The following is a 57,671-nucleotide window of genomic DNA, read 5'->3' on the forward strand; positions in this document are numbered from 1 at the left end:
ATGGGATAGCATTAAAATAAACACAAACAAATAAAACAAATAAAAGAAATATGGAATTATTAGACAAGTTAAACTGGAGATACGCAACCAAAGCGATGAACGGAGAAAGCGTAGCTGAGGAAAAAGTAGCTAAAATTATAGAAGCCGCAAGATTGGCTCCAACCTCTAGTGGGTTACAGCCTTTTGAAATTATTGTGGTTAAAAATAAAGAGTTAAAAGAAAAGATTAAAGCGGTAGGATGGAATCAATCTGTAATTACAGACTGCTCTCACCTATTAGTTTTTGCTGCTTGGGATACTTATACAGAGGATAGAATTAATTATATGTTTGATTTGACCAATGAAATTCGTGGATTTAAAAACGAAGGATGGGAAAATTACAGACAAATGTTATTAGGAGCTTATCCTCAAAAAGATGCTGAAGAAAACTTTAACCACGCTGCAAGACAAGCATATATTGCTTTTGGAATGGCTATTGCTGCTGCTGCTTTTGAAGGGGTAGATGCAACTCCTATAGAAGGTTTTGATCCTGCTTCTGTTGATGAAATTTTAGATTTAAAATCCAAAGGATTAAGAAGTGCCATTTTATTACCTCTTGGATATAGAAATGCAGAAAATGATTGGTTAGAACCTTTAGTAAAAGTTAGAAAAAGTACAGAAGACCTTGTAACTGTTATGGAGTAAGTTTTACAAGCCCTATAGATAGCATTACAAATTTCTAAATTAGAAGAACATGAACAATTTTGAATACCAAAATCCAACCAAAATATTGTTTGGAAAAAATCAAATAGAAAACTTATCCAAAGAAATCCCAAGTAACACTAAAGTTTTAATGTTATATGGAGGTGGAAGTATTAAAAAGAATGGAATTTACGAGCAGGTTTTAAATGCATTAGAAGGTTTTGAGGTTGTTGAGTTTGGTGGGATTCCTGCCAATCCAGAATATGCTGTTTTAATGGAGGCCTTAGAGCTTATTAAAAAAGAAAATATTGGTTTCTTATTAGCTGTAGGTGGTGGTTCTGTTATTGATGGAACTAAGTTTTTAGCTTCTGCTGCGTTGTTTAAAGGAGAAACCCCTTGGGATATTTTAACTCAAAACATTAGAACTACCAAAGGAATGCCTTTTGGAACGGTATTAACCTTGCCTGCTACGGGATCTGAAATGAATTCTGGAGCTGTAATTACAAGACAAGAAACCAAGGAAAAACTAGCCATGGGTGGACCTGGTTTGTTTCCACAATTTTCTGTTTTAGACCCTACAGTTATTCAGTCTATTCCTGAAAGACAATTGGCCAATGGTATTACCGATGCTTTTACCCATGTTTTAGAACAATACATGACCTACCCTATTGATGCTTTGTTGCAAGATAGAATTTCAGAAAGTATTTTACAGACCTTAATTGAAATTGCTCCAAAAATTATAAAAGATCCTAGCAACTATAAGGCTGCTTCCGATTTTATGTGGAGTTGTACCATGGCTCTAAACGGATTGATTCAAAAAGGAGTTCCTACCGATTGGCTTGTACATGCTATTGGTCATGAATTAACAGCTTTGTATGGTATTGATCATGCAAGAACTTTAGCGGTGATTGCTCCAAGTCATTACAAATATAATTTTGAAGCTAAAAAAGAAAAATTAGCGCAATATGCAGCACGTGTTTGGAACATAACCGAAGGTTCTGTAGAAGAAAAAGCTCAAGAAGCCATTGTTAAAACTGAATTGTTTTTTAACAGTTTAGGTATTAATACTAAATTGTCTGATTACACAAAAGACTATCAAGGTACAGCAGAAGAAATTGCTAAAAGATTTACTGCTAGAGGCTGGAATGGTTTGGGTGAGCATAAAAACTTAACTCCTACCGATGTTGAAAAAATAGTAAAGATGTCTTACTAGTTATAAAAATATTAGAATAAAAAATCCAGTAATTTAGTTTACTGGATTTTTTTATTTGTATTTAATTTTAAGAAGGTTCTTAATCTTAATACAAAATCTTTTTAGTCTCCTTAAACACTGTGCTTCAAGACTTCGCTCGAAGACCGTATAGTAAGATATTCAAACAGCAATAAGGGCGTTCGAGTAGCCTGTGCTGAGTTACACCGAAGTAGAGTCGAGAACAAAAATATTTCTTGTTATAGTAACCTTTAATTGTACCTAAACACTGTGCTTCTCGACTTCGCTCGAAGACCGTATGTTAATAGCAAATCATTCGAAGCGTGTTCGAGCAAAGGCATCCTCAGAGGGTGTTCGAGCTCATTCGAGAACTGGAAGATCTCTTGTTTTAGAAACCTTTAATTATACCTAAACATTATGCTTCTCGACTTCGCTCGAAGACCGTATATATTACACTACAAAGCCACAAAGGGTGTTCGAGTAGCTTGTACTGAGTTACACCGAAGTATAGTCGAGAACTGGAATATTTCTTAATTATAGTAACCTTTAATTGTACATAAACATTCTACTTCTCGACTTCGCTCGAAGACCGTATGTTAATAGCAAATCATTCGAAGCGTGTTCGAGCAAAGGCATCCCTAAAGGGTGTTCGAGCGCAGTCGAGAACTGAAATATCTCTTGTTATAAGAAACCTTTAATCACACCTAAACATTATGCTTCTCGACTTCGCTCCTTTAGATTAGTAAAGTGTATTTTTTTTAAATTTAGAAAAGAGAAAAAGAAGTTTAAGTAAACTATGACATCCGCTCTGAGACTCCAATCTCGTGTCTTGATTTAGACTTAAACTTCTTATTCATCAAAAACTCAAATAGAAATTCGGGAGGTAGAGCCCATTATTAAGGAGTTAAGTAATTGATGATTTTTCTCATTTCACTTCACTTAAACGCTAATTTATGCAAAACATCATTATCGGTATTGATATCAGTAGTAAAACTTTAGATATCTGTTTAAAACAAGAAAAGCTAATTGAATATTACAAAATAGAAAATACTCAAAAGAGCATTAGAAAATTCTTCAAGTCTTATCAAGAAGAGAAGTTAATTGTTGCTATGGAGAATACAGGGAGATATAATTGGGAATTATATGATGTATTACCAGAGTTTAATTTTACTGTTTTTGTTATTAATCCACTACATCTGTCTAAAAGTCAAGGTTTAGTTAGAGGTAAAAATGACAAAGAAGATTCTTATCGAATTACGCTATTTACAGAAAAGAATAAAGAGGATCTATCTCCTTGGATGCCTAGCTCACTAGCTATTAGAAAAATTAAAGTTTTAATGACCGAACGAAATGCTAGGATTAAAACTAAAAGAAGATTAATCAAACAAAAAAATGATTATAAGAAAATGAGGACTTTAGGATTGACACAAAGCCTTACTAATTGGAATTTACAGCAAATACATCAGTTAGATAAACAAATTAAAAAAATAGAAGAGTTGATTCAACAGACAATTGACTTAGAACCTGAGCTTAAAAAACAACAAAAACTAATGCTTAGTGTACCGGGTGTAGGAAAAGTTGTGAGCTGGACTATGATTGCCAAAACAGAAGGTTTTAAAAAAATTACAAACCCAAGGAAAATGGCTTGTTATTCTGGTGTAGTGCCTTTTGAATATCAATCAGGAACTTCAGTTTATAGGAAGCCTAGAGTCTCTATGTTTGCAGACAAACAAATGAAATCTATATTACATCTTGCTGCAATGAGTGCGATTCGTTTGGAAAACGACTTACAAGTGTATTATCGCAGAAAAGTAAAACAAGGCAAAAATAAGATGGCTGTTTTGAATGCTGTCAGAAACAAAATTATACACCTCATTTTTGCTATTATAAAATCTGAAAATTTATATCAAAATCGTTTGGTAACGTCATAGAAATCGATGACCGTATGTTAATAGCAAATCATTCGAAGCGTGTTCGAGCAAAGGCATCCCCAGAGGGTGTTCGAGCGCAGTCGAGAACTGAAATATCTTTTGTTATAGCAACTTTTAATCACACTTAAACACTGTGCTTCTCGACTGCGCTCGAAGACCGTAGGGTAACACCACACCCCTAAAGGGTGTTCGAGCGGAGTCGAGAACTGGGATGTTTTTTGTTATAAACAAACCTATCACTCAAAGGGTGTTCGAGTAGCTTGTACTAAGCGGAGACGAAGTAGAGTCGAGAATACATTATAAAAGCATCCCTAAAGGGTGTTCGAGTAGCTTGTACTGAGTTACACCGAAGTAGAGCCAACAATATATTATCATACATCCCTAAAGGGTGTTCGAGCGCAGTCGAGAACAAAAATATTTCTTGTTATAGTAACCTTTAATTGTACCTAAACACTCTACTTCTCGACTTCGCTCGAAGACCAAATAGTAAGATATTCAAACAGAACTAAGTACTCCCCTAGTGTGCTCCCTATTTGTTCCCAAAAAAATGAATTTTTAAAAAATACAGCCTAAGCTCACCCGAAGGATTCCCGAACAAGACCCGAACAAAACCCCCTAAAAATCCAGTTTTTGGGTCTCTGTAAATCACAGTAGGTCTTTAGAGGTCTCAAAAGGTCTCAACATCTTATTCAAGATCAAGACTGTTCAATAAGTATTACTTTAGGTTGCTACGTTTCAGTAGGTGTCAGTTTGTGTCAAACAATTGTTTAGTAGTGTTTTAGCTTTTATGTTTGTAGTCTATTAACCAATAAAAAATAAAATTATGGCTACATTTGAAAAAGGTATTCTTGGTGGATTTTCTGGTAAAGTTGGTAACGTAGTAGGTAGCAGATGGCGTGGTAAAAACGTAATGCGTAGTTTGCCACAACGTGGTACCTATACTCCTACAGAAAAACAAGAAGAACAACGCGAAAAATTTAAAATTGTGATTGCTTTTTTAAGTCCCATTATGGAACTTTTAAATATGTATTTTGGAAGTCCACAAGGCGATCGATCTCGTTCTAATTTGGCTACTTCTTATCATCTTAAAAATGCAGTCATCAGCAGTCCCACAGGTATGGTGATGGATTATGCCAAAGTACTTATTAGTAAAGGCGATTTAAGAGGTTTAGACTCTGGAACTTTAGCAGCAGGGGCTACACAAACACTTGTTTTTGGCTGGCAAGACAATAGCGGACAAGGAAAAGCTGCTGCTACTGATGCTTTAATGGTGGTGGTTTATGCTCCCGATTTAAATTTGTTTTACAGCAATGTATCGGTTGCTACTCGTGATGCTACCACAGCCACAGTTACACTACCCGAATATATGGCTGGTTTTGAGGTACAAGTTTGGGCTTCTTTTAGCAAACCCAACACTAACTATGCAGCTATCAGTACCTACATGGGTGCTATTACAGTACTGTAAAAACAAAGCTGTGTAAAACATTAAATACATAGATCCTTTAAAATGTGTTAGTTTGTAACCTAAAGAGTGTTATAGGCTAACACTTTTTTTTAAGTATATAGGGAAGGTATTTATTTAAAAAGCAATTTCTTATGGAGTACTGCCTGCCTCCTATTGAATATTGCTAAGGGATTTTTGTAAAAACAACTTATTTAATAAGTGTTTGGGATACATGGGAATACGACCTAATTTAAAACTAGGAATCTGATGGTGTTTTCGCAATCGGTAAATGGTACTACGACTCACTTTTAAATAGTCCATAGCACCTTCGGTGGTTAACCATACCTCATTTTCAAATAAACGGGCATCAAATTCTAAATGCTTGTGTTTTAACAAGGCAGGCTTGTTGTTTTTTTTTTTTCCATAAAGCTTCTTTTTTAATTTTAGATATATCTATGAATTAGAGCTGTTTAGCATAATAAATATACTTATTTTCTAAAAAAAACAAAACACCTATTGGTTTAAGTGTTGTAAATAAGAGTTTTACAACAAAAACCACTCCGTTGTAAGCAAGGAATTGTTAAACATTGTTTGATTAAAAACTATTTTTTGTGAATATTTTTAATACTAACAAAAGTTAATTATTTAAAATATGTAAATTAGATCTTTCAACAAAAAAACACCTTTGTTATTGTTATTAGGTGTTAGCCCACATTAAAACCAACAATGAAAAATAGTACACCAATTCAAACCGATTCACAAAATCTAGGAGATATTGGAGAAACTACAGTTCAGTTGATATTAAAGAAATTTAAGTGGACTGCTGACATTATAAAAAGTGATTTTGGAGAAGATATAGATTCTAATATTTTTATTGACAACTCTAGAACAAATTATCATTTGAGATGCCAAGTAAAATCAACTACAAAGGATAGCGAATATGTCAAACTATTAAAAAATGGAAATTATAGCGTTTCAATCGCCTCTAGTACACTTAAAGCTTGGTTAACATCATATTTCCCAGTATTCTTAATAATTTACGAAGAACAATCAGATTTATGCTATTGGTGTAATCCAATAGAACAGATACTTAAAAATCCTTCAAAACTTGAAAAGGAAAAACCCTCAATACAAGTACCAAAAAAGAATATTTTTAATTTATCGTCAAAAGAAATAATTCTTGAAGAGGTAAAAAGTTTTTACCGAAAAATTCAACGCTTAGATGAATCTATAATTGAATGTAAAATAGTCCCTATTCTAATGCCAAATTATCGCATTATTCCATTTCATCACTATTCAAGTTTCATTTTTGAAAGCAATGAACTATCACCAGAAATATCAGGAGATTATATTGAACTTTTACCAAGTTGGATGTCAGTTTTAAAAAGAATAGACCCAACTAGTATTTTAACGTCAATAAAGTTGAAATCCAATAATACAGAAATAGACGTTTTTTTAACAAATCTCAAAAAGAAAATAAACTCATTTGAATACAGCTTAAAAGATAATGAGTGGATTTCTTTTATAGTTAGTCCAATAACAATAGAATCAAACAAATCATCTTGGTCAAATGAAATAACATTTTGGAATTCTTATTCAAAATTAAAAAACACTCTAATAGATGATTACGATTATTGTTTTGAAATACCAAATAACTTTTTAAGACAAGTTAGTAGACGTGCGAGAAGTTGGGAATATTTGCATCACGTTAATCCGACAAAAGATGTTGCAATCCAACTATTTGGCTCTTTTGAAATTACACCAACAATAAAAAAAATAGACCAAATTCACGACAATAACATTAAAGGTCAATTAGTTTTATGGAGCTGTAAAACAGAAGAAATAGAACAGCTACAAGAAATACTTTCTAAAAATGAATTAACAATAAGAATAATTGAAAACAATAAAGCAAAACAATTATTGGCTATAACAACGCCAATGTTTGACCCTTTTATTGGATTATATAGTGTTCCAATGGATTGGGATAGTTTTGAAAAAGGAAATGTCAGAAATAAATTAATTCAAAATAAACTATTTGACTTAATTCCTGGAAAAGAATATAAAGGCAAAGTACCTGAATTTTTGTCCGAGGTTTTAAATAAGTACTCTGATAAAGATTATAAAAGTGTAACAATAACCGAATCTGAATATATCGCTGGATTTCCATTAAAGTTAGAAGAGAGAGAAATTTTTGTTTCAAGATTTCAAATGATACCAAATGAAAGTGTTCAAGAAATCAAGGAGAAATTAAATAAATCTCAACCGTTAAACTTAAAAAATTATCATATAGAGTTTGGGCTAAAAGACGATTCTATGTGGGAAACCCCTATTTATGAATTGTTAATATCTTGGACACCAGAAATAATTAAATCATCTAAAGAGTCATATATAGATAATGAAAGTAAAATTCTAGAAATATTCAATAATTTAATGCCTACTAAAGAAATAGATTCCTTACGATTAAAAAACACATATGAAATTCTTCGTTTCGCAGGAGAAATAGGATTTGAAAAATAACGTGGGCTAACAACGTGTATAAAACATAGCTATTATAGGCTTTCCGAGAGGTTTTTGTATATTTACAAAGTACACCAAATTTTTTATTTGGTTATATTTAGAAAAGAAAATTAAACATAAAAATAAAAAATTCGGCTCGTGCTAAATCCGAAAAGTTAGCGTTTATTTATACGCTACGTTTCATATACAAGACCGTTAGTAGTAGTTGACTGTAACGTAAAAGGACATTCTAGAAAATAAAGAAAATGACTCAATCTGAACTTATAATTTTAAATTTTACTGAAATAAGGAGAAGAAGTATAAAACTTTGGAATGGGCTTCCTAAAAAATATTATAATTGGAAACCAGACGAAAAAGCAATGACAGCCATAGAAATGGTAAGACACGTTTTAGAAGCCGATTATGGATGGAACATTATAATAAACAAAGGAAGTATAACAAATTATAAAACTCCATGGGAAAATAGACCCTTTATTAGTATAACTGACGAACTTGAATTTGCGGAACCCTATAGAAAAAAATTTATAGAAAGTGTTAGACAATTTTCAGATATAGAATTAAAAAATAATGAAATTATTCATCCTGGAAATGGAGATAAGAAAAACCTTGGAGAGTATTTATTACGAATTGGATATCACGAATCTGTTCACGCTGGACAATTCCTTTCATATTTAAGAGCCATAAAAATTAATAGACCTGATATATGGGATTAAAAAAACACTACAGTCAATACCCGCTAAACTTTATGTAGGTTTTGTGCCAACTTAAAGCTTTGTGTATTTTTACTAAGTTGCCAAATCTTGTTGTCCCGATGCTTGGGGATAGCTTAGTTAAAACCAAAAAGAATAAAACTAAAAAAAAAGCCTAGCCAAAACCTTTACATACCATTATAAAAATGAAAAACTTAACAATATTTTCGATACTATTTATATTACTCTTATCAGGATGTAAGTGTTCTAAAAAATTGAATTATTCTGAATTATCTCAACAACAATTGATAAATGAAAAAAACAATTTAAAATTATCTCTAAATTATATAATAGTAAATTCAGTAATAAGCGATATAGAAAATGGAAAGAACCATATGCCTTTAACAAAAATTGACAATGTAATTTCTAACAAGTATTTAAAAATTGATTCTAGGCTAAAAGAAACTGTAAATAATTGGAAATTTCACTCTTCAAAAGTTGGTGAATTTGAAAAAGAACATAAACCTCAATTACAGGAATTAGGTACGCTTTTAAGAAAAAAGGAAATATCTAGAGATATCTATTTTGAAAAAAACAGACAATTCAGAAGCGAATTAAGAAATGAGTTTCCTAAAGAATACCCAAGACTATCACTTAATCACATAAATAGTCTAAAAATAATGTGGAGAAAAGCGGGTCGATTAATGATTGAAGATTATAAGAAAGAAAATAAAGAATTTCCTACAAATTGGATTCCTAAAGAGGATATAGCTAAAGCTAAATCCTTAAAAGAATACAAATGTATTGAAAATACTATTAAAAAGATTGAGAAAAAAACCGATAGGTAACAATAGCTATAAGTAATTGCTGGTGCTTGCCTACTTCTAAAAATTCTTGAAAATTTATGGTTGTTTTTAAGCACTGTGCTTCTCGACTACGCTCGAAGACCGTATGTTGATAGCAAATCACTTAAAATCTTATCATAACAACTTTTAATTGTATATAAACACTGTACTTCTCGACTGCGCTCGAAGACCGTAATATTTATACCATATCATTCTAAGCGTATTCTAGCAAAGGCATCCCTAAAGGGTGTTCGAGCGCAGTCGAGAACTGGAATATTTTTTGTTATAAGTAACCTTTAATTGTACATAAACACTCTACTTCTCGACTGCGCTTAAAAAAACATCATATAAAGTATGTTAAAACAATCTAAAACTTAACGTCTTTCCTTATTCTTAAAATGCGTATCATTTTTACATTCAGAAAGTATAGGTAACAGTTTCCAGTTGTTTTCAATCAATGCCTTTTTTTTAGCGTGCGACCATTTCTGAATTTTCTTTTCGTAATGGAAAGCATCAGCTATATTTAAAAAGAATTGTTGAAAAACCAATCTTACTGGTAATCTAGTCTTGGTATAATTAGCTCCCTTTTTAGATTGATGTTCTGCTAATCTTCTTTCTAAATTTCTTGTACTTCCTGTGTAATAGGTTCCATCGGAACATTCTAATATATATAAGTATCCAGCCATTTTTCACCCTAAGATAAGGATAATTGTTAAATATTTAATTTTGAGTAGAATCAAAAATACATCATTACATATCTCACAAAAGGTGTTCGCGTAGAGTCAACAATACATCACTAGGCATTCCACAAAGGGTGTTCGAGTAGCTTGTACTGAGTTACACCGAAGTACAGTCGAGAACAAAAATATTTCTTGTTATAGTAACCTTTAATCATACTTAAACACTCTACTTCTCGACTGCGCTCGAAGACCGTATATTTATATCATATCACTCAAAATCTTATTATAACAACCTTTAAGCAAACCTAAATATTGTGCTTCTCGACTTCGCTCGAAGACCGTATATATTAACACCACACAACCACAAAGGGTGTTCGAGCGGAGTCGAGAACTGGAATTCTTCTTATTATAGAAACCTTTAATTATACTTAAACACTCTACTTCTCGACCGCGCTCGAAGACCGTAATATTTATACCATATCACTCAAAATCTTATTATAGCAACTTTTAAATATACATAAACACTGTGTTTCTCGACCGCGCTCGAAGACCGTAATATTTATACCATATCACTCAAAATCTTATTATAGCAACTTTTAATTATACTTAAACACTGTGCTTCTCGACCGCGCTCGAAGACCGTAATATTTATATAATATCACTCAAAACCTTATTATAGAAACTTTTAATTATACTTAAACACTCTACTTCTCGACTGCGCTCGAAGACCGTGGAGCATAGGGTTATAAAACTGTTTTCTTTACATACCTAGCTAGGTTTTTTAATTACTATACTCTTTATTTTAAAGGGATTATCCCCTACTCAATTCCTTTATATAAGCTATACTAACTGCTAGTACACAGTTAATTAAAGCCTTATTTTTCTACAGTTAAGCCTTAACAAATGTTACTAAATAAAAAAAAAAGAAACTTTCAAGTTCCTTAGGTTCGGTTTTTTCCGAACTTAGAGTATATTTGCAAACACAAGAACTTAAAAAATAAGATATGATAGAAGATAAAAAGCTATGTCAACTTATAGAAAAGCTAGGAGTCCATTTTGAACAAAAAGAAAAAATAGCTCCTGTAGCTGCAAGAATAAAGAGTTATATCATCTTAAATGGTAAAAAAGGAACCACGTTTGAGGAGTTGGTAGAAAAATTATGTGCTAGTAAAAGTACTATTTCTACACACTTAACTCATTTACAAGGATCTAATAAAATAACGTATTTCACTAAAATAGGAGATCGTAAAAAATATTTTATTCTAAATCCAGACAGTATCATTCAGAACATAGATGAAATGGTTTCTACATGGACACATCAAAGAGATTTACACTCAGAAGTAAAAGAATTTAAAGAAGAAATGAATCATGACTTAGAAAAAATAGAAAAATTTGATTTGGACTTTCATAATGACTACGTAGAATTTTTAAATCAAACAATAACATCAGTTTTAGAGTTAAGAAAAAAATTAATAAACAAAAATAATTAAAAAATGAATACAGTTTATAAAGCAGCAGCGCTACTACTAGTCTCTGCAACCTTGTTTAGTTGTGGAAATGGCAAAGAAGCACAAACAGCTCCAGTAGCTCCTCCTCCAGCTATACCTGTAACCACTATTCAGCAACAAACCGTAACGGGTTATACAGAATATCCTACTACAATAGAAGGAATTATTAATAGTGATGTAAGAGCAAAAACCTCAGGATATATAGAAACAGTATTGGTAGATGAAGGACAAAAAGTACGTAAAGGACAGGTTTTGTTTGAATTAGAAACACAATCTTTAAGTCAAGATGCTAGTGCAGCCAAAGCTAGAATTAACCTAGCACAAGTAGAGGTAAATAAATTAATTCCTTTGGTAGAAAAAAAGATTATTAGTCCTGTACAATTAGAAACTGCCAAAGCTAATTTGGAGCAAGCCAAAGCTAATTACAGTAGTGTTTCTGCAAACATTAGTTATGCGACTATTAAAAGTCCTATTGATGGATATGTAGGTTCTATTAATTTTAGAGAAGGATCTTTGGTAAGTCCAAGTGATGCTACTCCATTAACCAAAGTAAGTGAAATTAGCCAAGTATATGCTTTCTTTAGTTTTAACGAAGCTCAATACATAGACCATTTACAACGTTACGAAGGAAAAACAAAAGCAGAACGTATTCAGAATTCTCCTGACTTAAGCCTGATTTTAGCCAATGGTAAAGTGTACTCTGAAAAAGGACGTATTCAAACTAGTAGCGGTCAAATTAACCAAAGTACAGGTACCATACAAATTAGAGCAGCTTTTAACAATCCAAACGAATTGTTAACCAATGGGAATAGTGGAAAAATTAGATTCCCAATCACCTATAAAGATGCTATTGTAGTACCTCAATCTGCTACTTTTGAGCAACAAAAAGACATTATTATTTATACATTAGATAAAGACAATAAAATAAAAGCTACTTTAATTAAAGTAGAAGGAACTGTAAATAACTTATATGTTGTGAAGTCTGGTCTTAAGGTAGGAGATAAAATTGTGATCACAGGAATTAATAAATTAAGAAATGGTGCTACTATTTCTCCACAAGACACTCCTTTTGAAAAAGCCATAGCACCTATTGACCCATTATTTAAAAATTAATATCACTTAGAAATTTTATCATTATGTTAAAAACATTTATTGAAAGACCCGTTCTTTCAACAGTGATCTCTATTATCATAGTTTTGCTAGGAGTTATTAGCATTACTAGCTTACCCATAGAAGAATACCCAGATATTGCACCGCCTACTATTAAGGTAACTGCAAATTATACAGGTGCCAATGCGGAAACTGTATTAGAAAGCGTTATTATTCCTATTGAGGAACAAATTAACGGTGTAGAAGGAATGACGTATATTACTTCTACAGCATCCAATACAGGAACTGCAGAAATTACCGTTTATTTTGATCAAGAAATGGATGCAGATATTGCAGCCGTAAACGTACAAAACCGTGTAGCAAGAGCTACTCCTTTGTTACCACAAGAAGTAACACAAACAGGGGTAATTACACAAAAGCAAGAAACAAGTGCTTTGATGTTTATTTCTATGTATTCTGAAAGCGAAGATTACGATGCTACTTTTATTCAGAATTACTTAAAAATTAACGTAATTCCTGCTATGCAACGTATTAGTGGTGTGGGAGATGTAAGTGTATTCTCTCAACAAGATTATGCGATGCGTATTTGGTTAAAACCAGAAAAATTAGCTGCTTATAACTTAATCCCTTCGGATGTTACTGCTGCCTTAAAAGAGCAAAATTTAGAAGCTGCTGCTGGATCTTTAGGTCAAAACAGTGGAGAAGCTTTTTCTTACACCTTAACTTATAGCGGACGTTTTAAAAAAGAAAGTCAATACAGTGATATTGTTATTAAGGCTTTAGGTAACGGACAGTTTTTACGCTTAAAAGATGTAGCTACTATTGAGCTAGATGCACAATCTTATGCTTCTAATGCCATGAGTAAAGGGCATCCTGCCGTATTTATGGGGATTTTTCAAACCAAAGGATCTAATGCTCAGGAAATTATTGAAAACATTAAAGAAACTTTAGGAACTATAGAAAATGAACTTCCTGATGGATTGGATATTTTTATTCCTTATGATACCAGTTTGTTTTTAAATGCCTCTATAGAAAAAGTAGTTCATACTTTATTAGAAGCCTTTTTATTAGTATTCTTAGTAGTTTTTATCTTTTTACAAGATTTAAGATCTACTTTAATTCCAGCTATTGCTGTACCGGTATCTATTATTGGTACGTTCTTTTTCTTAAATGTTTTTGGATATTCTATTAACCTATTAACACTTTTTGCCTTGGTATTGGCCATTGGTATTGTGGTAGATGATGCCATTGTAGTTGTAGAAGCAGTGCATGCTAAAATGGACGAGGGTGAAAAGAATCCTAAAAAAGCAACATTGGTTGCGATGAATGAAATTTCTGGAGCTATTATTTCTATTACCTTAGTAATGGCAGCTGTATTTATTCCTGTTACCTTTATTACAGGACCTACAGGAGTGTTTTACGAACAATTTGGAGTTACCTTGATTATTGCTATTTTAATTTCAGCAGTAAATGCATTGACTTTAAGTCCTGCCTTATGTGCTTTGTTATTAAAAACACATCACGAAGACGAAGAGTTAAAAAGCAAAGGACCTTTACAACGTTTTTACACCTTATTCAATCGTGGGTTTAATGCAACCATTCATAAATACGGACAATCACTTCAGTTTTTATATAAGAAAAAATTCATTTCTGTAATTCTTTTACTGATTGCAGGAGTTGGAATTTATTGGGCATCTACCACTACTCCAACAGGTTTTGTACCGAATGAAGATAGAGGGATTATTTTTGCCAATGTAGAATTACCAGCAGGTGCTTCTTTAGATAGAACTGATGCTGTTACCAGAAAATTATATGACAAAATTGAAGGTATAGACGGAATTGTAGCCGTTAACTTTATCAAAGGTAGAAGTTTAATTAACGGTTCGGGTTCTAACTATGGAATGGGAATTATTAAATTAAAAGATTGGAGTGAGCGTGAAGATCCTTCACTTTCTGCACAAGCAATTACTGGAAAATTATTTGGAATTGCTGCAGGTGTTCCTGAAGCTAAGATTATTTTCTTTTCACCACCAAGTATACGTGGATTTGGAAATTCATCAGGTTTTGAGGTGAACTTATTAGACAAATTTGGAGGAGAATTTTCAGATTTAGACAAAGCCAACCAAAATTTTGCAGCAGCTTTAATGAGTCATCCAGAGATTAAGTATGCACAATCTGCTTTTAACACCAACTATCCACAGTACGAAATGGAAGTAAATGTACCTTTAGCAAAAGAAAAAGGAGTTGCTGTATCTAGTATCTTCTCTACTTTGCAAGGTTATATTGGTGGAATTTATGCTTCGGATTTTTCTAGATTTGGGAAACAATTTAGAGTGTATATTCAGGCTTTACCAGAAGACAGAGCCGATGTAGATGCTTTGAACAGCATGTTTGTAAGAACCAATGCTGGTGAAATGGCACCTATTACAGAATTTGTAAACTTAAAAAGAGTGTATGGACCTCAATCTGTAACTCGTTTTAACTTATTAAATTCTACGAGTATTTCCGGAGCTACTAACGAAGGATATAGTACAGGAGATGCCATAAGAGTTATTGAGGAAGAAGTTGCCAAATTACCTAGTAATTATACCGTTGCGTATTCTGGTTTAACTCGTGAAGAAGTAAGTGCAGGAAACCAAACTACGTTTATTTTTATACTAAGTATTTTGTTTGTGTACTTTTTATTATGTGCACAATACGAAAGTTACTTGCTACCTTTTGCCGTAGTATTGTCCTTACCTTTTGGAGTATTTGGAGCTTATATTAGTACTAAGTTTTTAGGCTTAGAAAACAATATTTATTTTCAAATTGCTTTAATTATGTTGATTGGTTTGTTAGCTAAAAATGCCATTTTGATTGTAGAAATTGCATTGCAGCGTAGAAAAAATGGAGAAAGTATTGTAGATGCGGCTATTTTAGGAGCTAAATCTCGTTTACGTCCAATTTTAATGACTTCTTTCGCCTTTATTTTAGGATTAATGCCATTGGTATTGTCTCAAGGAGTTGGTTCAGAAGGAAACAAATCTATTGGTACAGGAGCTGTTGGAGGGTTGTTGATTGGTACTGTTTTAGGAGTTTTTGTAATTCCAATACTCTTTATCTTGTTCCAATGGTTGCAAGAAAAAGTATCGTCATCAGCACAAGAATTAAACAAAGAAATTGATTAAATCATGAAAAAAAATAAGAACTATAGAATAGTCATTTTGTTAGGAGTAGTTACCCTCCTAACATCATGTCTGGCTGTTAAAGATTACAAACAACCAGAAGTTAAAGAAACTTCTAAGGAAATCTACAGGGTAGATGAAACTACAGCCAAAGAAATGGACACTGTATCTATGGCAAATGTATCGTGGAAAACCATGTTTACAGATGCTTATTTACAAGAATATATAGCAGAAGGTTTGGCTAATAATTTTGATTTGCAAATAGCCATCAAACAAATGAGTTCTGCTGAATCTTACATGAAACAAGGAAAGGCAGGTTACTACCCAACCTTTAGTATTGGAGGAAGTGTTACCGATCAGGAAATTTCTAAAAACAGTCGTTTTGGAGGTTTGTCTCCTAACCGATCTATTCAAACTTATGAATTGTCTGGAAATTTAGCTTGGGAAGCAGATATTTGGGGAAAGATTAGAAGTAACAAAAGAGCTAGTTATGCAAGCTATTTAAAAACTACAGCAGCACAACAAGCAGTAAGAACGGAGTTAATTGCTAGAATTGTAAAAAACTACTACCAATTATTAGCTTTAGATGCCCAATTAAAAATTACCAACAAAACCATTGCTGTACGTAAAAAAGGAGTTGAGACTATTAAAGCTTTAAAAAAATCTGGGCAAGTTACTCAGGTTGCTGTAGATCAAAACATTGCACAATACAACAGTGCAGAAGCTTTAAAGGTAGATTTGGAAACTGCTATTTTTAAACTAGAAAATGGATTGAATATTCTTTTAGGAAAAAGTCCTCAAAAAATAAAAAGAGGTAAATTAACTCAGCAATCTATTGATACAGAAATGGAAATTGGAGTGCCTGCTTTATTATTGAGCAATAGACCCGATGTAAAGGCGGCTCAATACAGTTTGATGGAAACTTTTGAGTTGAAAAATGTTGCTAAAACTAGCTTATACCCTTCTTTTACTTTAACAGCTTCTGGAGGTTTTCAAAGTTTAGAGGTAGATAAATGGATCAATGCAAATTCTATTTTTGCCAATATTATTGGAGGGCTGACACAGCCTATTTTTAATCAAAGAAAATTAAAAACTCAACTAGAGGTCGCTAAGAATCAAGAAGCACAAGCTTTGCTCCAATACAGACAAACCTTATTGGTAGCAGGTAGTGAAGTATCTAATGCATTGTTTGCTTATCAGGCAGAGTCTACTAAGTTCCAGTTTAGAGTCAAAGAAGCTGAATCATTAAGCAATGCCGTAGCAAACTCTGAAGAGTTGTTAAACAATGGATATGCAACCTACTTAGATTTATTAACAGCTAGACAAAGTGCTTTGAGTGCTAAGTTAAATTTGGTAGATAGCAAATTGCAACAATTGTTAACTGTTGTTGATTTGTACAAATCCCTTGGTGGTGGTTGGAAATAAATTTTAAACCTACTAATTTGATCAATAAAAAAGCTCCAACTGTTTAAAGTTGGAGCTTTTTTTTTACAGTAATATTTTACATCTCGACTCTACTTCGGTTGTGACTCAGTACAAGCTGCTACCCTCCCTTTTGAGTGATAGGTTATAAATAATACGGTCTTCGAGCGAAGTCGAGAAGCACATTCTTTAATTGTAATTAAAAGTTGCTATAACAAGAGAAACTCCAGTTCTCGACTCTACTTCGGTTAAACTGAATACAGGCTACTCGAACACCCTTTTAGGATTGTGTTGTGTAATGTATGGTCTTCGAGCGTAGTCGAGAAGCACAATGTTTGAGTATAAATAAAAATTACTATAATAAGAAAAATAACAGTTCTCGACTGCGCTCGAACACCCTTTGGGGATGCTTTATAATGTATTATTGACTCTACTTCGGTGTAACTCAGCACAGGCTACTCGAACACCCTTTTAGGATTGTGTTGTGTTAATATTACGATCTTCGAGCGTAGTCAAGAAGCATAATGCTTAAGTATGATTGAAAGTTTCTATAACAAAAAATATCCCAGTTCTCGACTCCGCTCGAACACCCTTTTAGGGGGAGCTAATGATGTATTGTTGGCTCTACTTCTACAAGCTAATCAAACACTCTTTTAGGGATGCGTAATGATGTATTAATGACAAGCTAATCAAACACCTTTTTAGGATTGTGTTGTGTAATATACGGTCTTCGAGCGAAGTCGAGAAGCACAATGTTTGAGTGTAAATAAAAATTACTATAATAAGAAAAATAACAGTTCTCGACTTCGCTCGAACACCCTTTTTGGGGTGTCTAATGATACATTGTTGATTCTACTTCGTCTCTGCTCAGTACAGGTGACTAGAACACCCTTAGTGAGATGTGATGTTACTATACGGTCTTCGTACGAAGTCGAGAAGCATAGTGTTTAAGTGTAATTAAAGATTTTTATAACAAAAGATATTCTAGTTCTCGACTGCGCTCGAACACCCTTTGGGGATGCTTTATAATGTATTATTGACTCTACTTCGGTGTAACTCAGCACAGGCTACTCGAACACCCTTTGGGGCTGTCTAATGATATATTATTGATTCTACTTTGTCTCTGCTCAGTACAAGCAGCTCGATGACCTGTTGTACTTGATTTAATTGTATTTAAGATAAAAGCTCCAACTGTTTAAAGTGGAGCTTTTTTGTGTAATATTTTGTGTCTCGATGTGGTCGATGAACTATTGTGGTTGTTTTATTAACGTGTTGGCCACAAAGCATTGTCATCCTCGTCCCATTTTACTCCTAATTGAATTTCTTGTAAAATTTCGTTGGTAAACCAAAAAAACATGTTGGCTTCATCCACATCAATTAATTCGTGGTTTGGATTTTCAGGAGTAGAATAATCTTCAAATTCCATCTCTCCTAATTCATTTTTTTCGATAAAATCTTGAACTTCTTGAATTCCTTTTCCTACCAATCCTACTCCATTCAACTCAAAATAACTTGAATTGATGGTAATGGTTTCTAATTTCCAGTTTTCTTCTTCATCAAAAGAAAAAGCAATTCCACAGTTGTCGTAATCCCAAGTTTCTACAGCATCTCCTGTTTCAAAATCTTTTTCTACTTCTTTGGCTGTAGGCATTCCTAAAACGCTTAAAACATCAGCTTTTAGCATTCCAAATTTAATGGCACCAACTCCTGTACCTATTTCTATATTCTTAATTTTTTCGATCATATTTATGGGCTTATTGCCTTTATTTAAGTGGTCTTTTATTTACTTGCAAACATTTTTACATCTGTAGCGCTAATTTCTTTTTCTCCTAAGATTAACAAACGCTCTACCACGTTTCTTAGTTCACGTATATTTCCTGTCCAATTGTACTCTTTTAACAACTCAATAGCCTCTTTAGAGAATTGCTTAGGAGTCATTCCTTGCTCTTTGGCAATCACATTGGTAAAATGCAAAATCAACATAGGAACGTCGTCTCTACGTTCATTTAAAGCGGGTACTTGAATTAAGATTACTGCCAATCTATGGTATAAATCTTCTCTAAATCTACCTTCGGCAATTTCTTTACGCAAGTCTTTGTTGGTTGCCGCTAAAACTCTAACATCTACCTTAATATCTTTATCAGAACCTACACGGCTAATTTTACTTTCTTGCAAAGCTCTTAATACTTTTGCTTGAGCCGATAGACTCATATCACCTATTTCATCTAAAAAAATAGTTCCTCCATTGGCTGCTTCAAACTTTCCTGCACGATCTTTATTAGCTCCTGTAAAAGAACCTTTTACGTGTCCAAAAAGTTCGCTTTCTATCAATTCTGATGGAATGGCTGCACAGTTAACTTCTACCATAGGGGCTTTAGAACGTTCGCTTAAATCGTGTAATCTATGAGCAACCAATTCTTTTCCCGTTCCGTTAGGTCCTGTAATTAATACACGAGCATCTGTAGGAGCTACTTTGTCTATCATTTGTTTGATGTGAGTAATAGGATCACTCTCACCAATCATTTCGTATTTTTTACTTACTTTTTTCTTTAGAATTTTATTCTCAACAATTAGTTGCTTTTGGTCTAAGGCATTTCTAACCGTGTTTAACAATCTATTTAAATCTGGTGGTTTAGAAATATAATCATAAGCTCCCATTCTCATGGTTTGTACAGCCGTATCTAAATCTCCGTGCCCAGAAATCATAATTACAGGAATTTCGGGTTTTAGTTCTTTTAATTTTTCTAAAACTTCTACTCCATCCATTTTAGGCATTTTAATGTCGCATAAAATTAAATCGTAATCGTGGGCTTGCACCAATTCCAATCCTTTAATTCCATCCTCTACATCTTCTACCAAATAGGCTTTATTTTCATCTGCAATAATTCTTTTTAAGACTCTTCTAATTGCATCTTCATCTTCTATAATTAATATTTTACTCATGTAATTTTGTTCTTATTTTTGAAACATCCACTTTACCAATTGCTTGATATTGGGCTTATTTCCGTAGGTTAAAATACCAATTCTATATATTTTACTTGCTATATAAACTGTAGTTATAAAACTAACCAATAATAATGCCAAGGACAAAATTATTTGCCAAGTAGGAACTCCGTAAGGAATACGCATTAACATTACAATTGGAGAGGTAAATGGGATGAATGAAAACAAGGTAGCTGTGCTCCCATTTGCATTACCATTTACTACGGTTACAATTCCTATGTACACGGCAAACATTAAAGGTAATAATATAGGATGTACAAATTGTTGGGTATCAGTTTCGCTATTAACAGCAGCACCTACTGATGCATAAAATCCGCTGTACAATAAGTAACCACTTAAAAAGAACAACACAAAACTGATGAAGATTTCTAAGTAATTAATGTCCCAAATGACCGTAAATATTTGAGCCATTTTTTCTGCTTCTCCTCCGCTACTCGGAAAACTAGTTTCTATTAAAAATAACCCTACAAGTAATAAAGCTCCCCATATAAAAAACTGTAACAAACCTGCTAGTGCGTTTCCTATAATTTTTCCTAATAATAATTGAAAAGGCTTTACGGTACATACCATAATTTCTATAACACGGCTATTTTTCTCTTCTATAATACTTCTCATTACAGAATTTCCATAAATAATAACAAACATCATTACCAAATACCCTGTACCCACAGCTACGGTTCCTTTTACCCATTTTTTAATTTCATCTTCTGATTGTTCTTTGTGGGTAACGTGAACCATTTGTGTATTGGTAACCTGGGTTATTAGCGAAGGGTTGATGTTGTTTTGCGCTAATAAATACTTTCTTTTGTGTTTTTCTAAAATGGATTTTAAAGATTGAAAAGGAATATTTTTATCTCCATAAATTTCCATTAAGTCTAAACTAGGATTGGCATAAATTAAACCATTGTAGTTCATATCATCTACCAATTGCTTGGCTTGGTTAAAAGAAACCGCATTTCCTTGTTGGTATTCAATATTTGGATGTACTTTACTTAGCTCTCTATTGATTTCAGGAGTGGTAATAGTTAATAAAGATATTTTGCTGTCGTTTGCTTTTTCTTCTTTACTAGCAAAATAAAAAATTGCTGCAAACATTCCCAACATTAATAAAGGACTTAAGAAAATTAATACCAAATACGCTTTGCTTCTTACTTTGGTTAAAAACTCTCTCTTTATAATTAATAGTAACTTATGCATTTTCTATTGTTTTTATAAAAATTTCTTGAAGACTAGGAACATATTGTTTGTACAGGGTAAGTTTTCCTATGCATAATACTTCCTTTAACAAATCGTCTGTAGTATTTGCTTTGGTTACTTCTAATTTTAGTTCTGCACTGTCTTCAATTATTTTGGTACTGTATGCCTCTTTTTCTAGAAAAGCAGTGACTAGATTTTTATCAGCATCCATCAAATGAATCTCATAAATCTCTTTTGCATATTTTTTTTGAATATCTGTAATAGAGCCTTCTAATACAATTTCTCCATGATGTATTAAACTCAAAGCATCACACATATCTGCTACAGATTCCATTCTATGAGAAGAAAAAATAATAGAAGTTCCATGTTTGGCTAGGTTTTTAATTTCATCTGCAATTAATTGGGCATTGATGGGGTCAAAACCACTAAAAGGTTCATCAAGTATTAACAATTCTGGCTGATGTAAAACGGTAATGATGAACTGAACTTTTTGAGCCATTCCTTTGGATAAATCTTGAATTTTTTTCTTTTTCCAATTCACTATATCAAAACGCTCTAACCAGTAATTTAACTGTTCCTTAGCGGCTGTTTTTGTCATACCCTTTAGCTGTCCAAAATACAAAGCCTGCTCTTCAATACTCATGTTTTTATACAAGCCCCTTTCCTCGGGTAAATAACCTAGGCTTTTAATATCTTCAGGAGAAATAATTTGATTGTTTAAAAGAATTTGACCACTATCTGCTTCAATAATCTGATTTAAGATTCTAATCAATGTCGTTTTACCAGCACCATTTTGTCCAATAAGACCATATATGGTTCCTTTTTTAATGTGTATAGAAACATCTTTTAATGCTGTTTTGGCACCGTAGGTTTTACGTAAGTTCTGTATACTCAGAATTGTTTCTTGCATAAATGCTTTTTCTTTAGGGAGCATAAATATATTATATGTAATTCACTTTACTCTCTACAAGCAAGAATTAATTCAAGAATGCTATCAGATTGTTAATTTGATATTAAGTAGACTTTAATATTGGTCAACACTTAAATTTATGAATGTAAAAATAAGTATATCGTAATTAATTTTATCAAAAAACTATGCAAGCATAATTATTTTTGGTATATTTAAGTCTATGAAAACAACACCCTTTGATTATTTATATCGTAGTACATGGCAATCTATTAATAAAATGTACAATGAAGAAGCTGTGAATCAGAATAGTATTATGACTATTGGCTTTGTATTGATCTGTATTCACTATAAAAACGGAACTCCTTCTACTCTTTTAGGTCCTAAAATGGGCATTGAAGCTACTAGTTTATCTAGAACTTTAAAAAAAATGGAAGAACAAGAGTTAATTTACCGGGAGAAAAATCCAGAAGACGGTAGAGGTGTTCTAATAAAGCTTACTGATAAAGGAAAAGAACAAAGAGAAATTTCTAAGCAATTGGTTCTAAAGTTTAATCAAACAGTGGAAGAAAATTTAACTCCCAAACAAATAGAAACTTTTAAAGTAGTTACAGAAACTATTCAAGAGTTAATTGATAAAAAATTAATTTTTTAGGTATGAAAAGAAATATAAATAAAATAGCAGTTATTGGATCTGGAATTATGGGGTCTGGAATTGCTTGTCATTTTGCAAACATTGGTGTAGAAGTTTTATTATTAGATATTGCACCTAAAGAATTAACTGCAGGGGAAAAAGCCAAAGGCTTAGAATTGGAGCATCCTTTGGTAAAAAACAGAATTGTAAATACCAATTTACAAACGGCTATTAAGTCTAACCCTGCACCTTTATACAATAAAGCTTTTGCTAGTAGAATTTCTACCGGTAATTTAGACGATGATCTTGTAAAAATTAAAGAGGTAGATTGGATTATAGAAGTAGTTGTAGAACGTTTAGATGTAAAGCAAAAAGTATTTGAACAAATTGAAAAACACAGGAAACCAGGAACTTTAATTTCTAGTAACACCTCTGGAATTCCTATTCAGTACATGAATATGGGGCGTTCTAAAGATTTTAGAGAACATTTTGCTGTCACACATTTTTTTAACCCTGCAAGATACTTAAAGTTATTTGAGGTAGTTCCAGGACCCGACTGTAAGCCTGAAGTGGTAGATTTTCTAATGAACTTTGGTTCTCAATTCTTAGGAAAAACAACCGTTTTAGCCAAAGACACTCCTGCTTTTATAGGAAACCGAATTGGAATTTTTGGAATTATGAGCATGCTTCATATTGTAAAAGATTTGGGAATGACTGTAGAAGAGGTAGATAAATTAACAGGACCTATTATAGGAAGACCTAAGTCTGCAACCTTTAGAACGGTAGATGTGGTAGGACTAGATACCTTGGTACATGTAGCCAATGGTTTGTACGATAATTGTAAATACGATGAATCTGTGGACTTGTTTCAGCTTCCAGATTTTATGCAAACCATGCTAGAAAACAAGTGGTTAGGAAGCAAAACAAAACAAGGATTTTACAAAAAACATGTAGATGAAAAAGGAAGAAAATCTATTCTAGCCTTAGATTTAAATACCTTAGAATATCATCCCTCTAAAAAAGCTAGTTTTAGCAGTTTAAACGCTACCAAAACGATAGATAATGTTGTGGATCGTTTTAAAGTTTTGATCAAAGGGCAAGACAAAGCAGGTGAGTTTTATAGAAAAACCTTTGCAGCATTATTTGCGTATGTAAGTCATAGAATTCCAGAAATTTCTGATGAAACCTATAGAATTGACGATGCTATGAAAGCTGGTTTTGGTTGGCAACACGGTCCATTTGAAATATGGGATGCTATTGGTGTAGAGAAAGGGATTGCATTGATGAAATCTGAAAATTTATCGTATGCTGCTTGGGTAGATGAATTTGTGGCACATGGAAATTCATCACTTTATACACTTAAAGAAGGGAAAAAGTATTTTTATGATCTTCCTTCTAAAGAACAAGTTAAAATACCGGGACAAGATAGTTTCATCATTTTAAATAATATTAGAGAAAGTCAAACCATTTGGTCTAATTCAGAAGCTTCTATTCAGCATTTAGGAGATGGTGTTTTAAATGTAGAATTCCAATCTAAAATGAATACGTTAGGTAGCGGAGTTTTACAAGCTATTAATAAAGGGATTGATTTGGCAGAATCGGAATACGATGCTGTAATTTTAGGAAATCAAGCCACTAATTTTTCGGTAGGAGCCAATTTAGCCATGGTATTTATGTTGGCTATTGAACAAGAATATGACGAGTTAAATTTTGCCGTTCAATACTTTCAGAATACGGTAATGAGAATGCGTTACTCCTCTTGCCCTACCCTAATTACTCCTAGAGGATTAACTTTAGGTGGTGGTTGTGAATTAAGTTTACATGCTGATAAAGTAATTGCAGCTGCAGAAACCTACACTGGTTTGGTGGAGTTTGGTGTTGGAGTAATTCCTGGTGGTGGTGGAACCAAAGAAATGGCTAAAAGAGTTTCTGATTCCGTTTTAAAAGATGATGTAAAATTAAATAGAATGCGAGATGCGTTCATCAATATTGCCATGGCCAAAGTAGCTACATCGGCTCATGAAGCTTATGATTTAGGATATTACAAAGAACACAAAGATTTGGTGGTTGTAAATGAACATCAACAAATAGCTACAGCCAAAAGACATGCTATACAAATGTTGGAAGATGGTTATTTAAAACCTACTCCTCAAAAAGTAAGAGTTTTAGGTCAGCAAGTCTTAGGAATGTTTCAGGTAGGAGCTGATAGTTTGGTGGCCGGAAAATACGCATCAGAACACGATCGATTGATTGCAAACAAATTAGGTTATGTTATGGCCGGTGGAGATTTGTCGGAACCTACGGAGGTATCTGAACAGTATTTATTGAATTTAGAACGAGATGCTTTTTTATCTCTTTTAGGAGAAAGAAAAACCTTAGAAAGAATTCAGCACATGCTAAAAACAGGAAAACCTTTAAGGAACTAGTATTCGTAAGTTAGTAGACTTAAAATTATTAACCTAGCTAAAAGCAAAGAGCTAATAGCCAAAAGTTTTAAAAAAATGAAACAAGCATATATAATTAAAGGATATAGAACAGCAGTAGGAAAAGCACCTAAAGGTTTATTTCGTTTTAAAAGACCTGATGAACTGGCAGCAGAAACCATTGAATATTTATTAGAAAAAACTCCCGAATTAGACAAAACCAGAATTGACGATGTGATTGTAGGAAATGCCATGCCCGAAGCAGAACAAGGTTTGAATATGGGACGTTTGATTTCTTTAATGGGATTAAAAATTGATGATGTAGCCGGTATGACGGTGAATCGTTATTGTGCTTCTGGAATAGAAACCATTGCCATAGCCGCAGCTAAGATCCAGTCAGGTATGGCCGATTGTATTATTGCAGGAGGTGTAGAAAGCATGTCGTACATTCCTATGGGAGGATACAAACCCTCCCCTAACTATAAAGAAACCAAAGCAGGTAATGAAGAGTATTATTGGGGAATGGGATTAACTGCTGAGGCAGTTGCAGAACAATTTAAAATCTCTAGAAAAGATCAAGATGCGTTTGCATTTCACTCACATCAAAAAGCTTTAAAAGCGCAAGCAGAAAACTTATTTGATGATGATATTGTTCCCATTAACATAGAAGAAATTTTTGTAGATAACGATGGTAAAAAACAAACTAAAAACTATGAGGTAACTCAAGATGAAGGACCTCGAAAAGACACTTCTTTAGAAGTCTTAGCCAAGTTAAGACCAGTATTTGCCAACAATGGATCTGTTACTGCGGGGAATTCGTCACAAATGAGTGATGGTGCTGCTTTTGTAATTGTGATGAGTGAAGAAATGGTCAAAGAATTAAATCTAGAACCTGTTGCTAGATTGGTTTCTTTTGCTGCTGTGGGTGTAGAACCTAGAATTATGGGAATTGGTCCAGTAAGAGCGGTTCCAAAGGTTTTAGAAAGAGCAGGAATGAGTTTAAAAGATATTGATTTAATTGAATTGAATGAAGCTTTTGCTTCACAGTCATTAGCTGTTATTAATGAATTGGGTATAGACCCAGAGATTGTGAACGTGAATGGTGGAGCTATTGCTTTAGGACATCCCTTGGGATGTACCGGAGCAAAATTATCAGTACAGTTAATTAATGAAATGAGAAGACGGAAAAATAAGTATGGTATTGTGACCATGTGCGTTGGTACCGGACAAGGTGCTGCAGGAATTTATGAGTTTTTGAAGTAACATTATTAATCAATACTTAAGTTTAAAATTTTTAAAAAAATACTAGAATGGGAAATACAATTAAAGGAGGAGAATTTATCGTAAAAGAAACCAACTCCAACGATGTTTTTATTGTTGAGGACTTTACAGAAGAGCAGTTGATGATGAAGGAGTCTGTAAAGGAATTTATAGATCGTGAAGTTTGGCCACACAAAGAACGTTTTGAGAAAAAAGACTATGCTTTTACCGAAGAATTGATGGAGAAAGCTGGAGAAATGGGCTTTTTAAGTATAGCTGTACCAGAATCTTATGGAGGAATGGGTATGTCATTCATGTCCACCATTTTGGTTTGTGATTATATTTCTGGAGCTACAGGTTCTTTTGCAACAGCCTTTGGAGCACATACAGGTATTGGAACGATGCCTATTGTATTGTATGGTACAGAAGAACAAAAACAAAAATACGTTCCTAAATTAACTACTGGAGAATGGTTTGGTTCTTATTGTTTAACAGAACCAGGTGCAGGATCTGATGCCAATTCAGGAAAAACTAAAGCTGTATTGTCTGAAGATGGTACACATTATAAAATATCAGGTCAAAAAATGTGGATTTCCAATGCGGGATTCTGTAATTTGATGATTGTATTTGCCAGAATAGAAGATGATAAAAACTTAACAGCCTTTATTGTAGAGTACGACAAAGACAATCCTAATGGGATTACCATGGGAGAAGAAGAAAAGAAATTAGGAATTAGAGCCTCCTCTACCCGACAAGTGTTTTACAATGAGACTGTAGTTCCAGTAGAAAACATGTTGTCAGACAGACAAAACGGATTTAAAATAGCTTTAAATATTTTAAATATTGGTCGTATTAAATTAGCAGCCGCTTGTTTAGATGCTAGTAGAAGAATTATTAACAATGCGGTAAACTATGCCAATGAACGTAAACAATTTGGAATCAGCATTGCTAATTTTGGTGCCATTCAAGAAAAAATAGCTCTAATGTGTACCAAAACTTTTGTTACAGAAAGTGGTGTTTACAGAGCTGCAGGTGATATACAAAAGAAAATTGATGCCTTAAGTACTAGTGGAATGCCACATGCAGATGCTGAACTAAAAGGTGTAGAAGACTTTGCTTTAGAGTGTGCCATTTTAAAAGTTTATGGATCCGAAGTAGGTCAATTTAATGCAGATGAAGGTTTACAAATTTATGGAGGTATGGGATTCTCTGAAGACACACCTATGGAAGGAGCTTGGAGAGATGCACGTATTTCTCGAATTTATGAAGGAACCAACGAAATTAACCGATTGTTATCTATTGGTATGTTGATGAAAAAAGCTTTAAAAGGAGAAATAGATTTAATGACTCCAGCCATGGATGTGGCTAACGATTTAATGGCAATTCCTTCTTTTGATACTCCTGATTACAGTGTATTGTTTTCTGAAGAGAAAGAAATTTTAACAAAATTAAAGAAGACCTTTTTAATGATTGCAGGAAAAGCTGTAGAAAAGTTTGGAATGGAATTAGAAAAACAACAAGAAATTGTATTGTGTGCTGCAGAAATTTTAATAGAAGTTTATATGGCTGAATCTACCTTGTTAAAAACAGAAAAGTTAGCTAATAAGACCTCAGAGAAAGAAACTAGTTTGCAAATTGCTATGACTCAATTAAATTTATTCAACGCTGTAGAAACTATCAGCAGAAAAGGAAAAGAAGCAATTATTTCTTTTACAGAAGGGGACGAACAAAGAATGTTATTAATGGGATTGAAAAGATTTACCAAATATCAAAACTATCCTAACATAGTAGCTCTTAAAAAAGAAATAGCCGCTGTAGCCATTGCTAAAAATGAATATCCTTGCTAAAGAAATAAAAACTGTTTTTTCTCAGTTTTTATTTAAAAAGCTATATATTAGCAAAGTAAATTTAGGTTGAATGAAATTTACGAAGAAATCAGAAATTAGAGTTTATTGCACACTCTGTTTCTGATTTTTTTTATTCCTCTTGTTTTGTTTTTATTTGCTCTTTTAAAGCTTTTAAGCGATCTTTATGAGCTTGTTCTTTCGCTTTAATTTTGTTCTTCTTTCTATCCATTAACTTAGAGTGCTTGGATTTGTTCTTTGTGTTTTTATCACTTCCTGCTTTGGCCATTGTGTATATTTTTAAGAATGAACTCCATCAATGTAGGTCCAATGATTGTTTTCTTTGATAAATCTAGAGGTTTCGTGTATGGTATTTTTAGTTCCATTTTCTAAAAAATGAGCCATAAACGTTACAAATCCCTCATTAGTAGTTGGTGCTTCTGCTTTTATAATTTCTAATCCTAACCAAGTAACAGCTTTGGTCCATGCTGAAATTTCATCTGCTTCTTTGGTAGGTCTAGTTGATGAATGATGACTTTTTAATAAATAATCTATATCAGCAAGTACATAAGCTGTATATCTAGATTTCATTAACTCTAAAGGAGATTGTACTTTTAAAATATCTTTGTGAAATACTCCACAACAAACTTTGTATGATTTTTGAGAACCACAAGCACATAACACCACATCCCTATTGGCATTGGTTTTAGCTTCCAAGTTAAAGTGATCTTTCTTGGTTTGCTTTGCTTCCTTTTGTTTTTGAATTAATTTTGAAAACTTAGACACTTTCTATCTTTTTATGAATCCACAAAAATACAACTAATCCTTTAGTTTTATTAAAAAGAGCTTTTGTTTGTTTTTGTATTTTTTCCCTTTGACTTTGTTTTTAGAGGCCTCTCTTGTAATATACACCTCATTGTTGTCTTTCCAGGCAATAGCTTCTATTTGATTTGCGTAGTCTAATTTTGGTGTTAAATCTATTTTACTGATTTTTTGACGACTAAGGTAAAAGTCTTTAATAATTATTAGATAGGATTTATAATCTTTATCATAAGCTGTTCCTGCAAATAAATTATTATCATGATTGTATTCTACAGATGTTAGGAGAGCTCCAATATCTAAAGAATGTATTTTGATTGCACTATAATTCCCACTTTTGGTAGGTACCTTGTATATGTTAGTATGATAATCTCCCCAATTCTTGGTAAATAATAGTAATTGATTTTGATAAATGGTGATGGCTTCACAATCAAAATTGGTGTAGTGTTTTTGTCTTTCGTAAAAGAACTGATCTTCGTAAGAAAAATAAATTTTTTCTGCATTAACAGCATTTTTTCTTATAAAATCTTTTTTCAACACTTTATAAATAACTAAATCTGTTCTATCTCCGTAGTTGTTTCCTGTGTCTGCTATGTAAATTGCTTTTTCATCTTGAGCAATGGCTTCCCAATCTACATTTTGAGCATTTTGAATTCTAACCGTTCGGTTTCTTTTTCCTGTATAAGGATTTAAAACATACAATTCTGCCTTTCCCCCAGAATCATTAAAAGAGACCAATTCTTTGCCAATATAGATGATTCCTGAAGTTTCTTCAAGTTTTTTTGGCAAAGTTACTTTACGACCAATTTTAAAAGACTGAGATGAAAGTATTTGTGTACATAGCATTACAATCACAATAATATACTTCATATACTTAATTTACAAAAATATAATAGGTTAGCATAAAAAAACTCTTTCAAAAAATTGAAAGAGTTTTTTATATACATATGTAAAAGAAAATTAAGCTTTGTAGTTAATTTTTCTCATTCTTAAACTTTCTGGAGTAATCTCTAAATATTCATCAGCTTTAATGTATTCCATACATTCTTCTAATGAGAAGTTTACTTTAGGGAAAATTTTCATTGCTTCATCAGTACCTGATTTACGCATGTTTGTTAATTGCTTTCCTTTTACCAAGTTTACTGACATTTCATCAGACTTGCTATTTTCACCAATTACCTGACCTACATAAATTTCATCGTTAGGATCAATAAAGAATTTACCTCTATCTTGTAAACGGTCTAATGCATATGCAGTTGCTTTACCAGCAGCAGCAGAAACTATAGCTCCTTTTACTTCTTCTGTAAAGTCTCCTTTGTAAGGTCCGTATTCAGAGAAACGGTGGTTTACAATTGCTTGACCAGAAGTAGCTGTTAAAATTTTATTTCTTAATCCAATTAATCCACGAGATGGGATTACGAACTCTAAGTGTTGTAAATCTCCTTTAGGCTCCATAACCATTAAGTCTCCTTTACGTAAAGAAACTAAGTTTACAGCTTTAGAAGCAACATCTTCAGGAACATCAATAGATAATGTTTCGTATGGTTCGCATTTTTTACCATCAATTTCTTTAAAAATTACTTGAGGACGACCTACTTGTAGTTCGTATCCTTCACGTCTCATTGTTTCAATTAAAACAGATAAGTGTAATACACCACGACCAAAAACGTTGAATTTATCTTCAGAATCTGTCGTCTCAACTTTCATCGCTAAGTTCTTCTCTAATTCTTTAAATAAACGATCACGTAAGTGACGAGAAGTTACAAATTTACCTTCTTTTCCAAAGAAAGGAGAGTTGTTTATAGTAAACAACATACTCATGGTAGGTTGGTCAATTTCTGTTCTTGGTAATGCTTCAGGATTTTCTAAATCAGCAATTGTATCACCAATTTCAAAACCATCAATACCTGTAATAGCACAAATATCTCCACATCTTACTTTTTCTACCTGAACTTTACCCATTCCTTCGAATACGTGTAATTCTTTAATTCTAACTTTTTTAGTAGAACCATCAGCTTTACATAACATGTAGTCTTTTCCAATTTCTAAGTCTCCACGGAAAATACGTCCAATAGCAATTCTTCCTGTAAAAGCAGAAAAGTCTAAAGATGTAATTTGCATTTGAGGAGTTCCTTCGTTGTAAGGAGATGCAGGAATAGATTCTAATACAGCATCTAATAAAGGTACGATGTCTGTAGTTTGGTTTTTCCAATCAGTACTCATCCAGTTGTTCTTTGCAGAACCGTAAATCGTAGCAAAATCTAATTGCTCTTCAGAAGCTTCTAAAGCAAACATTAAGTCAAAAACTTTTTCGTGAACGATGTCAGGAGTACAGTTTTCTTTATCTACTTTGTTTACTACTACAATAGGAGTTAATCCTAATTCGATTGCTTTTCCTAATACAAAACGAGTTTGTGGCATAGGACCTTCAAAAGCATCCACTAATAATAAAACACCATCAGCCATTTTTAATACACGTTCTACCTCACCACCAAAATCGGCGTGACCAGGAGTATCAATTACGTTGATTTTTGTTCCTTTATATTGAACTGATACGTTTTTAGAAAGAATTGTAATCCCTCTTTCACGCTCTAAATCATTGTTATCTAATAATAAGTCCGTACGTTCTTTACGTTCGTCCAATACTTTTGCTTGATCAATAATTTTATCTACCAAAGTAGTCTTACCGTGGTCAACGTGGGCTATAATAGCAATGTTTCTTATTTCTTGCATGGTTGCACTTTAAATTTAAAGCGCAAAAGTAATCAAAAGAAGTTAGAAATTATGATTAAAAATTGTTTATTAATCCTTTTCCAAAAGGTTGTATATGTTGGCTTTATCTTAGTTGCAATTAATTGGCACTAAAATAATCTTCTTGATTTGGTTCTCCTAGTTCGTCAGCCGTTAGTTTACGACACATTTCAAAAGCATTTTCTATGGCAATTTCTTCGGTCCATTTACCTATTACTACATCGGGAGTTATAAAACTATATGCTACAATTCCGTTAAAATATTCATTTTCTACACTGTAATTAAAGCTAATTACTAAGGTATTGTTAAACACAAAACCGTAACCTGTTTGTTGTTGCTCTCCTTCTATTAACCAATTGGCTTCTATTTGGTTGCTTATTAAATCTATATTTAACAAACCCGTGTAGTAGCTGTCTTTAATATCGGGATTCCCTCCTACAATTTCATAAACACCACAAACATTAATCATGTTGATGGAGAAATCTGGATTGTATTCAGCGTGTTCCAACAATTCTTTTCTTTTAAAAAGCTCTTGTTCTTTAAGTTCTCTACCTACTAAGCCTAGTTTAGATTTATCGTACCAATGTTTTAAGGTTTGATGAAATGCATTCATGTATTAACTTTTTTGATGTAGGGTAATTACGGTAATTTCTGGCCAAATACCAACTCTCCCTGGAAAACCTAAGAATCCAAAACCTCTATTTACGTATAAATATTGTTCTTTGTTGTTATACAAACCTGCCCAACGTTTGTAAATATATTTTGAAGGACTCCACTTAAAACCTGGAATTTCTACTCCAAATTGCATTCCGTGAGTATGTCCAGACAAGGTTAAGTCTATCTGTTCTTTGTGAGGTATTACTTTTTCATCCCAGTGTGTAGGGTCGTGAGATAATAGAATTTTAAAATTGTCTTTATTAGCATTTTCTAAAGCTTTAGACAAATCTCCTATTTGTGGAAAAGGCGGTTTTCCCCAGTTCTCTACTCCTACAATATCAATTTGTTCTCCATTTTTAGAAATGGTTTTGCTGGTGTTGTTTAACAACTCAAAGCCCATGTCTTTTTGATGCTGGAACAAGTTTAACAAATTCTGTCTTTTTTCTTCAGAACTATTCCATCGTTTATGAGTTCCATAATCGTGATTTCCCAAACTAGAGAAGACCCCTAAAGGAGCTGTCATGCTTCCAAACAATTCTTTATAAGGAACAATTTCTACCGCATCGTTGTTTACCAAATCTCCAGTAAATAAAATCAAATCGGGTTTTTGTTCTTTGATCATGTTTACCCCATGGGCAACTTCATCAATATCATCAAAACTACCAGAATGAATATCTGAAATATGTACAATTTTTAAACCGTCAAAAGATTTAGGTAAGTTTTTAAAAGACAGTGCTACTTCTTTTATTTTGTAATTGTATTTCCCTTTTGTAATTCCGTAAAGCATTGATAAGAACGGAATACTGGCCAAACCTAAACCTATTTGACCTATAAACTTTCTTCTTTCACTTAAATTTACTGCTGTATTAGAACTTGAAAAAACATTCGCTATAAATTTCCCTACAAACTCAACAATTCTAACGACATCATCAAAAGCAGCTGTTAAGAACATTCCTAGTTTTAATGCTATAAAAGCAAAAGTGTAACCAAACCATAAATTGATGATTAAGGTTCCTTGCGTAGGTCTATTATCTATATTTAAAATAATTAAGGCAAAACAAGCATAACTAACGAACATGCTTATACCGTAGAACCATTTAAAACTTAATTTAACAGTGTTGTTGGTAAAATAATTTTTAAAACTAGTAAGAAGATAAAGGTCTAAAACTAATAGTATGGTAACAAATATTAATATTCTTTGGATCATTCTGTTTTTATTCTAAGGCTATTTTTTGAGTAAAACTACCATTATTAGTGGTTAACTTTACCACATACAAATGTGTTGCCAAATTTTCTAAGTTGATAGTCGTATGACTTGTGTTTAGGTTACTGGTTTGGGCAATTAATTTTTGTCCTGCCAGATTGTAAAGTTCTACTTGTTGGATGGTACCTTGTTCTAAAACGACATTCATGATTTTATTTTGAATGTAAATCACTGTTTTTGATTTGGTATCTATGTATTCGGTATCTAAGTTTTCTGCTTCTTTAAACACCAAACTAAATCTATCTTGATGATCTCCTGAAGCTACTGTAGTAGTGTAGGTATTGTTTCCACTAATTTTAGCAACGTTTCCTAATTCTTTATCTAAAAGATAGATGTCATTTGCTAAATTTTCTACATCGTCTATATTAAAGGTTACTTCCTTTTCTGAATCAACGACCACTCCAATAGGTAGTTCTAAAGTTTCACTTACATTAGGTACACTTGTAATAATAAATCTATCGATGTCATTCTCTACAATCCAATAAGCATCGTTGTTATAGTAATCAAACATAAATGCATCTTTCCCTATTTCTTTTTCTAAAGTATTTCCTTCTAAGCTAGTTACCAATTGTCTATGGTAGGTTTTGTTATCATTTGTTTGATATTCAAACCCTAAACGCACCAATGGCTTGATGTCGTTTAATGTTTTGGTATTGTTGGTTTTAAAGAAATGTCTGCTTCCATCATAAGGAACTCCATCTCTCATGGTATTGCTAAAAGAAACAGTTCCTCCACTAGTACTATACACAATAAATCCTTGCCCAGGTTTTATGAATAAAGAAGGTGTGGTTGCCCCAGATACAGCTGTGCTCTCATCTTCTAAAGTAGCTGCTGCTACCGTTACTCCATTGGTAATTGTTGCATAGCCTCCACTATTATCTGTATCTGCATTAAAATGATCTCCAGTATCTACGGGTTGATCCCATAAATAAATGGTTCCATCAGTAACTGTATTATTCACTGTATTAAAAGCATTGGCACTAATAGTTGATGGGTATGGATTTCCTGTTAACAAGAACTTTCCTGCTGAAATAGACACATCAATGTCTCCATTGTTTGGCGTTCCTATTAAATTATAAGCATTGGCAGTGCTTGTTCCTTTCATGGTAAATCCTATTCCAGGTGCCATGCTAGTGTTTTGATCAATTTCTGTAAAATAATCATCATTATTTAGGGTATGAAACCAACGGGTGCTGAAAGTAGTTCCAAAACCATCTAAATCATTATTAATAAACCCTGGATTGCTATTATCTCCTAAAGTAGGTCCCTCGTTTATTTTTAAATTGTTAGCAATACTAAATACCCCTCCTGTATGTACAGGTGATGCAAAGTAATTGTATCTGTAAATAGAACTGGTTGCTTCGTTTAAAATTTTATAAACACTACCTGATCCTGTATTTACATCTCCAGAAGCATTTGATTGAATTAACTCTGCCGAACCTTCTAAATACAAATTTCCATCTAATTCTAAACTATTAATTACTTTTACATAACTAGCCGTAGGCACTGTTAGTATGCTTCCGGTAGCAATATTCATACAATCACAAACTGCATTTTCAGCTAGGGTTACATTTTCTAATATTTGAACAGACTTGCTACTGTCTGATGTAGAAATGGCATTTGCTGTTCCTGTACCTCCGTACCACACTCCATTTCCATAAATAACCAATCCTGTTCTTGTTTTACTTTGTAAAGTAAAGACTTCTCCATCTAACAAAGTAACGCCTGTAAACGTTAAAGTGCTTCCTGTTACAACTCCTGTAGTAATATTTTCTACAGTACCTGTATCAAAATTTCCATCACCGTCTTGATCAATTAGTAAATCATAATTATCAGGATCTGGTACATTAGACAAATCAAAAGATAAAGTAACTGCTCCTACAGACCCCACATTACGAACTTTCCAATCTCTATTTATTTTTTTAGAACTACGTAAACAAGTTCCTGAAGGAGTGTCTGCATCTTCTATAGTAACAGCTGTTCCTGCTGAATTGTTAGACCAAAACAAAAAGTCCATATTATCATCAAAACCACCTCCATTTAATTGATTGCTACTCGCTACACTTGTGTCAATAGACATGGTTAAAATAGCGTTTGTAGACTCTGATTTGGATTGTTTTTGAAACAGACCAGATTCTTCATCTAAACCAATGGCTGCTACTCCATAATTATAAGCAGTATTGTCAGAAGCATCCCAAATAGTAGTTCCTACACTATTTACATAATCTCCAGATGTTCCGCCACCACTGGCATCTAAAGTAATTCCATATTTAATGGCTAAATAAGTTTGAATTTTAATTCTGTCCGTATTACTAAGCGCTGTGTTATACGATATAATTTCTGCTATTTGTCCTGTAATAGATCTTACACCTCCACTTCGATCACTTCCTAAAGTATATTCTGTATTGGCTGTTTCGTTAGTTGTAAGAATTCTAGAATGAATTTCTGTTGTAGTAGGTCTTGCATGGGTTAATAAATCTGTAGACAATCCATTTACATAAGAAGTACCTCCTTGAGCTTTTGCTGCAGTATAGGTAGCATTGTATACTTGAGTACCATCTGAATGTCCATGAAATAGACCATCTGAATTGTTATTGGTAAAAGGAGTTTCCCACTCTCTAGTAGAGGTGTGATTGTATACAATAAAAAAGGAACGGATATCTAAATTTCCAGTCATTTTTAAATTGTCATCTCCATCAAAATCAACAACAGGATTGTAGTTTAATCCATTGCTACTTAATTGAGGACTTCCTGAATTGGTTGTGAAATCAAAAGAGTTTTCACTATCTCCCCAAGCTGTAATACTAGTTCCAGATGTTGTTAGGTTCGCATCTGACTTTAACCAAAAATTAAGTCCAGCCCCAATTCCTCCAGGTCCTGACAGCGTTAATCCTACCCCTAGGGTAAACGTTGCCCCATCTGCTAAACTAACATTGGTAAATGTTAACTGATTTCCAACTAAGGTTGCTCCTGTTGTATGAACAACAGCATTTGAAAAATTAGTATCTGTATCAATTAACAGAGCGTAATCATCTACATTGGTGGTATTGGTAATTCCAGATCCTATGGTAAAACTAATATCTATAGTTCCTGGGGTACCTGTTACTTGAGCTTTCCATATTCTTTCTACTCTATTGGTGTAAAAAGGACTTTTACCTGTAGATGTTAAACCTATAGTTCCTGAATTGTTACCTATTAAAATAAAATCTTGATTGTTGTCAAAGCTCGTTCCTTTGTCTATGATAAGTTGTGTAGAAGATCTAGGTTCTATAGATTTTTGTTGGTTTAATGCTGAATCTTCATCTTTACCAATCCCTATTACCTCATTATGATAAGTTGCATTTGCAGATGCATCCCATAGTATATTTGAAGAACTATCAGTATAATCTCCATTGGTAATTCCATCAGTTGAATCTAAGGTCATTCCGTATTTAATTGCTAAATAGGAATATATTTTTGCTAAATCTGCATTTGAGAGTGCTTTGTTGTAAAGAATAACTTCTGAAACATATCCTCTAAATCCATTTGCATTAAATCCTCTACCCAAAACACCAGGATTATTCCCTGTTAATTCTGTTTTGTTTGTATGCGAGTTTGCAGAGAAAACACCATCTCTTAATTCTTGAATTACTTTTCCGGTACTTCCATCCAATTGACCCCTTACCAATGCTTTTGAGACTGCAGGAGTATCATAATTATTTACAACAACATCAATGTCATTGCTATACTGTGCAAGGGTTAGTGCATTGTTATTTCTATAACCGAAATGCAATCCTTGATTGCTAGAAGATTGGGTAGTTCCTAAAAAGTAATTTTGAGTTTCTGTATTGTCTCTTTCTACAATGGCAATTATGTTGTAATCTGTATTGTTTATGGCATCTAAATCTAAATCAAAATATCCATCATCACCATCTAAAAAATAAACAGCCGGATTAAAGTTATGTATGTTTTCTTTATAAGTTGGAAAATTTGTGGTTCCTGCTTGGGTTGCATGTGTAGCCCCTACAGTATTATTCCATTGTGTAATTGCTACTCCATCTGTAGTGGTAGAAGTACCAGAGTTTGCCTTAAACCAACTTACAATTCCATCATTAACATTCCCCGGTGCAAATAAAATAGAATTGATTCCTAAAGAAAAATAGTCACCATCAGAAAAATTCACATTGGTAAAGGTTAATACATTACCAACAATAACCGCACCTGTAGAATGAGTAGTTGCATCTGTAAAATTGGTATCATTGTCTTTTAGGATTACATAATCCGATGCATTTCCTGTATTGGGTATATCTCCTCCCAAAGTAAAACTAACAGACACCAATCCGGGTGAGCCATTAGTTTCTACTTTCCATGTTCTTTGTGATTTGTTTAAAACTCCAATAGGCACATTACTTGATGAAAATTCTAAAGAAGCTCCATCATGTCCAAAAATCATAAAATCTAAATCGCTTGTAAAACTAGCTCCTTTGTTAATGGTTAAATTAGATGAGGATAATGACTCTGAAGCAGATTGGATATCAAATCTATTATCGTCATCTCTACCTAAAACAAAAATCTCATTATGAAAAGTGCTATTTACAGAAGCATCCCACACTCTAGTTCCATCACTAATAATATAATCTCCTGTGGTTCCTCCATCGGTATTGTCTTGAAAGATTCCATACTTAATTGCTAAATAAGTTTGGACTTTAAGCCTATCTGTGTCCGATAAAACAGAACTATAAGCTATAATTTCTGCTATTTGTCCTGTGATTCCTCTAGCCCCTGTAAAGGTTCTATCTTGACCAATATAATAGGTTAAACTTGCATTTTCATTGGCCGTTAAAATTCTAGTATGAATTTCGGTACTGCTAGGTCTTGGGTGTGTTAACAAATCTGTAGACAAACCATTAACATAAGATGCTCCACTTTTTGAACTTGTAGATGTCCATGTGTTATTATAAACTTGAGTAGCATCTGAATGTCCATGAAATAAGCCCCCATTACTATTGGTAAAGGGTGCTTCCCATTGTCTAGAAGATGTATGATTGTATACAATAAAAAAAGAACGAATATTTGGGTTTGTAGTGGCTCTACTTAAATAAGAGTCTCCCGAAAACTCAATTGCACTGTAATTATTAATTGCATTTGTATTTAGTTGGGGTGTTCCACTTGCTGTATTAAATACATAAGCATTGCTAGATTGGTCTGTCCAACTCGTAACATTTGTTCCTGAAGTAGCAACTCCCATTTCGGCATTTAACCAAAGTGTTAAGTTTGTAGCTACATTTCCAGGAGATTGTGAGTATGTCTTAAATAAGCATACAAACAATAGTATTGTTAATATTTTTGTTGTTTTCATTTTCTACACATCTGTGATATATCATGCGAAGATAAATGATATGCTTATTCTATGGCTATTTTTTCGGTAAAACTACCCTTGTTTGTTGTTATTTTAACTAAATAAAGCTGTTGTAGTAACTTTTCTAAATTAATAGTCATTTTAGTAGACTCTGTATTATTCTTTTTTGCCACTACCTTTTGTCCTCCTAAATTGTAGATTTCTACTTGTTGGATGGTACCTTGTTCTAAGACGACATTCATGGTTTTATTCTGAATGTAAATCACAGTTTTAGATTTGTTATCAATGTACTCTGTATCTAAGTTTTCTGCTTCTTTAAACACCAAACTGAATCTATCTTGATGCTCTCCTGAAGCTACTGTAGTGGTGTAGGTATTGTTTCCACTAATTTTAGCAACGTTTCCTTGTTCTTTGTCTAAAAGATAAATGTCATTTGCTAAATTTTCTACATCATCTATGTTAAAGGTCACTTCTTTTTCTGAATCTACCACTACTCCAATTGGTAACTCTAAGGTTTCACTTAATGTTGGAACACTTGTTATGATGAATCTATCGATGTCATTTTCTACCATCCAATAGGCATCATTGCTGTGATAATCAAACATAAATGCATCTTTTCCAATCTCTTTTTCTAAAGTACTTCCACTTTCTAAAACTGTAGCTAACTGTCTATGTGCATATTTTCCATTCTCTTTTTGATATTCAAACCCTAAACGAATGATAGGTCTTTCTGTTAACGATTCCAGTGTTTTGGTTTGTTGAGTTTTAAAGAATTTACGACCTCCATCATAGGTAATTCCATCTCTTAAACTATTGGTAAAACTTACAGATCCATCATCTGTACCATACACTATAAACCCTTGTCCTGGTTTTATATAAGCTGTTGGCAATGTTGCTCCTGCAACAGGAGTGTCCGTTTCAGATTTAGCGGCTGTTTTTACACCATTGATAATGGTTGCGTACCCTCCACTATCATCTGTATCTGCATTAAAATGATCTCCAGTATCTCCCGGTTGATCCCATATATACACTGCTCCTTCTGTAACTCCTGATCCACTTGGTCCGTTAGTTGTGTTAAAAGCATCTATATCTATGGTTGATGGATATGGATTTCCTGTTAATAAGAACTTTCCTGTAGAAATGGCTACATCAATGTCTCCATTGTTTGGGGTTCCTATAAAGTTATAAGCATTGGCGGTGCTTGTTCCTTTCATGGTAAACCCTATTCCAGGTGCCATGGTAGTGTTTTGATCTATTTCTATAAAATCAAAATCATTATTTAAGGTATGAAACCAACGAGTACTAAAAGTAGTTCCAAAACCATCTAAATCATTATTGATAAACCCTGGATTACTATTGTCTCCCAAAGTAGGTCCCTCATTAATTTTTAAATCATTCCCAATGCTAAACACTCCTGAATTGTGTACAGGTGATGCAAAGTAATTGTATCTGTAAATAGAACTGGTTGCTTCGTTTAAAATCTTATAAACTTTTCCTGTTCCTGTATTGGTATCTGTATCCGTTTGTATTAATTCTGCAGATCCTTCTAAATAAATAGAACCGTTAGATATTAAAGTATTGGTTACTTTTAAATACTCATCCGTAGCAACTGTAACTACAGCTCCATTGGCAATGTTTAAACATTTACAATTGTGAGATCCTGTTAAGGTTACATCTTCTGATATTTTTACAGATTTTACCAAATCTGTAGCAGAATCATTAAATTCTTGATCGGTACCTGCTCCCCCTACCCAAGCACCAACTTTGTACACTATATCGGAACTATTATCTACTAAAGTAAATACACAATCATTAGGTAGAGTTACATCTGTAAAAATAATATTATTTCCTGTGATGGTTCCTGTAGAAATTGTTTGAATTGTTCCTGTAGTATAATCTCCATCACCATCTAGATCAATAATTAAATTAAAATCTCTAGAACTAAAAGCTGATAAATCAAACTGAAGTGTAACATTTTGTACGTTTCCTGAATTGCTAATTTTCCAATCTCTATCAAATTGTTTTAAACAAGCATTTTCAGAACTTATATGATCTACTAAACTAATGCTTGAAGTACTTCCGTTATTTCCCCATACTAAATAATCTAAGTTATCATCAAAAGCACCAAAGTTTAATTTATTGGTTGCTGTTACTGAACTGTAGATGGATATAGCTAAAATATCATCTGAACTTTCTGACTTAGATTGTTTTTGAATTAAGTTAGAAGCTACATCGTATCCAATACCTGCAACATCGTTATGATATGCACTGTTTTCTGAAGCATCCCAAATGGTATTTCCTGCACTATCTAAATAATCTCCATTTGTTCCCCCTCCTGAGTTGTCTAAGGTGATTCCGTATTTAATGGCTAAGTAAGAGTGTATTTTCTTTAATTCGGTATTTGTTAGTGTTGAATTGTATATAATCATTTCTGAAATAGCTCCTTCAAAACCTTGCGTAGCAGTATCATATGCATTTCCTAAAAATCCATTTGAAAGTCCACCATCTCCTCCTAAAGCAGTAGTGTTCCCATCGTTATTAGAAACTTCTATACCATCTTTTAATGCTGCTATGGTTTTTCCAGAGGATTGATCTAAACTTGCTGTTATTAAAGACGATGAAGATGTTGTAGGATTATAACCTCCAACTGTCACATCTACATCATTTCCATATTGAGCAAGCGTAAGACTTGTATTGGTTCTATACCCAACATGCAATCTTTGATTTCCGGTACCAGAAGAAGTAGTTCCTAAAAAGTAATTTACATTTTTAACATCATCTCTCTCTATCACGGTAATGATGTTATAATCATTTGCTCTTAAATCATCTAAATTTACATTAAAGTAACCTTCATTTCCGTTAGTAAAATAAACAGACGGATTGTAGTTGTGTAAATTCTCTGCATAGCTTGGATAGTTTGTAGTCCCCGCTTGTATAGCATGATTGGTTCCTTTTAAATTATCCCATTGCGTTATGGCTACTCCTTCTGTTGGTGTAGGTATTCCGTCATCAGCTCTAAACCAATGAGTTAATCCTGTAGTTACGTTTGCTGGTCCAAAAGACAAACCAATTCCTAGTGTAAATACATCTCCATCAGACAAGTTTACATTGGTAAAAGTTACCGTATTTCCATCTAAAGAAACACCTGTAGTGTGAATGTTACTATCTGAAAAATCCGTATCTGAATCTATCAACAATGCATAATCACTAGTATTTCCAGTGCTTGCTATTGGCAAGGTAATGCTTATAGTTACTCCACCAACTGTTCCAGAAACAGCTGCTTTCCATGTTCTTTCTATTCGCTCGCTATACACCGGGCTAGTTCCTGAAGAAGTAACGCCTATAGTACCGTTGTCATTACCTACAACTAGAAAATCCAAATTGTTATTAAAGCTTCCTGCTTTGTCAAGGGTTAAATTTGTTGATGAAATTGGCTCTGATGATTTTTGCTGATTTAAAGCAGAAGCATCATCTCTACCAATTCCTATAATTTCATTATGATAAATACTATTCTCTGAAGCATCCCAAATAACGTTTGCATTACTATCTATATAGTCTCCATCAGTACCACCGCTAGAATTATCTAATGACAATGCGTATTTAAGAGCTAAATAACTTTCTATTTTATTTAAATCGGTTCCTGATATAGCAGTATTATAAATAATTAGCTCAGACATATATCCTTCAAAACCTCTTACAGTACTATTTCCTTTCCCTAATACTCCAGCAGCGGTACCTGTTAAAGCCGAAAAATTAGAATTATCATTTTCATACTCAATTCCAGACATTAACAATGATATATTTCTTTCTACTCCAATATCTAAAACGGCTCTATATAAAGTAGCTTCTTCTGTAGATGCATTATAACTAACAAAAGAAGATGAAACAGAATTCCCCGAACCTTGGTGATGAAATAAACCTCTAGGATTCGTATTGTTATTTCTATACCCAAGTCTTAAGCTCTGATTAGTAACAGTTGATGTAGTTCCTAGAAAATAATTATGATCATTTGTATTTGTTCTTTCTACAACTGCCAAAACACTATAATCATTATCTTTTATATCATCTAAGTTCAAATCAAAGTAGCCATTATCTCCATTTGAAAAATAAACAGATGAATTATAATTATGCTTATCTGTTTCTACAGCAGGATAATCGGAACTTACAGTACCATTTCTTACAGCGTTATTACTACTACCTGTTGTAGCTTGATTTCCCCAATCTGTGATACCATTTACATCTGTTGTAATACCTGTATCTGCTTTAAACCAATGCGTTAAACCTGTAGAAACATTCCCAGGAAATTCGTTTACAGGAGTGTAAGCTAAAGTAAAAAAAGAAGCATCAGCAAGAGATACATTGGTAAAGGTTAGTACATTCCCACTAATACTAGCTCCTGTAGTATGTATAGTTGCACCTGTTGTAAAATCTGTATTTGTATCTATTAACAAAGCATATTCTGATGGATTCCCAGAATTTGTTAAACTAGTCCCTAAAGTAAAACTCACAGAGATTGTTCCTGGAGTTCCATTGGTTTCAACTTTCCATGTTCTTCCAGATTTGTTGGTAATAGATCCAGGCACTCCTGTAGTGGTAAATGCTAAGGGATCTGCATCGTTTCCAATTAGTAAATAATCTAAATCGGTGGAAAAACTAGTCGTTTTTTCAATAGAAACAGTTGGGTCAGAATTAAATTCTGTAGATTTTCTTTGGTCTAAAGCTGTACTATCATCTCTACCAATACCTATTACTTCGTTGTGATAAGCTATATTTTCTGAGGCATCCCAAATTACAGCACCTGTACTTATACTATAATCTCCATCTGTTCCTCCATCTGTATTATCTAAAGTAATACCATATTTTATAGCTAAATAACTTTCAATTTTTTTTCTATTTGCTATAGAAAGTTCATAATCAAAATAGATAATTTCTGCAATTTCTCCATTTAATTCATTTCCGCTTGTACTATCATCTCCAATTACATAAGCTCCATTCTCCCAAGTAGTAGAAAACAAATTTTCTGAAGTAAAAAAGTTTTTAGAATTTAAATATATGGTAGAATTGGCTCCAGAACCTGAACCACCAGGATCGGAAACAGAAATAATCTGTTGAATTCCTGTAGGTAATGTAAAAAATGGCTCGTTGGCATCATATCTTCTATCAATATAGAATTGTCTAGAGCTTCCTTCATAAAATTCTATAAAACAATCATCTGTTGTAGCAGATTTTCTTTGCACAATAAATGAAGTACTTTCTTCCGTACTGCTATTAGGCCCTACACCACGTGTAATGGTAGTACCTGTTATTGGTTGAGAATCGTCTGTAAAACTAATTACAGGATTTCCGTTAATGGCATTTGTAGTTGAATATACAGCAGCTCCTGTTCCAGTCGCATTGAATCCATTCCCACTTTGATCTGTCCACGATGTAATTCCAACACCATTTGTAGTTGTATTGGTTCCTGCATTTGCTTTTAACCACAAGACTGTTCCTTCAACACCTCCTGGTGTCGGAACTTGAGCTTGTATAGTAAGGGATAGTAATAAAGCAATGATTACATTGCTTTTCAAAAAAATAGTTTTCATGTTTGATATTGGGGTATTAAAACATATAAATTAACCTACATCAAAAATACTATTTGTTTTCTATTGATATAGTTATAATTAGATAAAAGACGGATTTTAATAGATTAAAGCCTTTAAAACTACTCTATTGTTATTTTTTGAGTGAATGTAGAATGGTTTGTAACTACTTTAACTATGTAGATTTGATCTGCAAATCTGTGTAAATTAGCTGTTACTTTATTTGTTTTTAATCCCGTATTTTTTATCATTAATTTTTGTCCTGCCAGATTGTAAAGTTCTACTTGTTGGATGGTACCTTGTTCTAAAACGACATTCATGATTTTATGTTGAATGTAAATCACTGTTTTTGATTTGGTATCTATGTATTCGGTATCTAAGTTTTCTGCCTCTTTAAACACCAAACTAAATCTATCTTGATGATCTCCTGAAGCTACTGTAGTAGTGTAGGTATTGTTTCCACTAATTTTAGCAACGTTTCCTAATTCTTTATCTAAAAGATAGATGTCATTTGCTAAGTTTTCTACATCGTCTATATTAAAGGTCACTTCCTTTTCTGAATCAACGACCACTCCAATAGGCAGTTCTAAAGTTTCACTTACATTAGGTACACTTGTAATAATAAATCTATCGATGTCATTCTCTACAATCCAATAAGCATCGTTGTTATAGTAATCAAACATAAATGCATCTTTCCCTATTTCTTTTTCTAAAGTATTTCCTTCTAAGCTAGTTACCAATTGTCTATGGTAGGTTTTGTTATCATTTGTTTGATATTCAAACCCTAAACGCACCAATGGCTTGATATCGTTTAATGTTTTGGTGTTATCGGTTTTAAAGAAATGTCTGCTTCCATCATAAGGAACTCCATCTCTCATGGTATTGCTAAAAGAAACAGTTCCTCCACTAGTACTATACACAATAAACCCTTGCCCAGGTTTTATGAATAAAGAAGGGGTGGTTGCCCCAGATACAGCTGTGCTCTCATCTTCTAAAGTAGCTGCTGCTACCGTTACTCCATTGGTAATTGTTGCATAGCCTCCACTATTATCTGTATCTGCATTAAAATGATCTCCGGTATCTACAGGTTGATCCCATAAATAAATAGTTCCATCAGTAACTGTATTATTCACTGTATTAAAAGCATTGGCACTAATAGTTGATGGGTATGGATTTCCTGTTAACAAGAACTTTCCTGCTGAAATAGACACATCAATGTCTCCGTTGTTTGGCGTTCCTATTAAATTATAAGCATTGGCAGTGCTTGTTCCTTTCATGGTAAATCCTATTCCAGGTGCCATGCTAGTGTTTTGATCTATTTCTGTAAAATCAAAATCATTATTTAGGGTATGAAACCAACGGGTACTAAAAGTAGTTCCAAAACCATCTAAATCATTATTGATAAACCCTGGATTGCTATTATCTCCTAAAGTAGGTCCCTCGTTTATTTTTAAATTGTTAGCAATACTAAATACCCCTCCTGTATGTACAGGTGATGCAAAGTAATTGTATCTGTAAATAGAACTGGTTGCTTCGTTTAAAATTTTATAAACACTACCTGATCCTGTATTTACATCTCCAGAAGCATTTGATTGAATTAACTCTGCTGAACCTTCTAAATACAAATCTCCATCTAATTCTATTTCATCTTCTAAATGAAGATAATTTCCATCGGAAACTGTTACTACTGTACCTGTACCAATATTTATACAATCACAAAGTGCACTTGTAGGTAAGGTAACATCTTCTAATATTTGAACTGTTTTTCCTGTATCACTAGTAGATAAAGCTCCACCTGTTCCACTTCCTCCAAACCAAACTCCACTACCATAAATAATTTCTCCAGTTCTTTCTTTAGTTGTTAGGGTAAAAACATTTCCATTAGCTAAAGTAACACCTGTAAACGTTAAGGTACTCCCCGTTACCACTCCTGACGTTTCTGTAGCAATAATTCCTGAAGTATATACTCCATCATCATCAATAACTAAATCATAATTATCAGGATCAGGTAAGGCTGATAAATCAAAAGATAAAGTAAGCCCAGACATAGAACCTGATGCGTTTACCTTCCAATTTCTATTGATTGTTTTGTTACTTTTTAAACAGTTTCCAACTCCATCTCCTGCATCAACTAAGCTAATGGCACTTCCTGCACCATCATTCCCAATAATTAAGTAATCTAAATCCGAAAAAGTTCCAGTAATATCGTTATTGTTAGTAGCTATTGAACCATGAATTGAAATTGCCAAAATACCATTGTCATTTGCCGATTTACTTTGTTTTTGTTCTAACTCAGAGTCTTCATCTTTAATTAATCCAAAAACATTGTTGTGATAACTTGCATTGGTTGTTGCGCTCCAAATTGTAGTTCCTGCACTATTAACATAATCACCAGGAATAGTAATACCATATTTAATAGCTAAATAGGTTTCTATTTTAGAAATATCTGTTGGAGCAATTGTTTGATCTTGATAGTAAATAATTTCTGCTATATTTCCTTCATAGTAATCTCCTGTATTCCCACCATCAAAGCTAGATGCTGTTGATCCATCTCCTACATAACCATATCTTGTTGTGCTTCCACTACCTATAGTAGTGTCGTTGGTGTTATTAGCAAGTTCTTCATCTCCATTTAGCCTTATAACGGTTGCATTGCTTAGTGTTTCATCTTGAATAAATCCTGCTATTTTTATTTTTCCATCATTTGTATCTGTGGTTCCTGTATTGGTCACAGAAGCTCCTCCTGAGGTTTTGTATTTAAAACTTAAATTATCAGCACTCACCGCTAAGTCAAAATATTCATTTTCATCAAAGCTTAAAAAAGAACCATTATTTGAATTGGTACTTTCTGTTTTGTACACTACCCAAGCATACAGTTTATTTATTTCTCCAGATGTTGTATAGTTTAAATCATTTACAGCAAAGTGTTGTCTAGTCCCATCAAAATCTACAGAAGGATTATAGTTAAAGGTTCCATCATTAACAATATTTGGTTTATCTAAGTTGGTAGATTGAGATATGTCATGTGAATTAATTCCTGAATCTGAAATTGATGTAATAATCCCATTTGAACTTACTACATTTTTATCTGATTTGATCCACATTGCTAAACCTGAGTTGACTGCCCCAGGAGAAGGAACACTTGGTAGTGTAAATGTAAATGCCAATCTGTCTCCATCAGAAACATCAATATTGATATAGTAGTAATCAGCTTCATCACCTGTTCCACTTGTTACAGCTATAGGAGTTTCTTCCGATAAACTAAAAGTATCATTGCTACTAATTACATAGTTTATTGATGTAGCATCTTCTGGAAAATAGGATTTTAAAATACCTATATAAACAGTCCCTGTATTAGCTCCTACTTCTTTAAACAACCATTTTCTTGCAGTGATATATTCGGTAGAAGCTCCTCCGGTAAAACTAGCATACCCTGTACCAGATCCTTCGTTTCCAAACAATAAAGAGCTTCCTTCTGTTAAGGTAGTAGGTCTATTGGTGTGATTGTTATTCCCTGAAACAAAATCTAAATCTGTAGCTAAAATAATGTCTTGTGCTGATGTAGATTGCGCTACTCGTTGATCTAATTCACTATCTGTATTGTCTTTAACAATACCAGCTACTCCGTTCCAATAAGCCGTATTATCCCACAATACAGTTCCTTGAGAATTTTTATAAGAGCCTAAAACACTATTTAATGTAATTCCATATTTTAAAGCTAAATAACTTTCTATTTGAAGAGTTTCTGCAGCAGAAAAACTTTCTCTATCAGCTAATAAAACTTCTGATATTTGCCCATCGTAATAAGAATTGTTTCTACTACCGTTTTCTGAACTAGCTTCTGAACCATCTCCAATAAATCCATATCTATCTTGAGCAACCAAAATACCACTTGTTGTTAAATCTGAGTTGAATTCAACATTCCCATCAAATTTCATAAAAGTTTCATTTGTTAAGTCTGCATCAAAAATAAATTCTGCAATATGTGGTAATCCATCATTTCCTAAAGATGCACTTTCTAAATCTCTAGTTCCTTGAGATTGATAAGAGAAGGCTAATTCTCCACTAGGTACAATATAAAAGTTATAGGCTTCACTTCTATCAAAATCTATAAACGACCAGTTTCCGGTAAGGTCATTAGCGGCAGGATCATTAAAATCGGTACTGTACACCACAAACCCATGCATATCTTCAATTAGATCTCCTGCATCATAATTTTTGTTTTGCAAAGCAATGTAATCATTTGCTCCATCAAAGGTAAGCGTTGGATTAAAGTTCATAAAACTTGTAGTATTAGGTATTCTACTACTAGAGTTCTGAAATCCATTAACAGCATACAATCCTCCATCTTGCCATGTTAAAGAAGATCCTGAATTTGTTAAGTCTTTATCAGCTCTTAATACAATATCAAATCTATCAATATCAATACCTGCTAATTTTTTATCAAGACCAGAAACACCATCAAAAATAAAACTAACTCTGTTATTGTTGTCTATGTCTTCTTTAAAGTAATAATAATCTGTGGTGGTTCCCTCTTGAGTTACAAGAACATCACTAGCCGTTGTAAATGTATCATCAGCACTAATCATCATTCTTACGTTGCTAGCACCTGGAGGAAAAATATTTTTGGGAATAGCAATATAATAATCATCATTGTCATCTGTACTTTCTTTAAAAAGCCATATTTTTTTTAAAATAGCATCGGTAACCTCAAAAACTTCAAAACCACTTTCATCATTATTTCCAAAAAACAAAAAGTCTCCATCTGAAGTAGAAATAGAAGTCCTGCTTACATTACTGTTTTCAGAAGTAAAGTCCTCATCATTAGCCACTACTAAATCTCCAGCTACTGAGGCTGCAATTTTTTGATCTAAATCATAATTATCAGCTTTTATAAGTGCAGCCACATTGTGGTGGTAAGTGCTATTGGCAGATGCATCCCAAACAGTTGTAGTAGTGGTTCCATTGTAATATAAATAATCACCCGCAGTTCCACCTCCAGTGTTGTCAAGAGTAATTCCATACTTCATAGCTAAATAACTCTCTATTCTCAATACTTCTGTCGTATAGTTAATACTTCCTTTATCTATTAAAATAATTTCAGCAATGTCTCCATCATAGTAAAGATTGTTTCTAGTTCCATTTTCTGAATTTGCTTCAGAACCATCTCCAATAAACCCATAACGATTGCTTGAAATTTCAATATCCCCTAACAAATTTTGTGTTTTATCTTCAAACCCATCTAATCTCATTTTGGCTAGATTGTCTGTAGATCTATCTATGATAAAAGTTCCTATGTGAGGTACATTATTGTTAGAAGGAGTATTTGCCTCTATGTCTAACACATAATTTGTAGCTCTAGTATTATCATTAATTCCATCTCTATAAGAAATTGCTAATCTACCATTACCATGTACATAAAAGTTATAGGCTTCACTTCTATCAAAATCTATAAAAGCCCAGTTATCATTATATTCGGAACTTGAAAACGTTGTTTTGTACACGATAAAAGCGGCCACATCTGTTAAACTTGTTCCTGAAGTATAATTTAATCCACCCTCGATTGCGAAATAATCATTACTACCATCAAAAGTGAATGTTTTATGGAAATTGAACAAGTTAGATTGTGTAGCTTTATTTCCTGATGAAGGCTGAAAAGCTTTGTAACCAGTACCTCCTACGGCACCAAGTTTATCTCCCCATTCTAAATCTCCTGTGTTTGTTACATTATCATCTCCGCTCAACCATATTGACATGTTGCTTACCGATACTCCTCCTGGAGTTTGTGAATAGACTAGAGTATTTATAAAAAAGACTATTATTAGTATTTTTTTCATAAGATTTTTCTGAGGTATTTTTTTGAAACGGCTACTAAAATATCATTATAAATTATTTTTAAGCAAAAAAATAGACAGACGGTCTTATTTGCAGGATTAACACATAAAACAAAGAAAAAACCCTAACAAATGATAGTTTTTTAACATGATTATTGAATAAAAACGGTGAATTGTTCAATATTTATTAAAATCATTTTTTTTTTATTTTTCGAATAATTTGACCTTATTTTGTATCCAAACTTTATCTGAATATGCAAACCATACAATCTACAAGCTACCCTGTTCATTTTCAAGAAACTGGATACAATGCCTTAAACGATTTTATCAACTCTAAAGGATTTAAAACTGTATTTGTTTTGGTAGATGAGAACACACACGAGCATTGTTTACCTATTTTACAACAAGAGATTGATGCAGATGTTTCTTTTGAAGTGATTGAAATTGAATCTGGAGAAGTAAACAAAAACTTAGGTACTTGTATGAGTTTGTGGCAAGCCTTAACCGATTTAGGTGCCGATAGAAAAAGTTTACTAATCAATATTGGTGGTGGTGTTATTACCGACATGGGAGGTTTTGTAGCTTCTACTTACAAACGTGGAATTCAGTTTATTAACATCCCTACTACTTTGTTAAGTATGGTTGATGCTTCTGTAGGAGGTAAAACAGGAGTGGATTTAGGAGTGTTAAAAAATCAAATTGGTTTGTTTGCAGATCCAGAAATGGTTCTTATTGATCCTTTGTATTTAAAAACTTTGTCTGAAGTAGAAATTACCTCTGGAATGGCAGAAATTATTAAATACGGATTGACTTACGATAGCTCTTTATGGAATCAATTTTTAGACGAAAGTAAAGAAGTTGATTTGGTAGGAATGATTCACCGTTCTATAGAAATTAAAAACGAAGTAGTTTTAGAAGATAGACTTGAAGCCAACTTGCGTAAGATTTTAAACTACGGACATACTATTGGACATGCTGTAGAATCTTACTTTTTAGAATCTGAAGATAAAAAAACACTAACACACGGACAGGCTATAGCTTTGGGTATGATTACCGAAGCCTATATTTCTACTAAATTATGTGGTTTTCCTCAAGAGGATTTACAGATAATTAAACAAACTATTACAAGAATTTTTGGGAAAGTACCTGTTTTAAAAGAAGATTACGATGCTGTTTTAGATTTAATGAAACACGATAAGAAAAACGTAAACGGACAAGTGAACTTTGTGTTGCTAGAAGGTTTAGAGAAGTGTAAAATTGATTGTAAAGTGTCTCCTGAACTAATTATTGAATCTTTAGATTATTATTTAGTTTAAAACAAGTCCCATCAAGTACAGTCAATATTTTAGGGTCATCGAGCGTAGTCAAGATGTATTAAATATAAAAGAAATTATAGTCATCGAGCAACCTGTACTGAATTACCACCGAAGTAAAGTCAAAATATTAGGGTCATCGAGCGTAGTCGAGATGTATTAAATCAAAAAGAAGTTATAGTCATCGAGCAACAAGTACTAAGATACAACCGAAGTAAAGTCAAAATATTAGGGTCATCGAGCGTAGTCGAGATGTATTATTTTCTAAAAAATATATAAAATTAATGAGTACTACTGATGATTTTTTTAACAAACAAGAAGGACCCAATAAAGAGGTTTTTCTATTTCTTAGAAATTTTATCTATCAATATCATTCTGAAATAACATTGCATCTAAAATGGGGACTCCCCTATTTTTATTTCAAAGGAAAACCCTTGTGCTATCTTTGGAAAGATAAAAAAACAAACGAACCTTATGTGAGCTTTGCCAAAGGCCCGCAATTAGAACATACAGCATTAATTCAAGGCGATAGAAAAGTTTTTAAAATTTTACCCATTCCGCCCAACCAAGATATTGATTTAAAGGTATTACAATCCATATTAGATCAAGCCATTAAATTATATTAAACCCTTTACTATGACCAATCAAGATATCCTTTTACACCAAACCTTAAAAGATTATTTTGGTTACGAACAATTTAGACCCCTACAAAAAGAAATCATTTCTAGTATTCTTAAAGGTGAAGACAATTTAGTGATTATGCCTACAGGTGGAGGAAAGTCTATTTGTTTTCAGCTACCGGCTCTATTACTAGAAGGCTTAACTTTAGTCATCTCTCCTTTGATTGCATTAATGAAAGATCAAGTAGATGCTTTAAATGCAAATGGAATTCCTGCTGCATATGTCAACAGCTCTCAATCTACTACCGAGAATACAGACATTATACAACGTGTAAAAAAAGGAGATATTAAACTTTTATACTTAGCTCCGGAAAGCCTTGCTTTTTTTGAGCAGTTAAGTCAGGTTTGTCAAATTAGTTTGATTGCCGTAGATGAAGCTCACTGTATTTCCTCTTGGGGACACGATTTTAGACCTGCCTACACACAACTTTCTTTTTTAAAGAAAAGACTCCCCAATACTCCTTTAGTTGCCTTAACCGCTACTGCCGATAAAGCAACTAGAGAAGACATCGCATCTCAATTAGATATTGTAAATGCTAACCGAAACATTAGTTCTTTTAACAGAGCTAATTTAAGTTTAGAAGTTAGACCAGCACAAGACAGAGTCACCCAAATTGTAGATTTTGTAAAATCTAGACCTAAAGAATCTGGAATTGTGTATTGTTTGAGTAGAAAACAAACAGAGCAATTGGCCGATCGATTAAAAAAGAACGGTTTTAAGGCTGCTGCTTATCATGCAGGTTTGCCAGCAGATGTTAGAAGCAAAACCCAAGAAAACTTTATTCACGATAAAACTCCTATTATTTGTGCAACCATTGCATTTGGAATGGGGATAGACAAATCTAACGTTCGTTGGATTATTCATTACAATTTACCTAAAAACATAGAAGGTTATTACCAAGAAATTGGTCGTGCAGGTCGTGATGGATTGGATTCTGAAACGATTTTATTTCATTCTTATGCAGATGTTATTCAACTAAAAAGATTTGCAGAAGGATCTGGAAATAAAGAAGTGCAACTAGCTAAGTTAGATAGAATGTTGCAGTATGCCGAAGCCAGAAGCTGTAGAAGAAATATTTTATTGAGTTATTTTGGAGAAATAGCTACCGAAAATTGTGGAAACTGCGATGTTTGTAAACATCCCCCAACTATTTTTGACGGAACTCTTATTGCACAAAAAGTATTGTCTGGAATTTACAGATTGCAAGGCAATGAACCTTTAAATGTATTGGTAGACTTTTTAAGAGGATCACAAAACGCAGCTATTTTAGAAAAAAACTATCATCGAATAAAAACCTATGGAGTTGCCAAAGATATTAGTTGGAAAGATTTACAGCAATATGTGGTACAACTCATTAACCAAGGATTTATTGAACTTGCTTTTCATGAGAACAATGCTTTAAAACTAAATGAATTGTCTCAAGAAGTTTTGTTTAACGGATTAAAAGTATCCTTAACCAAACCGGTAGATTTTGTAAAAGCAGAACCTAAAGCACAGCAAAAAACAAGCACTCCTAAAAACAATTTATTTGAGCGTTTACGAACTTTACGTTTGGAACTAGCAACCGCCAAAGGTGTTCCTGCTTACGTAGTATTTAGTGATGCTACTTTGCAGAAAATTGCTAGTGAAAGACCTGTTACAGATGAAGAATTCTTAGAAATTGATGGAGTTGGAAATCAAAAACTACAAGATTATGGTTATGATTTCATCACCGAAATCATCAAATTCAATAAAGAAAAAGTAGTAAAACCTGCTAAAAAGAAAAAAGGAAAATCGGCAACACATTTAGAGACATTTGAACTGTACAAACAAGGTTTGTCTATTGATAAAATTTCGGAACAAAGAGGTTTAACAGCCAATACCATTCAAAGTCACTTTGTTAAATTATATAACGAAGGCCTAAACATCAAGCTTACCGATTTTGTTTCTGAAAAAGAAATAGAAGCCGTTAGAGATGCTATGAATAAAGTAGAAAACCCTAAGGCTTTAAAAAGTTTTTACGAATATTTTAACGAACAAATTGATTACGCAGCTATTAAAATGGCTTTGGTTGTTTTAGAAAACGAATAGTATTCTTAGATTCTTTTCCTATCTTTAATCTATTCATTTTTAAAAGTCGTCAAAACCTTTATGGAATTAGAACCTTTGTATTTAACCTTTAAACTAGCCGCTATTACAACGTTTTTGTTGTTTTTTATAGCCATTCCTCTTTGTTATTGGTTGGTACAAACACGTTCTAAATTTAAACCTATTATAGAAACTATTGTTAGCATGCCTTTGGTGTTACCTCCTACTGTTTTAGGGTTTTACTTTTTGGTATTTTTAGGACCTAACCATTTTCTAGGTTCGTGGTTGCAAAACACATTTGGCATACAACTGGTTTTTTCTTTTACAGGATTAATTGTGGCTTCTATTATTTACAGCCTACCTTTTATGGTGCATCCCATTCAGGCAGGCTTAAGTTCTTTGCCAAAGTCTTATACAGAAACAGCTCAATTAATGGGAAAATCACGTTTTTTAATTTTAAGCAAAGTTTTGTTACCTAATATAAAACCTGCCATTCTTACGGGTATTGTCTTAACTTTTGCACATACCATTGGAGAGTTTGGAGTGGTTTTAATGATTGGAGGAAATATTCCCGAAAAAACCAAAGTAGCTTCTATTGCTATTTATGATGAAGTAGAAGCTTTAAATTATACAGCAGCCAATCAATATTCTCTTATTTTATTAGGGATTTCTTTTGCTGTGTTACTAAGTGTGTATTTAATTAACGGAGGCTATTTAAAACGTGTGGTACGATGATTAAATGTGAATTTTCTAAAACTTATACCAGTGATAAAAGAGCGTTTACTTTAAACATTCAAACCTCTTTTAAGCAAAAGGCTATCAATGTAATTTTTGGTCCTTCTGGAGCCGGAAAAACATCTTTATTACGATTGATTAGTGGACTGGATCAAATTGATGAAGGAATTGTAAAAGCAAATCATATTTATTGGGAAAATACCTCTAAAAAGAAACGTACTTCCATTGCCCAAAGAAACATTGCTTATGTGTTTCAGGATTATGGTTTGTTTCCTAATATGACGGTTTTAAACAATTTAAAATTTGTTAAAAAGAAACTGAATCAAGAATTGCTAAACGATGTGATTGCCACTTTAGAAATCAAACATTTATTAATGACCAAACCCAATGAACTTTCGGGGGGGCAAAAACAGCGTGTGGCTTTGGCTAGAGCATTGGTACAACAACCCGATTTGTTATTGCTAGATGAACCTTTAACGGCTATTGATGAAGTTTTAAGACACAAATTGCAATCGTACTTAATTACTTTGCAAAAAAAGTATCAGTTTACCGTTATTATGGTTACGCATAGTTTACAAGAAGTTTTAAAAATAGCGCATCACGTTTGTGTAATGAACCACGGAGAAGTTATAGACCAGGGAACTACAGCTATTTTATTATCTAAAAATCCTGACAATACTTTAAAAGGAACTGTTTTACATATCAACCAAACAACAGTAACAGTGTTAGTTGGAGTGCAACAAATTTTGGTAAACAAATCACAAATACTAGATACAGACTATACACAGGGACAAATTATTCGTATTTTAATTCAAAACAACTTGACTTAAGTTTTATGTCCCTGGTTCTATTGTTTTCTATATAGATCTAACTACTTCAGTTATTTTTTTTCTAGATTTTGGTTTTATGTGTAGCTGATTTACATCTTTTTCATGTCTATATCCTATGGCTACAGCCAAAATACTTCTATAATCATCGTTACCTAAAATAGCATCATAAGCCTTTGGCTCTATTCCTTCCATGGGAGTTGCATCTATTTCCATACTTGCACAAGCACTTAAAAAAGTACCCAAAGCAATGTAAACTTGCTTGTCCATCCATGTTTTTACGTCATTTTCAGAATGCTGTTCCGCAAAATCATTATAAAATCCTAATGCATACTCAGGCAACCTTTCTGACAATTCATTTTTAAATGTTGATAAATTATCAATACTTCTAAAAACAACCACTGTATCACAATCTAATACCTTTTGAGTATTGTGTTGAGACACTTTAGACAACTGCTCTTTTGTTTTAGCATCAGACACAAAAACAAATTCCCAAGGCTGACTGTTGATGGATGATGGAGACAAGGTTAAAATTTCTTGTAACTTTTGAATTTTACCCACATCAATTCTTTTAGAATGATCATATAATTTAGTCGTATATCTATTTTTTATTGCTTTTAAAAAATCCATTTCTTTCTATTATTTATTTCTACAAAGTTTCACATTTTCCTGTTTCTACATCACAAAAATCACCTATAATTTCTTTAGGTGCCAATTGATTTAACATATCTACCAAAGTAAAGTTAGAAACCGCTCCCGAAACCCGATGTTTTTGTGCTACAATATACGTTGGCACAGCTTTTATATATAATGCTTTGGCTTGTTTTTCTTTGGTTAGCACCGCATTTTTATATTGACTGTCATCATTCCATACATCAACAACTTCTTCTTCAGACAAAAAATCCTTAGTTATCTTGATAAGATTATTTAATGCTGTTAAATCTTCTCCTTTAGTAAAATAGGCCGTTTGAATAACATGTAAAACTTCCAAGCCTACTCCTTTTTCTTCGGCTTTTAGAATTACTTGATGAATTTTTAAGGTATTCGGAATCCTAGAAAACTTATTCGGGTTGATATCTAAATTTTCTGACTCTCCAGCCTCTATCACTTTTTCATAAGCCTCTAAAACATTGGTAACTCCTTTTGCCTCCCAATATTCTTGGATGGAAATTCCTGATTCAGGAAGATTAGGTCTTATTTGAAAAGGAATTAAATGTATTTGAACCTGAGCATTTGTTTTTTTGATAGCATTCACCAAACGTTGATGTCCTACATAACACCAAGGGCAAATAATATCGTAAATCAAATCTATTTGTAAAGCTTCTGTTTTCATAA

Annotated in this window: 38 protein-coding genes (1 of these 38 only partly in view); 21 read left to right on the forward strand and 17 right to left on the reverse strand. The window is 33.1% G+C overall.

Going from position 1 to position 57,671, the window contains the following annotated elements; genetic code table 11:
* The 5 genes from GGR97_RS12665 to GGR97_RS12685 all read left to right on the forward strand — a co-directional run.
* Positions 1–34, forward strand: partial view of a TetR/AcrR family transcriptional regulator gene (locus tag GGR97_RS12665; RefSeq protein ID WP_167898893.1) — the final stretch only. It extends 557 nt beyond the left edge of the window; 34 of the gene's 591 nt are visible here — the last part of the coding sequence; its start codon lies off the left edge, out of view; the stop codon is at positions 32–34.
* A 16-nt stretch (positions 35–50) separates the two neighbouring features.
* Positions 51–683 carry a nitroreductase family protein gene (locus GGR97_RS12670; protein WP_167898894.1) on the forward strand — a complete coding sequence of 211 codons (633 nt, stop codon included), beginning with the start codon at positions 51–53 and terminating at the stop codon, positions 681–683.
* Positions 684–732: 49 nt separating this feature from the next.
* Complete coding sequence (locus GGR97_RS12675) at positions 733–1,893, forward strand: iron-containing alcohol dehydrogenase (protein WP_167898895.1); 1,161 nt, start codon at positions 733–735, stop codon at positions 1,891–1,893.
* A gap of 950 nt (positions 1,894–2,843) precedes the next feature.
* Positions 2,844–3,821, forward strand: a complete 978-nt coding sequence (locus tag GGR97_RS12680) for an IS110 family RNA-guided transposase (protein WP_167898896.1) — start codon at positions 2,844–2,846, stop codon at positions 3,819–3,821.
* Between the two features lie 823 nt (positions 3,822–4,644).
* Positions 4,645–5,286: a DUF6266 family protein gene (locus GGR97_RS12685; protein WP_167898897.1), complete on the forward strand. Its 642-nt coding sequence runs from the start codon at positions 4,645–4,647 to the stop codon at positions 5,284–5,286.
* A 150-nt stretch (positions 5,287–5,436) separates the two neighbouring features.
* Here GGR97_RS12685 and GGR97_RS12690 read toward each other — a convergent pair whose 3' ends face one another.
* Positions 5,437–5,661, reverse strand: coding sequence for a helix-turn-helix domain-containing protein (locus GGR97_RS12690; RefSeq protein ID WP_167898898.1), 225 nt, complete (start codon positions 5,659–5,661; stop codon positions 5,437–5,439).
* 330 nt (positions 5,662–5,991) lie between these two features.
* On the opposite strand from GGR97_RS12690, the gene GGR97_RS12695 reads away from it, so the two are divergent.
* From GGR97_RS12695 to GGR97_RS12705, 3 genes are all read left to right on the forward strand, one after another.
* Positions 5,992–7,782: a DUF4365 domain-containing protein gene (locus GGR97_RS12695; RefSeq protein WP_167898899.1), complete on the forward strand. Its 1,791-nt coding sequence runs from the start codon at positions 5,992–5,994 to the stop codon at positions 7,780–7,782.
* 245 nt (positions 7,783–8,027) lie between these two features.
* Positions 8,028–8,495 (forward strand): DinB family protein, encoded by a 468-nt coding sequence (locus GGR97_RS12700; protein ID WP_167898900.1) that lies wholly within the window; start codon positions 8,028–8,030, stop codon positions 8,493–8,495.
* A gap of 182 nt (positions 8,496–8,677) precedes the next feature.
* Positions 8,678–9,319 carry a putative periplasmic lipoprotein gene (locus GGR97_RS12705; RefSeq protein ID WP_167898901.1) on the forward strand — a complete coding sequence of 214 codons (642 nt, stop codon included), beginning with the start codon at positions 8,678–8,680 and terminating at the stop codon, positions 9,317–9,319.
* A 371-nt stretch (positions 9,320–9,690) separates the two neighbouring features.
* On the opposite strand, the gene GGR97_RS12710 is transcribed toward GGR97_RS12705, so the two are convergent.
* Positions 9,691–10,002 (reverse strand): GIY-YIG nuclease family protein, encoded by a 312-nt coding sequence (locus GGR97_RS12710; RefSeq protein ID WP_167898902.1) that lies wholly within the window; start codon positions 10,000–10,002, stop codon positions 9,691–9,693.
* A gap of 998 nt (positions 10,003–11,000) precedes the next feature.
* Between GGR97_RS12710 and GGR97_RS12715 the strand changes: the two genes are divergently transcribed.
* The 4 genes from GGR97_RS12715 to GGR97_RS12730 are packed head-to-tail and all read left to right on the forward strand — an operon-like array spanning position 11,001 to position 17,203.
* Entirely contained in the window at positions 11,001–11,486 is a 486-nt protein-coding gene (locus GGR97_RS12715) for a GbsR/MarR family transcriptional regulator (RefSeq protein ID WP_167898903.1), read from the forward strand.
* 3 nt (positions 11,487–11,489) lie between these two features.
* Complete coding sequence (locus tag GGR97_RS12720) at positions 11,490–12,617, forward strand: efflux RND transporter periplasmic adaptor subunit (protein ID WP_167898904.1); 1,128 nt, start codon at positions 11,490–11,492, stop codon at positions 12,615–12,617.
* 23 nt (positions 12,618–12,640) lie between these two features.
* Positions 12,641–15,781, forward strand: coding sequence for an efflux RND transporter permease subunit (locus tag GGR97_RS12725; RefSeq protein ID WP_167898905.1), 3,141 nt, complete (start codon positions 12,641–12,643; stop codon positions 15,779–15,781).
* A gap of 3 nt (positions 15,782–15,784) precedes the next feature.
* Positions 15,785–17,203 carry an efflux transporter outer membrane subunit gene (locus GGR97_RS12730; RefSeq protein WP_167898906.1) on the forward strand — a complete coding sequence of 473 codons (1,419 nt, stop codon included), beginning with the start codon at positions 15,785–15,787 and terminating at the stop codon, positions 17,201–17,203.
* A 1,261-nt stretch (positions 17,204–18,464) separates the two neighbouring features.
* On the opposite strand, the gene GGR97_RS12735 is transcribed toward GGR97_RS12730, so the two are convergent.
* The 4 genes from GGR97_RS12735 to GGR97_RS12750 are packed head-to-tail and all read right to left on the reverse strand — an operon-like array spanning position 18,465 to position 22,334.
* Positions 18,465–18,944, reverse strand: coding sequence for a hypothetical protein (locus tag GGR97_RS12735; RefSeq protein ID WP_167898907.1), 480 nt, complete (start codon positions 18,942–18,944; stop codon positions 18,465–18,467).
* 35 nt (positions 18,945–18,979) lie between these two features.
* A complete protein-coding gene (locus GGR97_RS12740) occupies positions 18,980–20,143 on the reverse strand; it encodes a sigma-54-dependent transcriptional regulator (RefSeq protein ID WP_167898908.1) in 1,164 nt (387 codons plus the stop codon).
* 12 nt (positions 20,144–20,155) lie between these two features.
* Positions 20,156–21,400: an ABC transporter permease gene (locus GGR97_RS12745; protein ID WP_167898909.1), complete on the reverse strand. Its 1,245-nt coding sequence runs from the start codon at positions 21,398–21,400 to the stop codon at positions 20,156–20,158.
* Complete coding sequence (locus GGR97_RS12750) at positions 21,393–22,334, reverse strand: ABC transporter ATP-binding protein (RefSeq protein ID WP_245229504.1); 942 nt, start codon at positions 22,332–22,334, stop codon at positions 21,393–21,395. The genes GGR97_RS12745 and GGR97_RS12750 overlap by 8 nt, the downstream gene beginning before the upstream one ends.
* 196 nt (positions 22,335–22,530) lie before the next feature.
* On the opposite strand from GGR97_RS12750, the gene GGR97_RS12755 reads away from it, so the two are divergent.
* The 4 genes from GGR97_RS12755 (at position 22,531) to GGR97_RS12770 (ending at position 28,471) form a co-directional block, all read left to right on the forward strand.
* Entirely contained in the window at positions 22,531–22,962 is a 432-nt protein-coding gene (locus GGR97_RS12755) for a MarR family winged helix-turn-helix transcriptional regulator (RefSeq protein ID WP_167898910.1), read from the forward strand.
* Positions 22,963–22,964: 2 nt separating this feature from the next.
* Positions 22,965–25,367 (forward strand): 3-hydroxyacyl-CoA dehydrogenase/enoyl-CoA hydratase family protein, encoded by a 2,403-nt coding sequence (locus tag GGR97_RS12760; RefSeq protein ID WP_167898911.1) that lies wholly within the window; start codon positions 22,965–22,967, stop codon positions 25,365–25,367.
* A 75-nt stretch (positions 25,368–25,442) separates the two neighbouring features.
* A complete protein-coding gene (locus tag GGR97_RS12765) occupies positions 25,443–26,627 on the forward strand; it encodes an acetyl-CoA C-acyltransferase (RefSeq protein ID WP_167898912.1) in 1,185 nt (394 codons plus the stop codon).
* Positions 26,628–26,674: 47 nt separating this feature from the next.
* On the forward strand, positions 26,675–28,471 hold the full coding sequence (locus tag GGR97_RS12770) for an acyl-CoA dehydrogenase family protein (RefSeq protein ID WP_167898913.1): 1,797 nt from the start codon (positions 26,675–26,677) through the stop codon (positions 28,469–28,471).
* 130 nt (positions 28,472–28,601) lie between these two features.
* Here GGR97_RS12770 and GGR97_RS12775 read toward each other — a convergent pair whose 3' ends face one another.
* The 9 genes from GGR97_RS12775 to GGR97_RS12815 all read right to left on the reverse strand — a co-directional run bounded on the left by GGR97_RS12775 (position 28,602) and on the right by GGR97_RS12815 (position 50,716).
* Entirely contained in the window at positions 28,602–28,757 is a 156-nt protein-coding gene (locus GGR97_RS12775) for a hypothetical protein (RefSeq protein ID WP_167898914.1), read from the reverse strand.
* Positions 28,758–28,768: 11 nt separating this feature from the next.
* Complete coding sequence (locus GGR97_RS15395; protein WP_167898915.1) at positions 28,769–29,254, reverse strand: YchJ family protein; 486 nt, start codon at positions 29,252–29,254, stop codon at positions 28,769–28,771.
* 33 nt (positions 29,255–29,287) lie between these two features.
* Positions 29,288–30,157 (reverse strand): hypothetical protein, encoded by an 870-nt coding sequence (locus GGR97_RS12785; protein WP_167898916.1) that lies wholly within the window; start codon positions 30,155–30,157, stop codon positions 29,288–29,290.
* A gap of 90 nt (positions 30,158–30,247) precedes the next feature.
* Complete coding sequence (gene typA, locus GGR97_RS12790) at positions 30,248–32,020, reverse strand: translational GTPase TypA (RefSeq protein WP_167898917.1); 1,773 nt, start codon at positions 32,018–32,020, stop codon at positions 30,248–30,250.
* Positions 32,021–32,138: 118 nt separating this feature from the next.
* Positions 32,139–32,651 carry a hypothetical protein gene (locus tag GGR97_RS12795; protein WP_167898918.1) on the reverse strand — a complete coding sequence of 171 codons (513 nt, stop codon included), beginning with the start codon at positions 32,649–32,651 and terminating at the stop codon, positions 32,139–32,141.
* Positions 32,652–32,654: 3 nt separating this feature from the next.
* Positions 32,655–33,902 (reverse strand): metallophosphoesterase, encoded by a 1,248-nt coding sequence (locus GGR97_RS12800; protein ID WP_167898919.1) that lies wholly within the window; start codon positions 33,900–33,902, stop codon positions 32,655–32,657.
* A gap of 7 nt (positions 33,903–33,909) precedes the next feature.
* On the reverse strand, positions 33,910–39,297 hold the full coding sequence (locus GGR97_RS12805; RefSeq protein ID WP_167898920.1) for a T9SS type A sorting domain-containing protein: 5,388 nt from the start codon (positions 39,295–39,297) through the stop codon (positions 33,910–33,912).
* A gap of 44 nt (positions 39,298–39,341) precedes the next feature.
* Complete coding sequence (locus GGR97_RS12810; RefSeq protein ID WP_167898921.1) at positions 39,342–44,882, reverse strand: T9SS type A sorting domain-containing protein; 5,541 nt, start codon at positions 44,880–44,882, stop codon at positions 39,342–39,344.
* Between the two features lie 119 nt (positions 44,883–45,001).
* Positions 45,002–50,716, reverse strand: coding sequence for a T9SS type A sorting domain-containing protein (locus GGR97_RS12815; RefSeq protein ID WP_167898922.1), 5,715 nt, complete (start codon positions 50,714–50,716; stop codon positions 45,002–45,004).
* A 251-nt stretch (positions 50,717–50,967) separates the two neighbouring features.
* Here GGR97_RS12815 and aroB point away from each other — a divergent pair, with 251 nt between their 5' ends.
* From aroB to GGR97_RS12840, 5 genes are all read left to right on the forward strand, one after another.
* Positions 50,968–52,029: a 3-dehydroquinate synthase gene (gene aroB, locus GGR97_RS12820; protein ID WP_167898923.1), complete on the forward strand. Its 1,062-nt coding sequence runs from the start codon at positions 50,968–50,970 to the stop codon at positions 52,027–52,029.
* Positions 52,030–52,310: 281 nt separating this feature from the next.
* Positions 52,311–52,652: a DUF1801 domain-containing protein gene (locus GGR97_RS12825; RefSeq protein WP_167898924.1), complete on the forward strand. Its 342-nt coding sequence runs from the start codon at positions 52,311–52,313 to the stop codon at positions 52,650–52,652.
* Positions 52,653–52,662: 10 nt separating this feature from the next.
* Positions 52,663–54,777, forward strand: coding sequence for a DNA helicase RecQ (gene recQ, locus GGR97_RS12830; protein WP_167898925.1), 2,115 nt, complete (start codon positions 52,663–52,665; stop codon positions 54,775–54,777).
* A 60-nt stretch (positions 54,778–54,837) separates the two neighbouring features.
* The gene (gene modB / locus GGR97_RS12835; protein ID WP_167898926.1) at positions 54,838–55,509 is read left to right on the forward strand and encodes a molybdate ABC transporter permease subunit; all 672 of its coding nucleotides are present in this window, start codon (positions 54,838–54,840) and stop codon (positions 55,507–55,509) included.
* Entirely contained in the window at positions 55,506–56,339 is an 834-nt protein-coding gene (locus GGR97_RS12840; RefSeq protein ID WP_167898927.1) for an ATP-binding cassette domain-containing protein, read from the forward strand. Before modB ends, GGR97_RS12840 begins: the two co-directional genes overlap by 4 nt.
* A 27-nt stretch (positions 56,340–56,366) precedes the next feature.
* On the opposite strand, the gene GGR97_RS12845 is transcribed toward GGR97_RS12840, so the two are convergent.
* Both GGR97_RS12845 and GGR97_RS12850 read right to left on the reverse strand, forming a co-directional pair.
* A complete protein-coding gene (locus GGR97_RS12845) occupies positions 56,367–56,966 on the reverse strand; it encodes a nitroreductase family protein (protein ID WP_167898928.1) in 600 nt (199 codons plus the stop codon).
* 19 nt (positions 56,967–56,985) lie between these two features.
* On the reverse strand, positions 56,986–57,669 hold the full coding sequence (locus GGR97_RS12850; RefSeq protein WP_167898929.1) for a DsbA family oxidoreductase: 684 nt from the start codon (positions 57,667–57,669) through the stop codon (positions 56,986–56,988).
* Positions 57,670–57,671: the final 2 nt, after the last annotated feature.

This window comes from Wenyingzhuangia aestuarii, assembly GCF_011927765.1.
Lineage (GTDB): Bacteria > Bacteroidota > Bacteroidia > Flavobacteriales > Flavobacteriaceae > Wenyingzhuangia > Wenyingzhuangia aestuarii.

What these genes read in the sequence shown, in the direction of transcription:
- GGR97_RS12670 (WP_167898894.1), top strand. Translation starts at nt 51, where the DNA reads ATGGAATTATTAGACAAGTTAAACTGGAGATACGCAACCAAAGCGATG.
- GGR97_RS12675 (WP_167898895.1), top strand. Translation starts at nt 733, where the DNA reads ATGAACAATTTTGAATACCAAAATCCAACCAAAATATTGTTTGGAAAA.
- GGR97_RS12680 (WP_167898896.1), top strand. Translation starts at nt 2,844, where the DNA reads ATGCAAAACATCATTATCGGTATTGATATCAGTAGTAAAACTTTAGAT.
- GGR97_RS12685 (WP_167898897.1), top strand. Translation starts at nt 4,645, where the DNA reads ATGGCTACATTTGAAAAAGGTATTCTTGGTGGATTTTCTGGTAAAGTT.
- GGR97_RS12695 (WP_167898899.1), top strand. Translation starts at nt 5,992, where the DNA reads ATGAAAAATAGTACACCAATTCAAACCGATTCACAAAATCTAGGAGAT.
- GGR97_RS12700 (WP_167898900.1), top strand. Translation starts at nt 8,028, where the DNA reads ATGACTCAATCTGAACTTATAATTTTAAATTTTACTGAAATAAGGAGA.
- GGR97_RS12705 (WP_167898901.1), top strand. Translation starts at nt 8,678, where the DNA reads ATGAAAAACTTAACAATATTTTCGATACTATTTATATTACTCTTATCA.
- GGR97_RS12710 (WP_167898902.1), bottom strand. Translation starts at nt 10,002, where the DNA reads ATGGCTGGATACTTATATATATTAGAATGTTCCGATGGAACCTATTAC.
- GGR97_RS12715 (WP_167898903.1), top strand. Translation starts at nt 11,001, where the DNA reads ATGATAGAAGATAAAAAGCTATGTCAACTTATAGAAAAGCTAGGAGTC.
- GGR97_RS12720 (WP_167898904.1), top strand. Translation starts at nt 11,490, where the DNA reads ATGAATACAGTTTATAAAGCAGCAGCGCTACTACTAGTCTCTGCAACC.
- GGR97_RS12725 (WP_167898905.1), top strand. Translation starts at nt 12,641, where the DNA reads ATGTTAAAAACATTTATTGAAAGACCCGTTCTTTCAACAGTGATCTCT.
- GGR97_RS12730 (WP_167898906.1), top strand. Translation starts at nt 15,785, where the DNA reads ATGAAAAAAAATAAGAACTATAGAATAGTCATTTTGTTAGGAGTAGTT.
- GGR97_RS12735 (WP_167898907.1), bottom strand. Translation starts at nt 18,944, where the DNA reads ATGATCGAAAAAATTAAGAATATAGAAATAGGTACAGGAGTTGGTGCC.
- GGR97_RS12740 (WP_167898908.1), bottom strand. Translation starts at nt 20,143, where the DNA reads ATGAGTAAAATATTAATTATAGAAGATGAAGATGCAATTAGAAGAGTC.
- GGR97_RS12745 (WP_167898909.1), bottom strand. Translation starts at nt 21,400, where the DNA reads ATGCATAAGTTACTATTAATTATAAAGAGAGAGTTTTTAACCAAAGTA.
- GGR97_RS12750 (WP_245229504.1), bottom strand. Translation starts at nt 22,334, where the DNA reads ATGCTCCCTAAAGAAAAAGCATTTATGCAAGAAACAATTCTGAGTATA.
- GGR97_RS12755 (WP_167898910.1), top strand. Translation starts at nt 22,531, where the DNA reads ATGAAAACAACACCCTTTGATTATTTATATCGTAGTACATGGCAATCT.
- GGR97_RS12760 (WP_167898911.1), top strand. Translation starts at nt 22,965, where the DNA reads ATGAAAAGAAATATAAATAAAATAGCAGTTATTGGATCTGGAATTATG.
- GGR97_RS12765 (WP_167898912.1), top strand. Translation starts at nt 25,443, where the DNA reads ATGAAACAAGCATATATAATTAAAGGATATAGAACAGCAGTAGGAAAA.
- GGR97_RS12770 (WP_167898913.1), top strand. Translation starts at nt 26,675, where the DNA reads ATGGGAAATACAATTAAAGGAGGAGAATTTATCGTAAAAGAAACCAAC.
- GGR97_RS12775 (WP_167898914.1), bottom strand. Translation starts at nt 28,757, where the DNA reads ATGGCCAAAGCAGGAAGTGATAAAAACACAAAGAACAAATCCAAGCAC.
- GGR97_RS12785 (WP_167898916.1), bottom strand. Translation starts at nt 30,157, where the DNA reads ATGAAGTATATTATTGTGATTGTAATGCTATGTACACAAATACTTTCA.
- typA (WP_167898917.1), bottom strand. Translation starts at nt 32,020, where the DNA reads ATGCAAGAAATAAGAAACATTGCTATTATAGCCCACGTTGACCACGGT.
- GGR97_RS12795 (WP_167898918.1), bottom strand. Translation starts at nt 32,651, where the DNA reads ATGAATGCATTTCATCAAACCTTAAAACATTGGTACGATAAATCTAAA.
- GGR97_RS12800 (WP_167898919.1), bottom strand. Translation starts at nt 33,902, where the DNA reads ATGATCCAAAGAATATTAATATTTGTTACCATACTATTAGTTTTAGAC.
- GGR97_RS12805 (WP_167898920.1), bottom strand. Translation starts at nt 39,297, where the DNA reads ATGAAAACAACAAAAATATTAACAATACTATTGTTTGTATGCTTATTT.
- GGR97_RS12810 (WP_167898921.1), bottom strand. Translation starts at nt 44,882, where the DNA reads ATGAAAACTATTTTTTTGAAAAGCAATGTAATCATTGCTTTATTACTA.
- GGR97_RS12815 (WP_167898922.1), bottom strand. Translation starts at nt 50,716, where the DNA reads ATGAAAAAAATACTAATAATAGTCTTTTTTATAAATACTCTAGTCTAT.
- aroB (WP_167898923.1), top strand. Translation starts at nt 50,968, where the DNA reads ATGCAAACCATACAATCTACAAGCTACCCTGTTCATTTTCAAGAAACT.
- GGR97_RS12825 (WP_167898924.1), top strand. Translation starts at nt 52,311, where the DNA reads ATGAGTACTACTGATGATTTTTTTAACAAACAAGAAGGACCCAATAAA.
- recQ (WP_167898925.1), top strand. Translation starts at nt 52,663, where the DNA reads ATGACCAATCAAGATATCCTTTTACACCAAACCTTAAAAGATTATTTT.
- modB (WP_167898926.1), top strand. Translation starts at nt 54,838, where the DNA reads ATGGAATTAGAACCTTTGTATTTAACCTTTAAACTAGCCGCTATTACA.
- GGR97_RS12840 (WP_167898927.1), top strand. Translation starts at nt 55,506, where the DNA reads ATGATTAAATGTGAATTTTCTAAAACTTATACCAGTGATAAAAGAGCG.
- GGR97_RS12845 (WP_167898928.1), bottom strand. Translation starts at nt 56,966, where the DNA reads ATGGATTTTTTAAAAGCAATAAAAAATAGATATACGACTAAATTATAT.
- GGR97_RS12850 (WP_167898929.1), bottom strand. Translation starts at nt 57,669, where the DNA reads ATGAAAACAGAAGCTTTACAAATAGATTTGATTTACGATATTATTTGC.